This is a genomic window from Aliidongia sp., from assembly GCF_035943795.1.
Lineage (GTDB): Bacteria > Pseudomonadota > Alphaproteobacteria > ATCC43930 > CGMCC-115725 > Aliidongia.
In genome coordinates, this window is sequence record NZ_DASZBY010000034.1 from 55509 (window position 1) to 112188 (window position 56680).

The following is a 56680-nucleotide window of genomic DNA, read 5'->3' on the forward strand; positions in this document are numbered from 1 at the left end:
CAAAGGCCATTGCCATGGCGGCGATTGCGCCGGCGCCAAGACCAAGACCATGACCCAGGCACTGATCCAGATCGTCGTCGCCGATATCTCCATGTCGCTCGACAACGTACTGGCTGTGGCGGGTACGGCGCGCGACCATCTCTGGGTCCTGGTCGCCGGCCTGACGCTCTCGGTCGGCCTGATGGGCGCCGCCTCGCAGCTCGTCGCCCGCATGATCGGCCGCTATCCCTGGATCGTCTGGATCGGCCTCGGCATCATCACCTACGTCGCCGTCAGCATGATCTGGCAGGGCTGGCACGAGGTGCGGCCCTACATGCCGCCGATGGAGTAGCGACCGCCCTCAGGCGATGATATCCGGCAGCAGCAGGCTTTCTAGCCGTGCGATCATGTCCTTTAGCGCCAGCTTGCGCTTTTTCAGGCGCTGGATCTGCAGTTGATCTGTGGCGGAATCGGCCACGTGGGCGACCAGCGCGTCGAGATCGCGATGTTCGCTCACCAGGGCTGCGAGCTTCTGCTTGATGGCTTCGTTGTCGAGGTCCATAGGCACTGTGTCGGCAATCTCTGACTTGGGTCACTCGGCATCGCGGGGCCGGGACTATAGCAGGGTGCGCTGCGGCGGGGGAGGGGCCGATGACCGGTGATTTCGAGGGGCAGGCGAGCGACTTCTGGGGGTTCGCGACGGCTCTCTACGCCCGGCCCGGCGTGGCCGCCCTGTGCCTCGATCTGCAGGACCGGGCCGGCCACGACGTCAATCTCCTGCTGCTCAGCCTCTGGGCCGGCGAGGCACTGGGCCTTGCGCTCGACGATTGGGATCTGGCCGATCTGGCCGCCGCCGTTGCGCCCTGGAACCTGCGGGCGGTCCATCCCCTGCGGATCCTGCGGCGCTCGCTCAAGGGCGAGCCCTGGGCCGACACCCTGCGCGCGCGGATCGGAACGGCGGAGCTCGAGGCCGAGCGGCTGGCCCAGCGCCATCTGCTGGCGACCTTGCCGCTGCGGTCGCGCGGCGTTCCGTCGCCGGAACTGGGGTTCGCCAATCTCGAACGCTATGCGGGATCGGCTGCGGCGCTCAGTCTTTCCGCCCTGTTCGAGGCGGGCGCGGCGCCTCGCCCCAGCGCGTGACGCCGCCCGCGTCGATGTCGAACAGGTCGAGCACGCGGCCCAGCGTATGGTCGACCATCGCCTCCAGGCTGGCCGGCTGCGCATAGAAGGCCGGGACCGGCGGGGCGATGATCGCCCCCATCTCGGACAATTGGGTCATGGTCCGCAGGTGCCCGGTATGGAGCGGCGTCTCGCGCACCATCAGCACCAGCCGCCGGCGCTCCTTCAGCACCACGTCGGCGGCGCGCGTCACCAGGCTGGTGGTCACGCCAGTCGCGATCTCGGACATGGACCGGACCGAGCAGGGCGCGACGATCATGCCCAGGGTGCGGAACGAGCCCGACGAGATCGCGGCCGCCATGTCGGTCGCCGCATGGCAATGGTCGGCCAACGCCTGGACGTCGGCGATCTTGTGCGGGGTCTCGAGCGCCAGGGTGACCTCCGCCGTGCGCGACAGCACCAGATGGGTCTCGATCGCGAGCGGTTTCAGCAGTTCCAGCAACCGCACGCCATAGCGGACGCCGGACGCGCCGGTCAGGGCAATAATGAGTCGCTGAGGCGTTTTGTCCATAACCGCTTGAACTAGCTCGGATGCGTGCTGAAATCCAGAGATGCCGCATGGCTATGACCCCGAGGCACCCGAATCGAGCGCTTGGAGCGCGAGGCGGATGGGGTTACGGTTTTGTGGCGCATTCGTGCGACAACGCTTCCAGGAGAGGCATCTATGGCTGTTGAAGATCATATCCGGGCGCTCCGGACCAAACACGCCACCCTAGACAAGGCAATCCTGAAGGAGACGTCCCGTTCCCTCCCTGACGATGGTAAAGTAGCGGAATGGAAGCGCGAGAAATTACGACTTAAGGACGCGATCGCGGACTTGTCTCGACAGCATGTCATGTGACGATTAGCGGTCGAACGCGATGAGAAGGCCGGGCTGGTGAATCAGTCCGGCCTTTTTATTTGGGAATCTCTAAACGCGAGGGTGTGAAGGCCCAGATCTCCTCGCGCAGCCGATCGGTCAGAAAATCGACGAAAACGCGCAGCTTGGGCGAAAGCTGGCGATGGGTCGGCCACAGCAGCCACAGCGCGCCGCGCTCCACCATATCATCGCTCAGGACGGCCTGGAGCAGGCCGGTGCGTAGAGGCTCGCGGGCGACATAGACCGGCAGCAGGCCGATCCCCAATCCCTCGAGCGCCGCCCACAGCACGGCGTCGGAATTGTTGAAGACCAGGCTTTTCGGCAGCCGCGCCACGTCGAGCGGCGTCGAGAACGGCCAGGGCTGCAATCGCCCGCTCGTCGGGAATTTGAAATGGATGCAGCGATGCCGGGCCAGGTCCTGCGGCATCCCGGGCCGGCCGTGCCGGTCGAAATACCCGGGGGTGCCGCAAGCGACGAAATGCTGGCCGCCGAGCCGTCGCGCCATCAATCGCGAGTCCGCCAGGTTGCCGGTGCGGATGACCAGGTCGAGGCCTTCCTCGATCACGTCGACCGAGCGATCGTCGAAATCGAGTTCCATCTCGATCTCAGGATAGCGGGCGAGATACGCCGCCAGATGCGGAAGCACCAGGAAGTGGCCGACCGCATGGGGCACGCTGACGCGCAGGCGGCCGCGCGGCGCGGTGCGCGCCGACGTCACCGTTGCCTCGGCGTCGCGGATATCGTCGAGGATGCGCTTGCAGCGCTCGTAGAACAGCGCGCCTTCCTCGGTCAGTCCGATCCGACGGGTCGTGCGATGCAGCAGCCGGACACCGAGCCGCGCCTCGAGCCGGGCGACGCTCTTGGCGACCGCCGAGGACGAGAGACCCAGCAGGCGGCCGGCCGCGGCGTAGCTGAGTTGTTCGGCGGCCTGCACGAAGGCGGCGATACCGCTGAGACTTTCCATGAGGATTTCCGGATTGAGGATATTTTGTCCAGACTATAGTGCCAACAGGCCGGATCGACCATGGTATGCGGACGAACTATCCACATCGTCGCCAACGATTGGGATATTGCCGCAATGTTCTGCACCATCGACGACCGTCCGCTGCATTATGAGACCGTCGGCCAGGGGCGTCCGATCGTGTTTCTGCACGGCTGGAAGATGGACCATCGCGACGGCTTGAACGATTTCGAGCCCGCGTTCGCCGATCGGCCCGGCTGGCAGCGGCTCTACCTCGATCTCCCGGGCATGGGCCGGTCGCCGGCACCGCCGGGAATGACGGATCTGGACGGTATGCTGGTGATCCTGCTGCGGTTCCTGGATCAGGTGATCCCGGGTCGCCGGTTCACGCTCGCAGGCACGTCGGCCGGCGCTTACCTGGCCCGCGGCATCGTCCATCATCGCACGGATCTGATCGACGGATTGCTGATGCGGGTGCCGAAGATCCTGCCGGGCTTCGGCACGCACCAGGTTCCGCCGTTTCGCCCGCTGCTCGAAGATCCCGGCTTGATGGCTGCGTTGGCGCCAAGCGAGCGGGACGAATTGTCCGAGATGCTCGTTCAGCGGCCGGGCTACCTGGCCGCCTATCGCGACAAGCTCAGCCATCGGGTTCGAACGGCGGCCGCGCTGGCCGACCATGTCGCGTTGGACCGCATCCAGTTCGGTGACGGCACCTACGGCTTCTCGTTCGATCTCGAACCGCCGGGATTCCGCTTCGAGCGGCCTGCGCTGCTCGTGACGGGGCGGCAGGATACCAACGTCGGTTATCGCGACGCGTGGACGATCCTCGAAAGCTACCCGCGCGCCAGCTTCGCCGTGCTCGATCGCGGCGAACATGGGCTGCCGATCGATCGGGACGAGCTGTTCCGGGCGCTCGTCTCCGACTGGCTCGACCGGGTCGAGGAATTCTCGGACGACCGAGCCTAGGCGCCGTCCGGCCGGTCGCACCGGGCGAGGATGCGGGTCATGACCCGATCGATCCGGTCGCGGTCGGCGATCCGGAAATGCCGGCCGGCGGTGCCGTAGTCGGCCATGGTCCGCAGGCCGGCGAGGGCCACGTAGAGCCAGAAGGTCCGATCGGCCGTGGCTCCGGCGAGCGCCAGCCAGGCTTCGGCGAAACCCGGGGGCTTGTCCGCCTCCAGGAGGTCGAACAGCGTGCGGGCGATGGCGATACGCGGGTCGCCCCAGCCCAGCTGGTCGACGTCGACCAGGCCGGAGAAGCGCCCAGCCTCGGTCACGATGGCGTCGCGGGTCGCCGGCTCGGCCATGAAAGCGAGCGCCGGGATGCGGTCGAGCGCCGCGGTCTGGCGGGCGAGGCGCCGCTCGACCATGTCGGCGATCGTCGCGTCCACCAGGCCTGCCGCCTGGATGGCGCCCCGCGCCTCGGACAGATCCTGCGCCAGCGCATCCGACCAGCGGGTATGGGGGGCGGACTCCGGCGTGCTGGCCCAGCCATAGCGCTCGGCGCTCTTCAGGCCCGCCACCTTGTGCTGCATGTCTGCCAGCGTGCCGGCGATCAGGCCCAGATGCGGCGCCTTCAGGCGATCGACGGTCTGGAGCAGCGGCCCGCCGTCGAGCCGCTCCAGGATCAGCGACGGGAACTCGGACGTGAGGTCACGCGCCAGGATCTTCGGCAATTTGACGCCCAGGTGCCGCAGGCGGTCGGACCAGAGGGCGGCATCGCGGATCGTCGTGCGATGCTCCGGGTTGCCCAGGCGGACGACCGCGCGGCGCCCGTCGGTCAGCTGCACGTCGAACACGAAATGTCGGGCGCTGCCCTCGAACCGGCGCACCCCGGCCGCGGCACCGTTCAGCGCCGCCTCGACGATGGCGGCGGCCAGGAACTCGTCCGGCCCGACGCCCGTCGGCGGCAGCAGAGGCCGGGCGTCAGCCATCGATGTCTTCACGCGCCCGATCGCGCAGCACGAATTTCTGGATCTTGCCGGTCGAGGTCTTGGGCAGCGGCCCGAACACCACGCGCTTCGGCACCTTGAACCGGGCCAGATGCTCGCGGCAGAATGCGATGATCTCGGCCTCGGTGGCGCTGTGGCCCGGCTTGGGCGTGACGAAGGCGCACGGCGTCTCGCCCCATTTCTCGTCGGGCTTGGCGACGACCGCCGCTTCGAGCACCGCCGGATGGCGATAGAGCACGCTCTCGACCTCGATGGTCGAGATGTTCTCGCCGCCGGAGATGATGATGTCCTTGGACCGGTCCTTGAGCTCGACATAGCCGTCCGGATGCAGCACGCCCAGGTCGCCGGTATGGAACCAGCCGCCCTTGAAGGCGGCTTCGGTCGCCTTCGGGTTCTTCAGGTACCCCTTCATGACGATGTTGCCGCGCATGAACACCTCGCCCATGGTCAGGGCGTCGGCCGGCACCGGCTGCAGCGTCTCGGCGTCGGCGACCATCAGCCCATCCAGCACCGGATAGCGTACGCCCTGGCGCGCTTTCATCCGGGCCTTCTCGGCCGCGGGCAACGCGTCCCAGTCCTCGTGCCAGTCGCAGACCACGGCCGGGCCATAGACTTCGGTCAGGCCGTAGACATGGGTGATGTGGAAGCCCATGCGCTCCATGCCCTCGATCACGGCCGCCGGCGGCGGGGCGGCGGCGGTCATCATCTCGATGGTTCGACCGCCGAGCTTCGGCGGTTCGGGCGCATGCAGCAGCATGGTCATGATGATCGGCGCACCGCACAGGTGGGTGACGCCATGGCGCTCGATCGCACCGAGGATGCCCGGCGCATCGACCCGGCGCAGGCAGACGTGGGTCCCGGCCAGCGCCGTGATGGTCCAGGGAAAGCACCAGCCGTTGCAATGGAACATCGGCAGGGTCCAGAGGTATGTCGGATGCCCCGCCAACCCCCAGACCATGATGTTGCCGACCGCATTCAGATAGGCGCCGCGATGGTGATAGACGACGCCCTTGGGATCGCCGGTCGTGCCGCTGGTATAATTGAGCGAGATCGCATCCCATTCGTCGGCGACCGGGATGCCGGCGTAGGCGGGATCGCCCTCGGCCAGCAGCGCCTCGTAACCGAGCGTGCCGATCAGGTCGCCACTCTCGGCCAGCGGATCGTCGATGTCGACGACGATCGGTTTCGTCCCCTCCATCAGCGCCAGCGCCGCCGCGACGATCGGGGAAAACTCCCGATCGGTCAGCAGCAGCTTGGCCTCGCCATGGCCCAGCATGAAGGCGATGGTCGGCGCGTCCAGGCGGATGTTGAGCGCGTTCAGCACGGCGCCGGCCATGGGTACGCCGTGATGGGCCTCGATGATTTCCGGAATGTTCGGCGCCATGATCGCGACCGTGTCGCCCGGGCCGATGCCGCGCCGGTTCAGGGCCGAGGCGAGCCGGCGACAGCGCTCCGCGGTTTCGCGCCAGGTATAGCGGCGCGCGCCATGGACGATCGACGGCCGGTCCGGATGGACCGCGGCAGCGCGTTCCAGGAAACCGAGCGGGGTCAGCGGCACGTGGTTGGCCGGGGTGCGGTCGAGATCGCGGGCGTAGGGCGAGGAAAGCGGGATCATGCCGGGTCCAATGAACGGGGTAGCGCCATGATCCGCCCAAGCGCCCGGAAACCGCAAGCGGCGTGACGCGTCCGGCGCCAGCGGCTAGGCTTGCCGCAAGAACGATGCCCAAAGGGAGAGACGATCCATGACCGAGGACGCGGCCGCCCGTTTCGATGCGATCCATGCCCGCTCGCTCCGGGATCCCGAGGCTTTCTGGGGTGAGGCCGCCGCCGACCTCGCCTGGGTCAGGCCTTATGACCGCGTGCTCGACGCCAGCCGCCCGCCGTTCTATCGCTGGTTCCCCGGCGGTCGCCTCAACATCTGTTACAACGCGCTCGACCGCCATGTCGCGGCCGGGCGCGGCGACCAAGTGGCCTTGATCCACGACAGCCCCGTCACCGGCCGGGTCGACCGCTACACCTATCGGCAACTGACCGAGCGGGTGGCGAAGCTGGCCGGCGCCATCGCGGCCCTGGGCGTGGGCAAGGGCGACCGGGTGGTGATCTATCTGCCGATGGTGGCGGAGGCGGCGATCGCGATGCTCGCCTGCGCGCGCCTGGGGGCGGTCCATTCGGTCGTGTTCGGCGGTTTCGCCGCGCGCGAACTCGCGACCCGGATCGACGACGCCAAGCCGAAGCTGATCCTGTCCGCCTCCTGCGGCATCGAGACTACAAAGCGCGTGCCCTACAAGCCGTTGCTCGACGCCGCGATCGAACAGGCTGCGGCCAAGCCGGCCCATTGCCTGATCCTGCAGCGGCCGGAGCTGCCCTGCGACCTGGTGCCGGGTCGGGATCTCGACTGGGCCGAGGCTGCTGCGGCGGCCGAACCGGCGCCCTGCGCCGATACGGCGGCAACCGACCCGCTCTATATTCTCTACACCTCCGGCACGACCGGCGTGCCCAAGGGCGTGGTGCGCGACCATGGCGGCTACGCGGTCGCGCTCCATTGGAGCATGGGCAACGTCTTCGGCCTGGCGCCGGGCGAGACCATGTTCACCGCGTCCGACGTCGGCTGGGTCGTCGGCCATAGCTACATCGTCTATGCGCCGTTGCTGAAGGGCTGCACTTCGGTGCTCTACGAGGGCAAGCCGATCGGCACGCCCGACGCCGGGGCGTTCTGGCGGATCGTGCGCGACCATGGCGTCCATGTGCTGTTCACCGCACCGACCGCGTTTCGCGCGATCCGGCGCGAGGATCCCGACGGCCGTTTCATCAAAGCCGCGCCGCTGGGTCCATTCCGCGCCCTGTTCCTGGCGGGCGAACGCTGCGACCCACCCACGCTTGCCTGGGCCGAGACGCAGCTCGGATTGCCGGTGATCGACCATTGGTGGCAGACCGAGACCGGCTGGCCGATCGTGGCCAACTGCCTCGGCATCGGGCGATTGCCCATCAAGCCCGGGTCGCCGACCAAGCCGGTGCCGGGCTGGGAAGTGCTGGCCCTGGACGAGGCCGGCCAGCCGGTGGCGCCGGGCGAGATCGGCAACCTCGCCATCAAACTGCCCTTGCCGCCCGGTTCCTTGACGACGCTCTGGCGGGCGGACGAACGCTACGTCTCGTCATACCTCGCGGCCTTTCCGGGATATTACCAGTCGGGCGACGCCGGCTATATCGACGAGGAGGGCTATGTCTTCGTGATGACCCGGACCGACGACATCATCAACGTCGCGGCCCACCGCCTGTCGACCGGGTCGATGGAGGAGGTCGTGGCCGCCCATCCCGATGTCGCCGAATGCGCGGTCATCGGCGTGCTGGACGAGGTGAAGGGCCAGATGCCGCTGGGCTTCGTCGTGCTGAAATCCGGGGTCGTCCGACCGGACGAGCAGATCGAGCGCGAGATCGCGCAGCTGATCCGCGACCGTATCGGCCCTATCGCCGGCTTCAAACGCACGCTTGTGGTCGACCGGCTGCCGAAGACCCGATCCGGCAAGATCCTGCGTCAGGCCATGCGCGGCCTGGCCGATCGCAAACCAGTCGCGACGCCGCCCACCATCGACGATCCGGCGGCGCTGGACGAGATCGATGCAGCATTGAAGAAGGCGGGGTTCTGACAATCACCCGCGACGGCTGCTCCCCGTCACTTCCGAACTGATCGAACCGAGCAATCCGCGATGGTACGATCTTTCGCAGGACCTTCGAGCGGTCCCGGATTTCCGCGTTCGCGGGAATGACGGCGGGGTTGGATACGCCCAGTCATTCCCGCGGAATTCGGGGTCAGATCTCGTCGATCTCGGTCAGCAGCGGCTCCGCGCGGACGGCGTTCGGGTTCTGCTTGCGGGCGACCACGAGCAGGGCTTCGAAGTCCGCCTGGCTGCACAGGCCGATCGCCACCGGGTTGCGCGGCTTGATGTTGGGCGAATTCCAGTGCGAGCGGTCGCGGATGGCCGCGATAGTGGGCTTGGTCGTGCCGATCAGGCGCGAGATCTGGGCGTCCGACAATTCCGGGTGGTTCTTGATGATCCAGGCGATGGCGTCGGGCTTGTCCTGGCGCTTGGAGATCGGCGTGTATTTCGGGCCGCGCAGCTTGGACGGCGCCACCGGATGGGCGCCGGACGCGAGCTTCAGGCGCAGCGCCGGATCGGTCTCGCAGCGTTCGATCTCGGCCTTGGTGATCTGGCCGTTCGCGATCGGGTCCAGCCCCTGCATCATGGTCGCGACCTCGCCGTCGGCGATCGCCTGGACCTCGAGGGCATGCAAGCCGCAGAACGCCGCGATCTGGTCGAACGACAGCGAGGTATGCTCGACGAGCCACACGGCGGTGGCCTTGGGCATCAGGGGCAGCGGCATGCTTTTACTTCTCCTGGCGACGCGGGAAGGGCCGGCGGTCGCTGGCTAGCGGGTTCCCGGGACGATATGCATAAAAATGACGATATGCTGCTTATATAGTCGAGCGGGCCGCGCGATGGAAGCGCCGGGTCGATCAGCGGCCCGCAAGGCCGCCCGGCGTCCCGGGATCCGCTCAGGCGACCAGCACGATCTTGCCGATATGGGCGGAGCTTTCCATCAGGCGATGCGCCTCGTCGGCATGGGCGAGCGGGAAGGTCTTGAACAGCACCGGCTTCACCGTGCCGGCGTCGAGCAGCGGCCAGACATGGGCACGCAGCGCATCGGCGATGATGCCCTTTTCCGCCGGCGGGCGCGGGCGCAGGGTCGAGCCGGTCAGGGTCAGGCGCTTGCGCATCACCAGGTTGAGGTCGATCTCGACCTTGGCGCCCTTCAGGAATGCGATGTTGACGATGATGCCATCGACCGCGGCTGCCTGGATGTTGCGCTGGACATAGTCGCCGCCGACCATGTCGAGCACGATGTCGACGCCGTGGCCATGGGTCAGTTCCTTGACCACCTGGACGAAATCCTCGGTCCGGTAGTCGATGCCGCGCTCGGCGCCCAGGCGCTCGCAGGCCTGGACCTTGTCGGCACTGCCGGCCGTCGCGAAGGCGCGGCCGCCCATGGCCTTGACCAACTGGATCGCCGTGGTGCCGATGCCGCTGGTGCCGCCGTGGATGAGGACGGTCTTGCCCGCGGCGAAATGCGCCCGGTCGACCAGGTTGCTCCAAACCGTGAAGAAGGTCTCGGGCAGGCCGGCCGCCTCCTCGAACGACAGGCCGGTCGGCACCGGCAGGCATTGCACGGCCGGCACCGTGCAATACTCGGCATAGCCGCCGCCCGCGACGAGCGCGCAAACCTTGTCGCCGACCGCCAGCCGATGGGCGCCGAAGCCCAGTGACACCACCGTGCCCGCGACCTCGAGGCCCGGGATGTCGGAGGCGCCTGGCGGTACCGGATAATGCCCCTGGCGCTGCAGCAGGTCCGGCCGGTTGACGCCCGACGCCGCAACCTTGATCAGCACCTCGCCCTCGGCCGGCTGCGGCACCGGGCGGAGCGAGGGACGAAGCACGTCGGGTTCGCCCGGCATGGAGATCTCGATCGCGGTCATCATCTCGGGCAAGGCGGTCATGGCGGACGCTTTCGGTATGGGGACGGCGCGGATGCGCGCTGTGCTGTCCTAGCCGGAATGGGGCGGTCGAGGCAACCATCGGGCCCGCAGGACGAAGACCAGATGCTCGCACCCTGCCGTCATGGAATGGTCACGGGTCCGACGCATGCAGGCACATCATGACGCTGGTGCTGGTCAGGGTCCCGCGATCGTCTCGACGCTTGTCTTCCGCCGGTTTCGGCGTTAGAAACCGCGCCTTCCGTGACGGGTCTCCGGGCCGCGCACGGCCGTCTGTTGCTTGACGTGCCGTGGGGCGACCGGTATAACCCGCCACCCCGTTGACAGTTTCGTTTCATCGAGAGCGCGTTTTCCATGGCCAATCACAAGTCCGCTGAGAAGCGTTACCGGCAGACCCTTCGTCGGACCGAGGTCAATCGTGCCCGTGTCGGCCGCATCCGGACCTTCGTCAAGAAGGTCGAGCTGGCGATCGCTGCCGGCAACAAGGACGATGCCAAGGCCGCCTTCATCGCCGCCCAGCCGGAGATGGTGCGGGGCGCCCAGAAGGGCGTGCTGCATAAGAATACGGTCTCACGCAAGCTTTCGCGCCTGAACGCGCGGATCGCCGCGCTCTAGTTCGATTTCTCGCCGAGTCGGCCCCGGACTGCCGGGGCCGAATGTCTGACGGATTTGCTACTCGATTGCCTCGCGATCGAAGTAAAGACGGCTGTCTGTCTTTGCTTTGTTTCGCCCAGCGAAAATATTCGCGCGTTCCGCATTCGATCCCGTTGCCAGCAGCGTCACCCATCGGTAATCTTCCTGAGCCTTGTCCTCATAGGAGATGCGCGCGGAATTTTGGTCTCCGGGCGCGTTAACTAGCGAGTGTCGGGGTTTTGCGATGGCGCGTCAGTGCGCGATTGTGGATCTGCCGAGAAATACTTGTAAAATTTCAATAATCACAAACGGTCGGCCTTTCGGGGCAGACGGTCTGGGGTGTTGGGGGGCACATCTTCTGGAGATGCGGTGGCGACGGACGCCTGTCGTTCGGTCGCGCCAAATCGCCATCATGACGGATCTTCCGGGTCGATCGGCCGAGCGCCAGTTTCTCAGCGTTTGGGGCGATGGCTCGTGGCGCGAGAGTGGGACGGATCACATCCGGCCTGCCGGTCGCGCTGGCTAAATGTCGATCCGACGGTCGCGCCCCGATATGCGGGAGGCGAGCGTCGGCGACGCGATGGTGACGAGCGACTTCTCGCCGCCGGCCCGCGTGGCCCGTCGGAGCCTTGGACCCCGATGGCCGTGCCCGCCCGCGCGGAAAGCTGGACGCCGCCGGCGTGTTACCGGGTTTCAATCTGCGAGATGGGCTGGGCAGTGCGGGTAGTGGCTCGAAGCGCAATGATCATTCTTTTTGGACGCCACGCGGCCCGCGGCCTCGTGCCCGGCGGGATGCGCGCACGGTGACCGTGAACGTTTCCGAGATCGACGGGCCGCTCGAGGCTCAGTGGCAGCGGGTGCGCGGCCGGCTGCGTGACGAGTTCGGCGAAGCCGCCTATCGCAGTTGGCTGTCGTCGCTCAGCCTCGCCGACCTGGTCGAAGGCGCCATCCGCATCGAAGTGCCGACCCGTTTCCTGCGCGATTGGGTCGTGGCCCATTACGCCGATCGGATCCGGGCGCTCTGGTCCGGCGAGAACAGGGACGTGAACGCGGTCGAAATCGTCGTGGGCGAACGCCGTGTCGAGCCCACGCCGGTCGAGGCCGAGCGCGCGATGGCGGCACTCGTCGCGGACGAAGAGCGGTCGGCCGAGCGCGCCGAGGTTTCCGTCCGCCCTGTCAACGCCGCAACGGTCGCGCCGATGGTCGAGCCGCCAGACGACCGCGAGATTTCGGCCCCGCTCGACCAGCGCTTCACCTTCGAGAATTTCGTCGTCGGCAAGCCGAACGAGTTGGCCCATGCCGCCGCACGCCGGGTCGCCGAGTCGGCGGCGACGGGCAATCGCGCCGCGCCGTTCAATCCGCTGTTCCTCTATGGCGGCGTCGGGCTGGGCAAAACCCACCTGATGCATGCGATCGCCTGGCACATCCGCCGGCAGGATCCGAGCCGCAAGGTGATCTACCTGTCGGCCGAAAAATTTATGTACCAGTTCATCAAGGCGCTGCGCTTCAAGGACACCATGGCGTTCAAGGAGCAGTTCCGCTCGGTGGACGTGCTGATGATCGACGACGTGCAATTCATCAGCGGCAAGGATTCGACCCAGGAAGAGTTCTTCCACACCTTCAACGCGCTGGTCGACCAGAACCGCCAGGTGATCATTTCGGCCGACAAGTCGCCGTCTGATCTCGAAGGCATGGAAGAACGGATGAAATCCCGGCTGGGCTGGGGCCTGGTCGCCGACATCCATCCGACGACCTACGAGCTGCGGTTGGGGATCCTGCAGGCCAAGGCAGAGCTGAAGCAGACCCAGATCCCTGCCAAGGTGTTGGAATTCCTGGCGCACAAGATCACGTCGAACGTGCGCGAGCTCGAAGGTGCGCTGACCCGCATCACGGCGCATGCGCAACTGGTCGGCCGCTCGATCACGCTGGAAAGCGCCCAGGACGTGCTGCACGACCTGTTGCGCGCGAACGACCGCCGGGTCACGATCGAAGAGATCCAGAAGCGGGTGGCCGAGCATTTCAACATCCGGCTGGCCGACATGCATTCGGCCCGCCGCGCCCGGGCCGTCGCCCGCCCGCGCCAGGTCGCGATGTACCTGTGCAAGCAGCTGACGCCCCGCTCGCTGCCCGAGATCGGCCGCAAGTTCGGCGGCCGCGATCACACGACGGTCATGCATGCCGTGCGCAAGATCGAGGAACTGGTCGCCGCCGACCGCGCGCTGGGTGAAGACATCGACCTGCTGAAGCGGATGCTGGAGACTTAAGGGCTCGCTGCGCCGCCGCCGATTTCCGAATTCGACCGCAAGCTCCGGAGGGTCTCCGGATCGGGCCCTGCCCATATTGATGGAACACGCCGAACGGCGTGATTCTATCGAGGGAGCAGTGCCATGGAGTTCGCAGATACGATGCCGGCGGAGAGTGCCCCGTCCTCCTTCCGCCCGGACACGGGTGCTGGCGAGACGATCCGTTTTGCCGTCGGCGCCGGATCGCTGGGCGCGGTCCTCGTGGCGGAAAGCGCACGAGGCCTGTGCGCGATCCTGCTCGGCGACCGGCCGGAGGGGGCGATCCGCGAGCTGGAGAGCCGCTTTCCCGATGCCCGGCTGCTGCGCGACGATCCGGGCCTCGATCCGTCGTTGCGCCAGATCGTGGCCTTCGTCGAGGATCCGGCCCGGGGCCTGGACCTGCCGCTCGACCTGCGCGGCACCCCGTTCCAGCACCAGGTCTGGCAGGCGCTCCGAGACATTCCGGCCGGCGCCACCGCCAGCTATTCGGCGATCGCCGCGCAGATCGGCGCACCCAAGGAAGCCTATGCGGTGGGCGAGGCCTGCGCCGCGAACGTGCTCGCCGTTGCGGTGCCGTGCCATCGGGTAGTCCGCAAGGACGGCACGCTCGCGGGTTTCCGCTGGGGCTTCAAGCGCAAGCGGGCGCTGCTGACGCGGGAAGGCGGGCTGCTCGCCTAGCCTCGGGGCCGGAATGCTGCGGCCTCGAGACCTTCGGCGGCGAGGGTCCGGGCGACGGCGGGCCGCCGCAGCATCCGTTCCGTATGGGCCGACCAATGGGGATAGGCCGACATGTCCACGCCGATCAGCCCGCCCCAGCGGTAGAATACCAGGGGATAGGTATCGGCGACGGTGAAGCGCTCGCCGACGAACCAGACGCCGGTCGCCGCCAGGGCTTCGATCTCGTCGTAATAATCCAGGATGGCGCGCCGGCCCGCCTCCTTGATGGCGGGATGGAGGCCTTCGTCGCCGGCAAAGCGCTCCATGCGCCAGTATTGTCCGAAGGCGACATGCACGGAAGCTGCGTAGAACGACAACAGCTCGTTGCAGCGGGCGAACAGCATCAGGTCGTCGATCGGCAGCACGCCCGAGTCCGGGAAGCGGCGACCCAGATAGTTCAGGATCGCCACGTTCTCGGTCACGATCGTACCGTCGACCGCGAGCGCCGGCACCCGGCCCTTCCTGTTGATCGCCAGATAGTCGGGACGGAGATGGGCGCCTTCGCGGATCGGCACCGGGCACCCCTCGTAGGATGCCCCGGCCTCATGCAGGACGATGTGCGGCGCCAGCGAGCAGGCGCCGGGGGAATAATAGAGCTTCAGCGTCATGGGCCTCTCCCCGGGAATCGAGATCTCGTGGAAATTGGCGACGCAGACGGCAGAAGGCGAACGATGGTTCTTTGCCAAGCTTGTGAGGGAAAGTAACATCCCGGCATGGTCCACTTTCCGTCGATCCAGACCCTGCGCGCCTTCGAGGCGGCAGGGCGTCTCCAGAGCTATTCGGCCGCCGCGCGTGAGTTGGGCCTGACCCATTCCGCGATCAGCCATCGCATCCGGGCGCTCGAAACCGGCGGTGGCCAGACGCTGTTCCAGCGCGCCGGCAACCGCATGATCCCGACCGGGGAAGGACATCGGCTGCTGGTCCAGGTGCGCGCGGCGCTGGGTTTGCTGGAACAGGCATTTCCGGGAAACGCCCCGAATCCGCGCCGGCTCGTGCTCGACGCGCTGCCGGCCTTCGCGGCGCGTTGGCTGGCCCCGCGCCTCGGTGCCTTCCGGTCCGCGCATCCGGACGTCGAGCTGGAGCTGCGCGCGCTGCCGAAACTGACCGATCTAGCGGCCGAGGGCATCGACGCGGCGATCCGGTATGGCCCGGGCGACTGGCCGAACCTGCAGGCGACGCCGCTGGCCCGCGAGCGGATCTTTCCGGTCTGTGCGCCGGCCTATCGCGAGCGCCACGGCATCGAGCTGCCCGAAGACCTCGCGCGCCTCACCCTGCTGCGCAATCCCTGGCAGCCCTGGACGCCATGGTTCCAGGCGGCCGGCCTGGCGTTCAAGGAACCGGCGACCGGTTCGTCCTATGCGGATGCCGGATTGCTGCTGCAGGCGGCTGCGGCCGGCGAGGGGGTGGCGCTCGCCCGCGGGTTGCTCGCGCGGGACGATCTGGCCACTGGGCGGCTGGTGCGGCCGTTCGAGGTGGCGATCTGGGATCGCTACGGCTATTTCCTGGTGCGGCCCCTGACGGCGATACCGAACCCCGCGCTGGCCGCGTTCGAGCGATGGCTGTCGCAGGCCATCGCCGTCGACGCGGCGGAGCGCGGGTAGGGCGTCAGAGCCCGAGCATCAGGCCCATGTTCTGGACGGCCGCACCGGACGCGCCCTTGCCGAGATTGTCCAGGCGGGCGACCAGGGTCGCCTGGCCGTGGGCCGGGTGGGCGAACACGAACAGCTGCAGCAGGTCGGTGCCGTTCAGGGTCTCCGGATCGAGATGGGCGAGGCCGGTCTTGCCGGACAGTTCGAGCGGCATGACGCGCACCAGCTTCTGGCCCTCGTAATAGTCGGCCAGGATGCCATGGATGTCCGCGCCCGAAATCGGCCGCGCCAGGGCACGCAGGTGCAGCGGTACCGCGACCAGCATGCCCTGGCGCCAGTTGCCGACGGACGGCAGGAAGATCGGCCGATGGGCCAGGCGGCCATGAACCTGCAGTTCCGGCACATGCTTGTGCTCGAGGTTGAGGCCGTAATAACGCACCGGGCTGGCGTCGGCGCCGGGCGGGTCGCTCTCGTAGCTCTCGATCAGCTTCTTGCCACCGCCAGAATAGCCCGAGGTGGCATGGATCGACAGCGGATAGTCGGCACCCAGCACGCCGGCATCGACCAGCGGGCGGATGAGCGCGATGCCGCCGGTTGGATAGCAGCCGGGATTGCTGACGCGCCGGGCGGCGGCGATCCTGTCGGCTTGGCCCGGCGCCATTTCGGCGAAGCCATAGACCCAGTCGGGATCGACGCGATAGGCGGTCGAGGCGTCGAGCAGGCGGGTGCGCCCGCCGGCGGCCATGGCGGCCGCTTCACGCGAGGCGTCGTCGGGCAGGCACAGGATGGCGAGGTCGACCTCGTTCAGCGCGCGGCGCCGCGCGGCCGGATCCTTGCGCGAGTCGGCTGGCAGGCTGACGATCTCGATGTCGGTGCGATCGGCCAGACGGCGATGGATCTCGAGCCCCGTGGTGCCGGCTTCGCCATCGATGAATACGGTCGGTCGTGTGGACATGGGCTTAATTCCTAGAGGATCCGGGCGGCCGATCGACGCCGGAAACGCGGCTTGAACACTACCAGCGCCAAGCCGGCGAAGACCAGTCCGCCTGCCGCAACCTTGGTCTGATCCAGGCGCTCGTCCAGGCAGATCGCGGCGATCACCAGGCCGAACACCGGGACCAGCAGCGAGAAGGGGGCGACCCGGCTGGCCGGGTGGCGCTTCAGCAACGTGCCCCACAGCGCGGAGCCCGCGGCCGCCGACAGCGGGCCGGCATAGAGGATGACGGCGACGGTGCTCCAGGACCGATGCGCCCAGGCCGCCGCCGGATCCTCGAACAGGATCGACAAGATCGCCAGCGCCACGGCGGCGACCGGGCTCATCCAGACCGACAGCGCCAGCATGTCGACGCCGCCCAGGCGCTTGATCAAAATGTTGCTGGCAGCCCAGCACGCGGCGGCGGCGAGCGTGATAGCCAAGCCGGCGAACGTCGATCCGGCACCGCCGCCGAGGCCGATCAGCGCCAGCCCGGCGAAGGCGACGAGCGTGCCGAGCAGCACGATGGCCGGCGGTCGCTCGCCCAGCACCAGGGCGGCGAGCGCGATGGTCATGAAGGCCTGGCTCTGCAACACCAGCGAACCCAGGCCGGGCGCCATGCCGGCCGCGATCGACACGGTCGACAGCCCATAGAGCCCGACGCCCAGCACGATGCCCAATGTGGCCACCATGCGCCACGGGACCGCGGGGCGCGGCACGACCAGCATCAGGCCGGAGGCGACGGCGAAGCGCAGCGCGGCAAACAGCAACGGCGGCATGCCGCCGTCGAGGCCCAGTCGAACGACGGTGAAATTGCCGCCCCAGAGCAGGGCGACCAGGCTCGCCAGCAGCATGTCGGTGATCGGCATCTATCCAGCCCCAAATCGATTGATGAACGGAGTGGATTTGATCAAGCTGGCACGACGCCGACAAACGGGAGTTTTCCGGGTTCAGGCCGCAAAAATTCGGGGCTACAAATGGTCGATCTGCTGCCACCTCTGAACGCGCTGCGCTTCTTCGAAGCCGCGGCCCGGCATCTCAGCTTCACGGTCGCCGCCGAAGAGTTGCACCTGACGCAGTCGGCGGTCAGCTACCAGGTGAAGCAGCTCGAGGCAGCGCTCGGCATCCTGCTGTTCGAGCGGTTGCCCCACGGGCTCGTGTTGACCGCGGCCGGCGAACTCTACCTGATGGAGGTCCGGACGGTGCTGCAGCGCCTGCGCTTCGCCGGCGATCGGCTCGGTCGCCAGGCGCGGGGCCGCGACGTGCTGGCGGTCAGCATGCTGCCGTCCTTCGCCGCCAAATGCCTGGTGCCGCGCCTGGGCCGGTTCACGGCGGCCTTTCCGGGCATCGACCTCAGCCTCAGCGTCGCGACCGATCTGGTCGATCCGGATGCGGCCGGGCTGGATTGCTGCCTGCGCTATGGGCCGGGCGGTTGGGCCGGCGTCGCGGCCGAACGCCTGGGCGGTGAGGACCTGATCGCCGTGGCCAGGCCGGCGCTGCTGGCCGAAGGACCGCCGATCGCGGTGCCGGCCGATCTGCTGCGCCATCGGCTGATCCACGACAAGGGGGCGGTGACCTGGATCGAGTGGCTGGCCCATGTGGGTGCGCCGGAGCCGGACGGCACGGGGCCGTTCTTCACGGAGTCGACGCTGGCCTATCAGGCGGCGATCGACGGCGGCGGCGTGGCACTCGGCCGGTCCCTGCTGGTCGCGGACGATCTGGCGGCGGGACGGCTGGCAGCCCCGCTGTCCCATTCGATGCCGGCGCCCTTCGCCTATTTCCTGATCCGCCCGACCCGGCGGCGCAGCCCGCTGGCCGAGGCCTTCCGCGACTGGCTGCTGGCCGAGATCTTCGCGCCCACGGCGGCGTGACGATCCCTTCGCGCCTGCAACACGCAAACCGTTCGTCGGCCCGGAAATCTGTGCTATACGATCCGTCCGTGGGGAAGGGCCGCAAGAGCCTCGCACCGGCGGGTCGGTCCGGTCGCTGGTCCGTCTGTTGTAACCTTGCCAACGAGCGCCCCTTGGTACGATTCCAGACACCATGAAGATCACCATTGAACGCGCGGCGCTGCTGCGCGCCCTCGGCCACGTCCAGAGCGTCGTCGAGCGCCGAAACACCATTCCCATCCTGTCGAACGTGCTGCTGCGCGCGGAAAGCGGGCGGCTCAGCCTGTCAGCCACCGACATGGACCTGGAGGTCGTCGAGGTCGTGCCGGCTCAGGTCGTGCGCGAGGGCAAGACCACCGCACCGGCCCATACGCTCTACGACATCGTGCGCAAGCTGAAGGACGGCGCCCAGGTCGAACTCGACGCGAGCGGCGACCGGGGTGCCCTGACCCTGCGGTCCGGCCGGTCGACCTTCACGCTCGCCTGCCTGCCGGCCGAGGACTACCCGGTCATGTCGGGCGGCCCGCTGGCCCACGAATTCCTGCTCGCGGCCAACGACCTGAAGGGCCTGATCGACCGGACGCGCTTCGCGATCTCGACCGAAGAGACGCGGTACTATCTGAACGGCATCTATCTGCATGCCGCCCAGAGCGCCGAGGTCGACGTGCTGCGCGCGGTCGCGACCGATGGCCATCGCCTGGCGCGGGTCGACGTCCCGCTGCCGGACGGCGCCAAGGGCATGCCGGGCGTGATCGTCCCGCGCAAGACCGTCATGGAACTGCGCAAGCTGCTGGACGAGACCGATCAGGCCGTGCGCATCGAATTGAGCGAGACCAAGATCCGCTTCGATTTCGGCGACGGCGTGCTGACGTCCAAGCTGATCGACGGTACGTTCCCGGACTATGACCGGGTCATCCCGGCCGGCAACGACAAGATCCTGGAAGTCGCGACCCGGCTGTTCGCCGAGGCGGTCGATCGCGTCTCGACCATCTCGACCGAGAAGAGCCGGGCGGTGAAGCTGGCGCTCGACCATGGCAGCCTGGTGCTGTCGGCGACCAGCCCCGAGAACGGCACAGCGTCGGAAGAGATCGAGGTCGGCTACCAGCACGGGCCGATCGAGATCGGCTTCAACTCGCGCTACCTGCTGGACATCACCCAGCAGATCGAAGGCGAGGATGCCCAGTTCGTCATGGCCGATGCGGCGTCGCCGACGATCCTGCGCGACGCGCGCGATCATTCGGCCCTCTATGTGCTGATGCCGATGCGCGTCTGATCGGTTCGAGGCAGACCAGTTCGACCCAAGTCGAGAGGCTGTCCGGACAGGGCAGCCTCTCGATTCATTTTGGGCGGTCCGGGCGGTTCAACGGTCGAGTACGGCGCGGATCTTGATCGCGATGTCCTTCAGCGTGAACGGCTTGCCGATCATGTCGACGTCCGGATCCAGCTTGCCGTCGCGGACCACGGCGCGGCTGGCATAACCGGTGGTGAACAGTACCTTGAGGCCCGGTCGCGCCGCCACGACCGCGTCGGCCAGTTCGCGGCCATTGGTACCGCCGGGCAGGCCGACGTCGGTGAACAGCAGGTCGATCCGATCGAGGTCGGGGAGCTTCGCCATCGCATCCTCGGCGGTGCGGGCATCGACGACGGCATAGCCCAGGGTTTCCAGTGCGGTCACGCTATAGGCGCGGACATCGTCGTCGTCCTCGACCACCAGGATGGTTTCGCCGGTCCGGCCGTTCGGCAGGTGATCCGCGGCCGGAGGCTCGGCCGGGGCGGTATCGCCGATGAGGCGCGGCAGGAACAGCTCGACCGTCGTGCCATGGCCGATGGCGCTGCGGATCGCGGCGTGGCCGCCCGACTGGCGCGCGAAGCCATAGACCATGCTGAGGCCGAGGCCGCTGCCATAGCCCACGTCCTTGGTGGTGAAGAACGGCTCGAACGCCTTGGCCAGAGTCTCCGCACTCATGCCGGTGCCATTGTCGGTGACCGAGAGCATGACGTAGTCGCCCAGCGCGGCCTCGGGATATCGGCTCGCCGAAGCCTCGTCGAGCACGGTGTTGGCGGTCGTGATCGCGAGCTTACCGCCCGACGGCATGGCGTCGCGGGCATTCAGGGCGAGGTTGAGCAGCGCGTTCTCGACCTGGTTGGCGTCGGCGCTGGTCTGCCACAGGTCGCCCGCGAGCGAGCTTTCGATCGTGACCGTCTCGCCGAGCGACCGGCGCAGCAATTCCGACATGCCGGTGACCAGCTTGTTGAGATCGACCGCCTTCGGTGCCAGCGGCTGCTTGCGGGAGAAAGCGAGCAGGCGGTGGGTCAGGGTCGCTGCCCGTTCCGCGCCGCGCCGGGCGGCGCCGACCAGGCGGATCATACGCTCGTCCGTCAGGCCCAATTCCATGACGTCCAGGTTGCCGATCACTACGGTCAGCAGATTGTTGAAGTCATGGGCGACGCCGCCGGTCAATTGTCCGACTGCCTCCATCTTCTGGGCCTGGCGCAGCTGCTCCTCGAGCCGCCGGCTCTCGGTCACGTCACGGGCGCTGACCGCCACGCGCCGGCGCTCGTCGGCATGTTCGGGGACCGGCGAGGCGATCGCCTCGATCAACGACTCGCCCTGGGTGCGCCGGTATTGCACCGGCTTGCCGATGGCGAGCGCCTCGTTCAACGCATGGGCGATTTCGGTCGCCCGTTCCGGCGGGTGCACTTCGGCCAAGGTGCGGCCGACGACGGCGTCGCGCGTCATACCGTAGAGCCGCAAGGATGCCGGGTTGATCTCTTCATAGACGAACTCGCCGGTCGGGCCGACCATGATCAGTGCGTGGCATTCCGAGGAATGTTCGTAGAACAGCTGGATCTGGCTCTGGCTGGCCTGCAGCTGCGACGTCCGCTCCTCGATCTCGGTCTCGAGCGTCGCGTTGAGCCGCCGGATCTCGGCGTCGGCCCGATGGCGCTGCATGGCCATGCCCAGCAGGTTGGCGACCGATTCCAGGAAGGACAGATCCCGTTCGGTAAAATCGCCGGCGCTCTGGCTATCGGCTTCCAGCACGCCGAACGCCGGTTCCTGCCCGTCCAGGATGACGTTGATGGCACGTTGGATGTCGTGCTCGACCAGCAGTTCGGGTGTGCGGAAGCGTTCCTCCTCCGCCAGATGGTTCGAGATGACCGGGCGATGGGTCTGGAACGCATAGCCGGCCGGCGAGGCGAGATCGGCGCCGACGGTGGCATGTCCAACCACGCCCTCGTGCCAGCCGACCCCGGCGCGCACCAGGAAGCGGCCTTCGTCTGCCTGATATTCCAGTGCCTTGCAGAACTGGATGCCCAGGCCGAGCGCAGTCAGCCGACAGGCCTCGTGCAGCAGGGCGTCGAGCGGGACGTCGGTCAGCGCAATATGGCCGAGTTCGGCCAGCAGCGCCTGTTGATGCAGCCGCTGCTCCAGTTCGCTGCGGGCCGTGAAGGGCTCGGCGGGCGGCTCTAACGTCACGATGGGCTTCCGATCCAACTCGAAACGACGGTGGAAATCATGGCGGCGTCGGGGCGGCCAGTGGCCGGTCCACCCCTGGTCAACGCCGGCTCTCGCGATAAAGTCCGGCAGGCCGCCCGAAATTCGTCCGGGCCACGCGCGGGGCGAATGGCGATTGGGCTTCTGATCCTGGTGGCGCCGGTGTAAACTCCGGGGCTTCGAACTGCTCCGATGACCGGAGAAAAGCGACGGATTTCCGCAGGGGCGCCTAAGCATTGGTCCGAGTCAGCCTTGATCCGAGAATGCCTGCCGTCCGCGCCGTCACACCAACCCCGTGATCCCATAAGTCGATTGGAAAGTTCCTTCACGCCCGACGGTGCTGCCGGCCCGTCCTCGATCCCGTTCGAGGCCATGGGAAATCTGCGCGCGCCGGCCGGCACGTCGGCGCCGGTCGCGGTGCTGCGCCTCGACCTGACCGACTTCCGCTCCTACGAAACCGCCCGGATCGAAGTCGATGCCCGTCCGGTCGTGCTGACCGGGCCGAACGGCGCCGGCAAGACGAACCTGCTGGAAGCGGTCTCCTTCCTGGCGCCCGGCCGCGGCCTGCGCCGCGCGCGCCTGGCCGAGATCGACCGGCGCCCGGCATTGATGGGGGTTGCGGCGGTACCGGACATCGCCCGGCCCTGGGCGGTCGCGGCGAAACTGGCGACGCCGGGCGGCCTGGTCGCGATCGGCACCGGCCGCGACGGCACGAGCGAGAGCGGCGATCGACGGCTGGTCAGGGTCGACGGTCAGAGCGTCAAGGGCCAGGCGGCCCTGGCAGGCCACCTCAACCTCGTCTGGCTGACGCCGCAGATGGACCGGCTGTTCCAGGAGGGCGCCTCGCCGCGCCGCCGTTTCCTCGATCGGCTGGTGTTCGGTTATGACCCGGCCCATGCGACGCGCCTCGCCGCCTATGAACAGGCGCTGCGCGAACGGGCGAAACTGCTGCGTGCCGGTGGCGCCGATCCGCAATGGCTCTCGGTGCTGGAAGAAACCCTGGCGCGCGAGGGCGTCGCCGTGGCGGCGGCCCGGCGCGAGATCGTCGAGCGGCTCGACCAGGCAGCGTCCCGGCCCGCCGGGACCTTTCCCGCCCCACGGCTGCGGCTCGACGGCGGCGTCGAAGGCTGGCTCGACGACATGCCGGCACTGGCCGTCGAGGAACGGCTGCGCTCCGAATATGCCGCCGGCCGCCGGCTCGATGCCGAGATCGGCGGGGCCTCGGTCGGTCCGCACCGCAGCGATCTCAAGGTCAGCCATGCCGCCAAGGGCGCTAGCGCGGTCGATTGCTCGACCGGCGAGCAGAAGGCGCTGCTGATCGCCATCGTCCTGGCCCACGCGCGCCTGCAGACCGGCGTCAAGGGCGCGGCGCCGGTGCTGCTGCTCGACGAGGTCGCGGCCCATCTGGACCGCGCGCGCCGGCGCGCGCTGTTCGACGAGATCGAGGCGCTGGGCAGCCAGGCCTGGCTGACCGGCACCGACCCGGAACTGTTCGCCGAACTGGGCGGCCGTGCCGATTTCCTGACCGTGGCCGATGGGGCCGCCCTGCACGACCCGCCCCATGCCCGATAGCTGATATCCGCCGGCGGGGCCGCCATCGTGTGTTTGCCCCGAGCTTGCCTGAATTTCGTTCTAGACTATCCCGTTCGACCCCATCCGCCCTGGAGACGGTCGAGAGAGCCTGAAGAGAATAGTGATCCATCATGAGTGAGCCCGTTCCCCACCATCAGGACCCGTCGGCCGAAAATTACGGCGCCGACCAGATCAAGGTGCTGCGCGGCCTCGACGCGGTGCGCAAGCGGCCGGGCATGTATATCGGCGACACCGACGACGGCTCGGGCCTGCACCACATGGTCTACGAAGTCGTGGATAACGCGATCGATGAGGCGCTGGCGGGCTGGTGCGACACCGTCGAAGTGACCATGAACCCCGACGGGTCGGTCACGGTGCGCGACAACGGCCGCGGCATCCCGACCGACGTGCACAAGGAGGAAGGCGTGTCCGCCGCCGAGGTCATCATGACCCAGCTGCATGCCGGCGGTAAGTTCGACCAGAATTCCTACAAGGTCTCGGGCGGGCTGCACGGCGTCGGCGTCTCGGTCGTGAACGCGCTGTCGAGCCGGCTGGATCTGGTGATCTGGCGCGCGGGCCAGGAACACACCATGAGCTTCGCTCATGGCGACGCCGTGTCGAAGCTGGAGATTACCGGCACGGCGCCGATGATGCCGGCCGACAGCAAGCGCCCGGGCACCCAGCGCACCGGCACCCAGGTGACGTTCCTGCCCTCGACCGAGACCTTCACCAAGGTTGATTTCGATTTCGCGACCCTGGAGCATCGCCTGCGTGAGTTGGCCTTCCTCAATTCCGGCGTGACCCTGGTGCTGAACGACCAGCGCACGGCGGAGTGGAAGTCCGTCACCATGTTCTACGAAGGCGGGCTCGAGGCGTTCGTGGCCTATCTCGACAAGGCGAAGCAGCCGCTGCACGCGCCGGCGATCGTGGTGTCGGGCGAGCGCGAAGGCATCACCGTCGAGGTCGCCATGCAATGGACCGACTCGTACCACGAGTCGATGCTGTGCTTTACCAACAACATCCCGCAGCGCGACGGCGGCACTCATCTGGCCGGATTCCGCGGCGCGCTCACGCGCACCATCAACAATTACGCGACCGAGAGCGGCATCGCGAAGCGCGAGAAGGTGGCGCTGACCGGCGACGACGCGCGCGAGGGCCTGACCTGCGTGCTGTCGGTCAAGGTGCCGGATCCGAAATTCTCGTCCCAGACCAAGGACAAGCTGGTGTCGTCCGAGGTCCGCCCGGTGGTCGAGGCGATCATCGGCGACAAGCTGCAGCAATGGTTCGAGGAACATCCGACCGACGCGCGCAAGGTCATCGCCAAGGCAGTCGAGGCCGCTGCCGCGCGCGAGGCCGCGCGCAAGGCGCGCGAGCTGACGCGGCGCAAGGGCGCGCTCGATTTCGCGAACCTGCCGGGCAAGCTGGCCGACTGCCAGGAACGCGATCCGACCCAGTCCGAAATCTTCCTGGTCGAGGGCGACAGCGCCGGCGGCTCGGCCAAGCAGGGGCGCAATCGCAAGTTCCAGGCGATCTTGCCGTTGCGCGGCAAGATCCTGAACGTGGAGCGCGCACGGTTCGACAAGATGCTGTCGAGCCAGGAAATCGGCACGCTCATCACGGCGCTCGGCACCGGTATCGGACCCGACGATTTCAACGTCGAAAAGACGCGCTACCACAAGATCATCATCATGACCGACGCCGATGTGGACGGCAGTCACATCCGCACCCTGCTGCTGACGTTCTTCTTCCGGCAGATGCGCGCGCTGGTCGATGCGGGCTATCTCTACATCGCCCAGCCGCCGCTCTATCGCGCCAAGCGGGGCTCGTCCCAGGCGGTCTATCTGAAGGACGATGCAGCGCTCGACGAATATTCGATCAGCTCCGGCCTGAACAATGCCGTGCTGGTGCAATCGGACGGGCAGCAGCGCGGCGGCAACGATCTGCGCGATCTGGTCGACAAGGCGCGCTCCTGCCGCAGCTGGGTCGAACCGCTCGGCCGCAAGATCGGCAGCAAGGATCTGATCGAGCAGGCAGTGATGGCCGGCCTGTTTTCGCCGGGCGTGTTCGCCGACCCGGAGTTGGCGGCGGCGGCGGCAAAGGAGACGGCGCGCCGCATGGACCGCCTGTCGAACCCGGACGAGGAGGCGTGGAATTCCGCCGTGGTCGAGGGCGAAGGCGTGGGTTTCATGCGCATGGTGCGCGGCCTGCAACAACGTTACGTCATCGATCCGATCTCGGCCCGCAGCCAGGAAGCCCGCCGCCTCGACGACCAGAAATCCTATCTCCTGGGCACGTTCGAAGCGCCGGCCACGCTCCAGGCCCGCGATGCCGAAACGAAGATCCCCGGTCCGACCAAGCTGCTGGACACGGTCGTGGAGTTCGGCCGCAAGGGCGTCGAAGTACAGCGCTACAAGGGCCTGGGCGAGATGAACCCGGACCAGCTGTGGGAGACCACCCTCGACCCCAATGCGCGCGCCCTGCTGCAGGTCAAGGTCAGTCACGAGGATTCGGCCGAGGAGACCTTCTCGACCCTGATGGGCGACATCGTCGAACCGCGCCGGGAGTTCATCCAGACCAACGCGCTGAACGTGTCTAATCTGGACGTGTAGCCAGCCGCTCGATCTCGGCGACCGCCCGGCCCAACCCATCCTCGGTCCTCATGGCGGCGCCCAACGCTGCGGCGCGGGAGCGCAGGGCGGCATCGTCGGCCAGGGCGATCCCGCGTCCCAGCGCCGAGGCCGTCAGGTCTTTCGCGGCGAACCAGGGCGGCGCCACCCCGGCATGGCGCAGGCAGTCCGCCCAGAAGAACTGATCACCCGCGAAGGGAACGACGACGGATGGCACGCTGGCGCGGGCGACGGAGTGGCTGGTGCCGGCACCGCCATGGTGGACGACCATCGAGACCCGGGGAAACAGCCAGTCGTGCGGCGTGTCGCCGATGGCGAGGACATGGGCGGGCAGGTCGGTCGACCCGACACCGCTCCAGCCGGGATAGAACAAGGCCCGTCGCCCGCCGAGGGCAGGGATCAGCGCCGCCAGCAAGCCCAGCCGGTCGAGCCCCGCCATGCTGCCGAAGCCCACATAGAGCGGCGGGTCGCCCGCCGCCAGGAAGGCGTCAAGGGCGGGCGGTGGGGTCCAGGCCGTTGCCGGTATCGCCCACTGGCCGCAGACCAGGGCGCTGTCCGGCCAATCGCGCGGGCGGGGCAGCAGGCTGGGCGAAATTCCGTACAGCATGGGGTGGTTTGTCCACAGCCGACGGCGGGGTGCCAGACCCATCGTGCCCGTCCGTGCGGCATTGAGCCTTGCTCGAAACGCGCGCCAGATCAGGCCATTCACCAGGCGGTGGCTCGTCCGGTTGAGCCAGCCCGGGATCAGGCCGGGGCGCAGGAACGGCGATGGGAATTCCGCAGTCGGCGTGATCGGGATCAGGCCGGTGCCGATCGCCGGAATGCCGAGATGTTCGGCCACCGACAGGCCGACGAAGGCCGCGAGACCGCCGAGGATCACGGCATCGCAGCCCTGGGCCGCTTCCAGGGTTTCGCGCATCCAGGCCTCGGCATTGGCATTGGCGATATGGGCCAAGGTCTTCGCCGTATCGGCGAACCCGCCGCCCCGGTCGACGGCGCCGGAAAGGGCCTCGCCCAGCGCCGCCTTGATATCCCCTGAGATCGCGGTCGCGGGAACGTCGAGCGCGGCGGCGGAGCCGAGAGTGGCTGCGTCTGCCAGCAGGCGCGCGTCATGGCCGGCATCGATCAGGGCCCGACTCAGCGCCGCCAGCGGGCGGGTGTCGCCCTCGGTTCCATAGGTTACGGTGACGAACTTCATGCGTCCTCGCCTTGCGAGAGGCAGCATGCGCATGTCACGATGATCCGTCAATGTGCATTATTATACAGTGTGCAAATATCTCATGGCCACTCCTCGACCCGAAGTGCCCGACCGCCGTCAGCGCAAGCGCGACCGGACGCTGGACCACATAGCCCGAACCGCGTTGCGGCTGTTCGAGGCGTTGGGCTACGACGCGGTGACCATGGAGCAGGTCGCCGCCGAGGCCGATATCGCCCGGCGAACGCTGTACAATCATTTCCCGGTCAAGGAAGCCATCCTCGCTTACTCGATCCATGCCCAGCTCGCCGCGGATCTGGTGCTGCTCGGGCCGGCGATCGCGCGGCATCGGACGCTGGCGTCGCGACTGTCGCACCTGCTGGACGCCTCGGCCGACTGGTGCGAGGCGCATCGCGCCTACCTGCCACCTTATCTCCGCTTCCGACTGACGGGCAGCGACGGGCGCGCGGGCGGGGAGGCGGGCGACATGGTCGGCGCCTTCGCTCTGCTGATCGACGAAGCGCAGCGCACGGGAGAATTGCGCGGCGATCTCGTCGCCTCGCATCTCGCCGTGCTGCTGCACCATCTCTATTTCGGCGCGTTGATGCGCTGGCTGGCGGACCCCAGCTTGGTGCTGCGGGGCGAATTCGCCGTGGCGCTCGATCTTTTCCTTCACGGGGCAGCACGCTCGCCGGCCCCCGTATCCGGATAGAGCGGACATGGCGCATCGAATTTCGGTCGGCCTCATCTCCGATACCCACGGCTTACTGCGGCCGGAGGCGATCGAGGCGCTGCGCGGGAGCGACGTCATCATCCACGCGGGCGACATCGGCGATCCGGCGATCCTGACCGAACTCGCTCGTCTCGCGCCGGTGACGGCGATCCGCGGCAACATCGACAAGGCCGCGTGGGCGGCCTCGATCCCCGAGACCGAAGCGATCGGGGTCGGAGGATTGCTGATCTATGTCATCCACAATCTCGCCGACCTCGATCTCGATCCCGCGGTTGCCGGGTTTCGGGTGGTCGTCCATGGCCATTCCCACCAACCCGGCCTGAAGGACGCGGGCGGCGTGATGTTCGTCAATCCGGGAAGTGCGGGCCCGCGCCGGTTCCAACTGCCGATCTCGGTCGGTCGCCTCTCGATCGAGGATGGCCGGGTCGAGGTCGAGTTGGCGGAGATCGAATTGCCGAAGCGATAGGGCGGGTTCGCAAGGGCATTGAACGCAATTCAGCTTCAGGCGGTGACGGGGCCTTTCGGGTGGTTCAGCACGACCACCTCGAAGCGAAAGGTTGAACCGGCCTTGTAGGCGCCGCCCTGCCGGAAGAAGCGGTTCATCAGGTCGCGCTGGGCATTCTGCTGGGCGACCGATGCGTGACCGACCCAGACGCTGCCCTCGTTCTCCAGAGTGGATGCGAAAGGATACTCGTCGCGGCTCTGGATGCCCGGCACCAGTTCCAGAGTCAGGCGGCGCAATTGCCGTTTCTCGGCCTTCGGGCGATAGACGTAGGTCAGGATCCGGGGCCAGCCGGCCATCTGCGCGTGCCAGATGTTGTCGGCGATCTCGCGGATCGAGTCGTCGAGATAGTCATATTCCATCTGCGGCAGCGAGGTTCCGTCGCCTATGCCCATCCGCCTTTCCTCACATCTGCCGTGGGTCCGTGACCGGAACGCTGGTGTGCCAACGTTCCGGCGAGGAGCCTACAGGCTGTTGAGGAACGCGACGAGGTCCGATTTTTCCTGTGAGGTGAAACCGACGTTGAAACGCTGGTCGTAGAAATTCACCGCATCGATCAACTGCGCGGCCGAACCATTGTGGAAATACGGCGCGCGGCTGGCCAACCCGCGCAGGATCGGGCCTTTGGTCTTGCCGATGTCGTTGCATTTGCCGCTGAGCATCGCGCGGCCGAGGTCCGTCACATAGATCGGCGTATTCGCCGGATGGAACGGGGTCGCGACCGAGCATTGCACCGTGAAGACCGGCAGGCCGGCGGTATCGAGCGCCGGCGGCGCATCCGGTCCGGCCCCGGCGATGCCGATGTTCAGCGGCGCCTTGACCGAATGGTCGCCGCCGTTCGGCGTGTCGTGGCAGGTGCCGCAGGAGCCGGCGAAGCTGGCGGCGCCCACGACGTCGTTGATCCCGGCAACGCCGGTGATGTTGATGGTCTTGGTATTGAAGACCGCCTGGCCACGTGCGATCGCCGCCCGGGCGCGCGCTACTTCGCCGCCCCGCAGGTTCGTCCAGAAGTCATACAGGTTGAAGATGACGCTGGTGAAGCTGGCCCCGGTCGGATTCAGACCCAGCGGGTCGTTGATGCCGACATAGAACGGGATCTGCGACAGCGCCACCGCGCCGCCGGTCGCGCCGCCGCCGTTGAGCGCCAGGGCATGGTTGTCGAAGACCTGCGCGGTCGTGAGCCCCATTTCGAAATTGACGATCTGCGCCACCTGCGCCGGGGTCGGTGGGGTGCCTTGGGCATGGCCGGTGACCGCGTCGGTCGCCTGCTGCGCCAGATCCTGTTCCAAGGTCGCCTGCGTCGCCGGTGCCGAGGGCGGCGGCAGCAAACCGCCTTCGCGGCCATCCCACATGACGGTGCTGAGCAGGCGCAGATTGGTGCTGGGCAATGGCCGCCGATAGGCCGAGACCATGCCCGTCGTCGGGCTGGTCAGCCCGGTGCCCGGATCGGTGTTGCAGCCGTGGGGATCGTCCACGTGGGTGATCGAGAACTCGCCGCCGGGCAGAACCGGCAGGCCGATGCGGATGAGGCCCTTGCTCAGCAGCAGACTGTAGGCACGGATCCGGGCGCGGAATGTCGAAGTGTCGGCCGTCGGACAGACGGCACCGTCGACCGGCCTGAAGATCGGATCCTGTCCGCCGCTCAGCAGGAACCGCGTCTGGATTCCCTGGGTGCTGACGCTCCAGCCCTGGTCGGGCTGATGGCAGCTGAAACAGGTGCGGCCGTTGGTGCCGAGGCTCTGGAAGAACGCGTTGTCCTTGGTCGAGGTCGGGCCGGTCGGCTGATAACTCTCGATCAGGCCGCTACCATCGATATCGATCTCGTCCTTGGGAATGATCCGGGGCGTCGACTGGGCGGACAGCCGCTCGATATCGCGATCGTGCCGGGCGTTGAACAGGTGGAAAATCTCGGATTCCACCGAACGGCGATCGTTGTTCGGCTCGCTCGCCAAGGCAGGAGCAGCGAAAACTATACTGCTCGACAGCAAAGCCACAGAAGACATCAAAAGAAATTTGACGTGCCTATGGCGTGACGGATCAATCATTTTCCCTCCCCCTTCGCAGTATTTATTTGTCTACAACGTAAGGTCGTAAAAATTCTTGCCGCACATTACCATCTGAGTACCATGATACCGTCAAATCTGCTTGATGGCTATGGTCTTTTCAATCGAAGTGGGCTTTTTAGGAGACTTTGAGCGGATGCCGACTGCGAATTGCAGCCTGCATCATTTCCGCGGATTTCGTTGTGAAGCCGGCCATACCGTCGCCCCTTGGAGCGCTCTCTGGGCGGAAGCGCCGTCGGCCTCCGTCGATGCCGTGGCGGCGGCTTCCCGGATGGCATACCGACGATATTCACAGCCAGTCGAAGAATCGACGTATCCTGGATGCCTCTGGCTGCGTATGGGGCGCATGGATACTCAACCCGACATCGACACGAGGGGCCTGTTCGAGGCCCGGTACGCTGCGTTCCTGGCGAGGATCGCCGCGCTTCGACCGCGATTGCACCGCTATTGTGCCCGCATGACCGGCTCGGTCCTCGATGGCGAAGACGTGATGCAGGACGTGGTGTTCGAGGCCTACCGCAAGCTGGATGGCTTCGACGACAGCCGCGCGCTCGATCCGTGGCTGTTCCGGATCGCCCATAACCGATGCATCGATTTCCTGCGCCGGCGCGCGGTTCGAGTGGGGGCGGAAGCGGCGGTGGCCGAACCGGACGTCGTCGCGCCGAGCGATCCGGCCGGTCTCGACGTCGGTCACGCCATCGAACGTCTGGTGGTCGTCCTGCCACCCAAGGAGCGGGCCTGCGTCCTCTTGAAGGACGTGTTCGACTATTCGCTCGAGGAGATCGCCGATCTGGTCGGCTCGACTGTCGGCGGTGTCAAGGCCGCGCTCAGCCGCGGCCGCGGCAAGTTGGCGATGGTGCGGGACGCGCCCAGGGCCAGCAGGCTCCCGGACCCGGCCGCCCTGGAACTGCTCCGCCTCTATGTCGAGCGGTTCAATCGCGGCGACTGGGAGGGGCTGCGCGCGCTCGCCAGCGCCGACGCGCGGTTGCGCGTCGCGGATTGCTTCTCCGGACGCCTCGCGGACTCGCCCTATTTCGCCGAATACGAGCGCGCGGCGGCACTCTGGCGCCTGGCGCTGGGCGAGGTGGATGGCGAAACCGTGCTGATCCTTCTGAGCGACGCCGGAAACGGCTGGGCCCCGCACGCCGCGATCCGGCTCAGCGTGATCGATGGGCGTATCGAGCGCATCGAGGATTATTTCCAGTGCCCCTGGATCCTGCCGGCGGCGGCATCCGTCGTCCTGAAAGCGGATCCGCCCCGTATCCTTTAGCCCGCGGGCGCCGTAACGGGAGCGCAACCTTCACCGAAGCGCCTTCGGTGACAACGGAGATCGCACCCATGCCTGCAACGATCGATTTCTATTTCGATTTCATCAGCCCCTATTCCTATCTCGCCAGCGTCGTACTGCCGCGTGTCGCGGCGGAACGATCGGCCGTGATCCGCTATCGGCCGGTAGGCCTGCTCGACCTGATGCAAATCGTCGGCAACCGGCCGACGACGATCGAGTGCCGGAGCAAGGGCAGCTATGCCATGGTCGATCTGCAGCGCTGGGCGAAGCGCTACCAGGTCGATTTCGCCCCGAGCCCGTTCTGGCAGGGCATCGATTTCGCCGAATTGGGCCGTGGCCTGCTGGTGGCCGAGGACGAGGGCCGGGCGGCCCGCTACGTCGATGCCGTCTACCCGGCGGTCTATGGTCGGCCGATCGACCTCAGCCAGCGCGCCGAACTGGTCGCGGTGCTGGACCGCGCGGGCTTCGATGGTGCCGAACTGCTCCGACGCGCGGGTGCCGCGGACTATGTCGCCCGGCTGGCGCAGGGCACGGCCGAGGCGGCGGAGCGCGGCGTGTTCGGTTCGCCGACGATGATCGTCGATGGCGAGATGTTCTTCGGCAACGATCGTTTGGATTTCCTGTCCGAGGCCCTTCGGTCGGCCGCATGACGAGATCGGGTCCGCGGGAAGCAAAGGCTTTCCCGCGGACCCGGGACTATTTCCGCTTCACCTTCTTGCGCTCGGTATGACGATCGCACCAGCCGATGAATTCGCGGTACCACAGCACGGAGTTCTGCGGTTTCAGGATCCAGTGGTTTTCATCGGGGAAGAACACCAGACGCGACGCCACCTGCCTGGCCCTGAGCGTGTTGTAGTAGGCCAGGCCCTGGTAGTAGGGCACCCGGTAGTCGAGCTCGCCGTGGAGCACGAGGGTCGGCGTCGCGAAATGGGCGGCGTAGTGGTGGGGCGATTGCCGCAGCACCGCCGCCTCGTCCTCCCATGGAAAGGCGCCCAGTTCGTGGCCGAACCAGAAATAGCCGTCCGAGCCCATCATCGAGACCCAGTCGAAGCAGCCGGCATGGCAGACGTAGGCCCTGTACCGGTCGCCGCGCACGTGGCCGTTCATGTAGGCGACCATATAGCCACCATAGCTGCCGCCGGTCGCGACCACCCGTTTGGGGTCGATATAGCCGGTGGCCAGCATATGGTCGGTGCCTGCCTCGACATCGGCCAGCTCGCGCCGGCCCCAGTCGGCGTTGATCGACGAGACGAAATTCTGCCCCCAGCCGGTCGAGCCATGATAGTTCACGGCGGCCACGACATAGCCGCCGGCGGCGAACAGCTGCATGTTCCAGCGCCAATGCCAGACATCGCTCCAGCAGGTGTGCGGCCCGCCGTGGATGACCTGCATCAGCGGCCATTTCGCCTTGCCCGGCTTGTCCGCATCGAAATCCGGCGGCGTCACGATCCACATCTGCACCGGGTCGCCGTCGCAGCCCTCGATCTCGACCGATTGGGCCTGGGCGAGGGTCAACTGACCCAACAGCTTGGCATTGAATTGCTCGATGGCGCGCTCGCCGGTCCCGTCGATCGCGGCCGCCAGCAAGGTCGGCGGCTGGGATTGCGATGACCGGGCATAGACCAACGTCCGGCCGTCGGAAGACAGGCGCAGGTCGCCCGCCGTGCCGCCATGGCCGGGACCCCGGATGAGTTCCGTCGGCGCGCCGCCGGCGATGTCCAGCCGCCAGACCGGCTGGGCGATTTCCGTCTCGGCCGTGAAATGGAGTGTCCGGCTGTCGGCCGCCCAGACCAGCGGGGCGTTGACGCCGCGATCCCAGCCGGTCGTCAGCGGAGTGACGGCGCCGCCGTCGCGCGCGATCAGCCAGGCGCGCTCCTGCTCGTTGTAGATCTTGCCCAGATCGCTCGACAGAAACGCGATCCATTTGCCGTCGGGTGAATAGCTGGGTGCGCCGTTGGCCCGCTCGCCATCCAGGACGCCGCCGCCGGTGCGGTTGACCCATTTGCCGCTCTTCACCGTCATCGTCACGATGTCGGTCAGCGAGAAGGCACGGGGATCCGGCGTGAAATCGTGGACGAAGGCGATTTCCGTGCCGTCCGGGCTGATGTCGAACTGGCCGGCGCCCGGTTCCTGCGACGGCAGATGGAATGGCGTGCCGGCGAACAGGTCGCGCACCTTGCCGGACTCGATGTCGGCCACATGCAGGTGCGGCTTGCGCCCGCGCGGAAACCAATGGTCCCAATAGCGATAGTGATTTTCTTCGACGACGATCGCCTTGACCTTGTCGTCCTTGTCCTGGCGCAGGCGCCTCGCCTGGGCCTTCGTGCCCGCCAACTCGGGCCAGACCCACGAGACGAGGGCGATGCGCCGGCTGTCGGGGAACCAGCGCAGGCCACCGACGCCGGTCGCCAGGTTGGTTACGCGCCGTGCCTCGCCGCCGTCGGCCGGGATCAGATAGATCTGGTCAGCCTCGTCGGCCTCCTTGCCGTCGCCGCGCTTGGAGGCGAAGGCGATCCATCTGCCGTCGGGCGACCATTGCGGATCGGAATCGCGCTTGCCCGAGGTCAGCTGCTTCTGCGTCCGGCCGTCGGTCGCCAGCAGCCAGAGCTGGCTCGTACCCTCGTTCTCGTCCATGTCGTAGCGCGTGACCGCGGCGCAGGCCCAACGCCCGTCGGGCGATACGGTGGCCGGGCCGATGCGCTTCAGGGCCCAGAGATCCTCGGTGGTGATCGCGCGCTTCGACGAGGCCATGGAATTCGCTCGATGGTTCAAGGGGCGGAGAGTTTAGGCACGGAACGCCCCGCAAATCACCGGCCCTTCCGGTCCGGCCGCCGGAACCGTGACGCCGGCTCGGCGCTTGTAGAAGGGTCGAGGCAGGCAGGAGAACGATCGTGGCGTCCGAGCAGCAGATCCAGGAAAGCGAAAAGCCGGTCGTCGCCGGGCGGGCACCCGACGGTGTGGCTCCCCAGTCGCGTGCCGCGTACGAAGCCGGCATGCGGGATCGCGCCAAGATCGCCGACGTGACGGTGGATCCGGATCTGACGGCGGCGGTCGGCCCGTCCGAGGGGGCAGGGGGCGGCGGCAACGTCGAGCCCGTGGCGGCCGCGCGGACCGAAAAGCTGGCGGAGTGAGCGGCCTCGGCCCTCGCCGCGTCCCTTTCCGATGAGGCGGGTGCGCAAGACGCAATCGTCGCTGGGCTTGCGCCTCGCAATGCGGACGGCGTCCGCACTGGTCTCGCTCGCCTGGGCACCGAGCCGGGTCGCCGTCGCCCTGGTCGGCGCGCCGGGCCGCGTGACCGAGGTGCCGAAATTCGGCTCAAATCCCGGCGCCCTCAAGATGTTCGTCTATCGGCCGCCCGGCCGCCTGGCGGCCGGCGCGCCGCTAATCGTCGTGCTGCACGGCTGCGGCCAGGACGCGGCCGCCTTCGCCGAGAATGCCGGCTGGCTCGCTTTGGCCCAGGCGCTGGGCGCCGCCCTGGTACTGCCGCAGCAGAGCACCGAGAACAATCGCGGCCGCTGCTTCAACTGGTTTCGCCCGTCGGATACCAGGCGCGGCGGCGGAGAGACCCTGTCGATCCGCCAGATGGTCCGCACGGCGACGACGCTGTTCGAGTCCGACCGGCGCCGGGTCTATGTCGTGGGACTGTCGGCCGGCGCCGCCCTGGCGGTGGCGTTGCTCGCGGCCTATCCGACCGTATTCGCCGGCGGGGCCGCCGCTGCGGGTGTGGCGCTCGGCACGGCCGGCGGTCCGTTCGAGGCCCTGTCGCGCCTGCGTCGGGCGAACGGACACCGCAGCCGCGACATGCTGGCGAGCGTGGTCCGTGCGGCGGGGCCCGCGAGCCGATCCCGAACCTGGCCGCGCCTGTCGATCTGGCAGGGCGAGGGCGACCGCACGGTCGATCCGGCCCACGGCGAGATCCTGGCGGCGCAATGGAGCGCCGTGAACGGCCTCGACCCGCTCCCGCGCGCCGATACGCAGCCGATGCCCGGCGTCCACCATCGCGTCTGGGGCACCGCGCGGCGAAATTCGGTCGAGCTCTGGACGATCGCCGACATGGGGCACGGCTTCCCGGTCGACGCGAAGACTCCGGGCTGCGGCCGCCCCGGCCCCTGGGTGCTCGATGCCGGCATCCCGGCCGCGCGCCACATCGCCCGGTTCTGGGGACTGGAGCCGGCGATCGCTTGACTATGCCGTCCGCTCGACCGTCCTGATTTCGATCTTCGACGTCAGGGTCCGGTGGACCGGGCATTTGTCGGCGATCTCCATCAGCCGTGCGCGGGTCGGTGCGTCCAGGTCGCCGGTCAGCGTGATCTCGCGGTCGATGACTTCGAGCTTCATGTCCTTGCCGTCGCAGCCGACGCAATCCTCGATATGGATCCGGCGATGGCGCAGCGCGACGCGCACGCGCTCCAGGGACAGTTTCTTGCGCTCGGCATAGAGCCGCAGCGTCATCGACGTGCAGGCGCCGAGCGCCGACAACAGGAAATCATAGGGACCCGGACCGGTGTCGCCGCCGCCGACCGCGACCGGCTCGTCGGCCCGCAATCGATGGCTTCCCGCTGTCACCCGCTGCTGGAGCGGGCCTTGCCCCGTCTCCTCGACCACGACGAGGCCAGGCTCACCCGGGTCGACGGTCGGGGCGGCGCCCGCGTCGGGCAGATAGCGTGCCGCCCATTGCGCGATCAACGCCGCGGCATATTCCGCATCGGCCGGCCGGGTCAGCAGGTGGTCGGCGTCGTCGAGCGAAACATAGCTCTTGGGGTGGCGCGCGGCGGTGAAGATCTCGCGCGCATTGTCGACGCCGACCACCTGGTCGACCGGGGAATGCAGCACCAGCAATGGGCGGCCCAGATCGTGGATCCGCTGCTTCTGGTCCTGGGCGCGCACGTCGTCGAGGAAGCCGCGGCGGATGGTGAAGGGCCGGCCTGCCAGGTTGACGGCGGCTTCGCCGGCGCGCTCGATCTCGCTTACCTCGTCGCGGAAATGGTCGACGATATGCGCCGTGTCATAGGGGGCCGCTATGACGGCGACCGCGCGCACCTCGGGCGCGCTACCAGCGACCGCCAGCACGGCGGCACCGCCGAAGCTGTGGCCGATCAACAGGCTGGCCGGCCGCCCGGTCTCGCGCATGTGGGCCAGGGCCGCCTTGAGATCGTCCGTGTTCGAACTGAAATCGGTATTCGCGAAATCCCCGCCGCTGCCGCCCAGGCCGGTGAAATCGAAGCGCACCGTGGCGATGCCGCGCTGGGCCAGGGCGGCCGCGATGCGGGCCGCCACGTGGATGTCCTTGCCGCAGGTGAAGCAATGGGCGAACAGCGCGTAGGCACGGACCGGTTCCGTCGGCAGATCCAGTCGGGCGGCCAGGCGATGGCCCTCGGTGCTGGGGAAATCGAACCGCTCGACCGGCATGGCCTTCTCCTCGCTGGGCTGCTTCGAACGGATGCTACTGCACCGGGCCGGCGTCGCCAAATTCCAGGGCATCGCCCGTTTGATTTGTCGGCTGTCGCCGGGCGAGAATGGACGGGCGGATATTTTCGGAAGGAAGCAGATTTGGAACAGGAAGAGGCGACTCGCGCCGGAGGGCGGCCATGACCGACGCTCCGGACCCTGCCACGATCGCCGCGGCGCGCAGCGTCATCGCCGCCCGGCCGTCGGCGTTCAACCAGGCGGTGGGGCTGCGCCTGTCCGAGTGGATCGAGGGTCGGGCCACCGTCGAACTGGACGTCACCGGCGATCATCTGAACCGCAGCGGCGTCGTCCATGGCGGCGTGCTGATGACCATGATCGACGTCGCCTGCGGCTATGCCGGGACCTGGACCCCGGCGGCCGACGGTGCCCGGCTGTGCGTGACGCTCGATCTCACCACCAGCTTCGTGGCACCGGCACTCGCCGGCCGGTTGACCACGATCGCGACCGTCGCCGGCGGCGGCCGGAAGATCTTCTTCGCCCGCGCCGAAGTCCGCGACGAGGCCGGCGCCTTGCTCGCCATGGGCCAGGGCTCGTTCCGCTATCGGTGATCCGCTTCAGGCGGATTCGCTCGCGCCGACCGGCGGGGCGACCGCGCGATGTCGAGAATGCCGTGTATTCTCCGCTCGTCCCCAGCGGGCGAATATGCGATATTCGTGCCTTGCCATCCGGGCGGCACCAAGTGTCGCGCCCGTAGCCCTTAAAGGTGCCAGATGTCCATTTCCCCCGTTTCGTCCCTGCTGTCCTCCTCGCCGCTCACGGCCTCGGCGGCCGTCGGCACGCAGAACGCGCTGCTCCACACCACGATCGGCCAGCGTACGATCAAGGATCAGATCGATCTCAGCAAAGAAGCGATCGCCCTGCTGGATGGCGGCACGCCGCCTGCCGCCAAGTAACCTGCCCGCCGGCCAGAGCGCCGGCGCCCAGCCTTAGCCCATGCCGAATTTCGTTGCCGTCGACGATCCGGAAGACCCGCGGATCGCCGCCTATCGCCAGATCCGCGAACGTGATCTGGTCGGGCGCGAGGGCCATTTCATCGCCGAGGGCGAGGTCGTGCTCGAGGTGCTGGTCGCGAGCGCGCGGCACCGTCCGGCCTCCCTGCTGATCGTCGAAAAGCGGATCGAACGGCTGATGCCGCTGCTGGCCGGCCTGCCCGACGACATACCGATCTATCGCGCGACCCAGGCGGTATTCGACGCGATCGCCGGCTTTCCCATGCACCGCGGCATCCTGGCGATCGGTCGGCGCGCGCCGCTGCCCCCGGCTGAAGATCTCCTGGCCGCCCTGTCGCCGCGCGCTCTGGTGGTGGTGCTGTTCGGCATCGCGAACCATGACAACATCGGCGGCATCTTCCGCAACGCCGCCGCCTTCGGCGCGGACGCGGTCATCCTCGACGGCGCCTGCTGCGATCCGCATTACCGCAAGGCGATCCGCGTCTCGGTCGGGGCCAGCCTGATCGTACCCTTTGCGCGATTGGCATCGGGCGAGGATGCGGTCGACCTGTTGGGCCGGCACGGCTTTGAAACGCTGTCGCTCACCCCTGCCGGGACCACGCCGCTCGCCGGGCTGAAACGGGCGCCCCGCGTCGCCGCCCTGTTCGGCACAGAGGGGCCGGGGTTGCCGCCGGACCTGTTGCGCCGGACCCGTACCGTCGCCATCCCGATGGCCGGCGGCTTCGACAGCCTCAACGTGGCGACGACCAGCGGCATCGTGCTGCATCATCTGGCTTGCGGCGATACCGAAGCCGGATGATGCATCGGCGCGGAGCCTAGTTCCCGTTGCCGCCGTGGGTCAGGGTTTCCTCGACGATCATGTGGTTGGACCCGGCATCGTAATAGTCGGTGGTCTTGCGGACGTCGCCGACGATCCAGGCATAGGTGTTCGGCAATGCATCGCCCAGCCGATTGTGGAACGCGTTATAGGCAATCTCGAAGGTTTGGTACGTGTCCTTGATGTTGACCTTTCCGCGGCAGACGGTGCTGGGAACCGGCTTGCCCGAAATATAGTAGGTCGTGAATTCGAGCGAGGCCTCGATGCGCGTCCGCTCCGAACCGTAGAGGTCGACACCCTGGATCGCGGCGGTCTCGGCTCCATTGATCGCGGCGGCGATGCCGAACTGGGTATGCCCGAAATCCCGGCAGGTCTCCTGGAGGATGCCGGTGGTGCTCGCGTTGAAGATCTTCTGGCCATGCCAGTCGAGCTTGCCGCGCGGCGGCGGAACCGGTTTGTCGCCATCGAGCGCGAAATTGTACATGTAGGACGGTATCCGCTGCTGCCAGAACGTGACGGCATGCTGGAACAGGCTCGAATTCTCCGTGAACACGGCGATGCCCATCATCGCCTCGATCATGCTCAGTTCCCAATTGCCGTTGTCGGGGCTGCCGGCATAGATCCCGGGCACGATGGCGTTGGTCAGCATGGCGCTGAACGCCGCGATGTCGGGTGGGGCCCAGCCGACGTTGGCGGCGCGAATGATCTCGGCCGCCCGCGGCCATTTCGATCCGTCCCAGGCCGCCTGGAGCGGGGCATTGGACAGCGAATAGCTCTTCACCTTCGCATAGGCGTTCAGGATCGCAATGGCATTGGCCGCATAGGCCTTGTTGCCGGTGATCCAATAGAGCAGTGCCTGGGTATAGGCGGCGGTCCCGTCATTGTCGGCCGCCGTGCAGCCGAGATTCGGGTGGGAATAGGATCCGCATTCGATGGCGCCGTTTGCGGGCGGCCCCTGCAGCTTGTACGTCGGCTTGCCATAGGGGCTCGCGATCGCCTTCAGATAGGCTGAATAGAACGGATCCGCCTTGGCAACGACCTGGGCTTTCATGAAGTTCAGCTGATTGAGACTCAACAGCACGCCGGGATGTCGGAAAATCTGCGTCGCAGGCGCGACTTCCGATTCGGCCGCCCCGGCGGGGCCGCCGGCGATCGCCAGCAGCAGGGCCATCCCGGACAACCCGAAACGCGCTGCGCTGTGGACGATATAGATCACGGGATTCTTCCCGCCCGGCTTTCTGTTTGTCATGACGTTTCCTCCTGAGGCCGTGGGGATTCCGGTTGCCGGCCGCACGGCGTCCGGTTCGCCGCAGCCCGGTGTGGGATCGTCGCGCCGAATCTTCTTGGGCGGTCGATGTGCTTTCCGAAGAGATCAGGTCAATTTTCAGGTGCGGGATCCGAGAGATTCCACAGTAAAATTTCCAAGATAAAATCGAGAATTGATGGTAAAAATGGAATATTTCAGAATATTGTCAATGATAAAAATATTTATGATAGTATAAACTAAAGTATATTTAGAATAATTAGTATTTCAGATAATTTCTAATCTAAGTTTAGACTGATTTTTACGGCCCGATCGAGATCCAGCGGGATGGATGAAAGGCGAACTCGTTGTCTTGCCATCCATGGACGCGGGAGCGGACCAGCATGCGCTCGACCGGGGTGTCGAGCGGAATGAGCGGCACGGCGGTCAGCAGGCGCTGCTCGGCCTCGCCCAGCAACGCGCTGCGCCGGGCCGGATCCGGCTCGTCTTCGGCACTGTGCATCAGGGCTTCGAACGCTTCGTCCACATAGCCCATCACGTTGATCTCGCCATGGGCACGCATGCCGTTCAGGAATTCCAGCGGATCGCCGGACGCGCCCACGATCTTGGCGATCGCCAGGTCGTAGTCACCGTTCATCAGGGCGTCCAGATAGGTCCGCCATTCGCGGTTGACCAGCTCGAGTTCGATGCCGAGCGGCTTCCACATCTCGACGATGGCCGCGAGGCGCTTACGATCGAGCCGGTTGGTCCGATGGATCAGCGCGATCTTGAGGGGAGTCTTCGGGTCGAGCCCCGCCGATGCGACCAGGGCCTTCGCCTCCATCCGCCGCTGGGCGATCGGCTGCCCGCAGCCTTCCATCGTCGGCCCCTGGTAGCCGGGCGAGTGGGCCGGCACGTAGCTGCAGCTGCGCGTGCCGCCCGTCGGATCGACATTGTCGGTCAGCACCGTCCGGTCGATGGCGAGCGCCAGCGCGCGCCGCAGCGCGAGGTTGGTGCCGAGCGGCTGGCGGCGCAGGTTGATGATGACAAATTCCGTGCCGAAGATCGGCACGATGTGCAGGTCGCCGGGCAGGGTGCGGCGCGCCGGCTCCAGGTCCTCGTCGCTGACCGAGGCGATGTCGACCTCGCCGGTGCGGTAGAGCTTGAGCGCGGTGGCGTCGTTTTCCAGCACCCGCCATCGCACTTCGTCGAGCGCCACCTTGTCCGCGTCATGGAATTGCGGGTTGCGGTGCAGGACCAGCGCCAATTGCGGCACCCGCTCGGCCAGCACGAACGGTCCGTTCGACACCAGGACCGCAGCTTTGCTCCAATTCGCTGGGTCAGCCTCGACATCCGGCCGGTAGACCGGCATGGCGAACGGATAGGACAGCATTTCCGGCAGGAACGGCGACGGACGGACCAGGCCCAGGTGCAGGGTATGGGCATCGGTTGCGACCACGTCGAGCGGCACGTCGGAGTTTCCGGCGATCCAGGCCTCGGCGCCAGTGAGGTTGGCCAGCTGGGAGGCCATGGGCGCATGGGTCCGGGCGTCGAGTTCGCGCCGGAAAGCGAAGACGAAATCATCCGCCGTCAGCGGCGTGCCGTTCGACCAGCGTGCGTCGGGCCGCAGATGGAAGGTCCAGGCCTTGCCGTCGGCCGTGACCTCCCAATGGTCGGCGACACCCGGCAGCACGCGGCCATCCGGTCCGCGCGCGGTCAGCCCCTCGTAGAGATCGGATTCGATCGCGGTTTCGAGACCACCAGCGGTGCGATGGGGATCGAGCGTCTGCGGTTCGGCGCCGGCGATCCGGCTCAGCGTGCCGCCCGCGCGGGCCGGCCCGATCATGGCCGATCCGCCCGCGAGAAGCAGGATGGCCGACAGCGCGATGAGGCGTCTCATGGTCTCTTCCGGGTTGCGGGAGTTGTCCCCGATCGAAAGAGACCATGAAACCGGTTGACGGGCGGCTAAAAAACGCCCGGATCGCGCCTCATTGGGTGTGCTCGTCGGAATCCAGCGCGAAGACCAGGACGGAGCGGCCGGTGACGCCATAGGATTGGCCGGTATCGAAGATCTCCTCGCCGGAGCGGTCTGGCGCATTGGTGTCGATGCGCAGGGTCCAGGTCGCATGGCCAGCCGATTCCGGCAGGGTGAAGTTCACCAGGTCGTAGTGGCTGTTGAACACGACCAGCAGGGTGCGATCGTCGCCGCGCTTGCGCACGCCGGTCGGCTGGGCCCGGCCATCCATCAGCATGCCGAAGCAACGCATATTCTCGTCGGCCCAATCCTCGTCCGGCATCTCGCTGCCCGAGGCGTTGATCCAGGTCACGTCCTTGACACCCAGCTCCTCGTTCGTAGTGCCGGTCAGGAAGCGCTGGCGACGCAGGATCGGATAGGTGCGGCGCAGTGCCGTCAGTTTTTCCACGAACCGGACCAGGTCTTGGCCGCGCGCGCCGAAATCCCAGTCGACCCAGCTGATCTCGTTGTCCTGGCAATAGGCGTTGTTGTTGCCCTGCTGGGTGCGGCCGAACTCGTCGCCAGCCAGGAGCATGGGCGTACCATGGGCCAGCAGCAGGGTTGCCAGCATGTTGCGCACCTGCCGTTCGCGCAGTGCCACGATCTCCGGATCGTCGCTCGGGCCTTCGACGCCGCAGTTCCACGAGCGATTGTCGGAGCTGCCGTCGCGATTGTCCTCGCCATTGGCGTCATTGTGCTTGTCGTTGTAGGTCACGACGTCGTTCAGCGTGAAGCCATCATGGGCAGTGATGAAATTGACGCTGGCCCAGGGCTTGCGGCCGCGCCGGTTGAACATGTCGCCCGATGCGCAGAGGCGCGGCGTAAGGGCCGCCGCCGGCGCCTCGCCCTTCCAGAAATCGCGGGCCGTGTCGCGGAACTTGTCGTTCCATTCGGCCCAGCCCGGCGGAAAGCCGCCGACCTGGTAGCCGCCCGGGCCGCAATCCCACGGCTCTGCCACCAGCTTGACCTTGTCCAGGATCGGATCCTGACAACAGGCCTTGAGGAAGCCGCTCTGATTGTCGAAGCCGTTGACCTCGCGTGCCAGGATCGTGCCCAGGTCGAAACGGAAGCCGTCGACCTGCATCTCCGTCACCCAATAGCGCAGGCTGTCGGTCACCATCTGGATGACGCGCGGGTGGCTGATGTTGAGCGTGTTCCCGGTGCCGGTGTCGTTGATGTAGAAGCGCTTCTGGTCGGGCAGCAGGCGATAGTAGGACGCGTTGTCGATGCCTTTGAACGACAGGGTGGCGCCGCGCTCGTTACCTTCGGCGGTGTGGTTGTAGACCACGTCCAGGATGACCTCGAGCCCGGCATCGTGCAGGCGGGCGACCATGTCCTTGAATTCGGCCAGGCTCTTGCTGGGATCGGCGGCATAGCGCGGATCGGGCGCGAAGAAGCCCAGGGAATTATAGCCCCAATAGTTCGTCAGCCCCTTGTCGAGCAACTGGCTGTCGTTGACGAACATGTGGATCGGCAGCAGCTCGACCGACGTCACCCCCAGCGACTTGATGTGCTGGACGACCTCCCTGGTCGCGAGGCCGGCGAAGGTGCCGCGCAGGTGCTCCGGCACGGCCGGGTGGCGCTTGGTGTAGCCCCTGACATGGGTCTCGTAGAAGATCGTCCGGTCCCAGGGGATCCGCGGGCTGTGGCTCTGCTGCCAGTCGAATCCCGGATCGACGACCACGCATTTCGGCATGTAGATGGCGCTGTCGCGCTCGTCGAACGACAGGTCCTCGTCCGCATGGCCGATAGTGTAGCCGAAGCAGGCGTCGTTCCACTTCAGCTGGCCGACATGGGCGCGGGCATAGGGGTCGAGCAGCAGCTTGTTCGGATTGAAGCGATGGCCTTCCTCGGGCGCGTAGGGGCCGTGCACGCGATAACCGTAGAGCTGTCCCGGGCCGACCTCGGGCAGGTAGCCGTGCCAGATCTCGTCGGTGTATTCCGGCAGCTCGATGCGCTGGCCCTCGCGTCGCCCGTCCTCGTCGAACAGGCAGACCTCGACCTTGGTCGCGTTGGCGGAAAACAAGGCAAAATTGGTGCCCTTGCCGTCCCAGGTGGCACCCAGGGGATGCGGCAGGCCTTCGCGGATCGTCCGTTTGAGGAACTCGGTCAAGGGGCGCTCCTGGAGCATGGAAATTCGGATGGGGGACGCCGGCCGCACGCGGCCGGCTTCTTCAAACACGCGAGCGGCGGCAACGCTCCCTCGCCGGCAGGTGAATTTCCGGCGTCCAGGGCGCTATTCGTCGGTGGGCCGTTCCTCCGGCACGAACAGCGTCCGGGCGGCCCGGGCCTCGCGGGCGATGAAATCGCCGGTCGCGCGGATGCGCGGCAGGTCGTGCAGGTCGGCGTGGGTGATCAGCCAGAAGGTGCGCAGGATCGAAACCGTGTCCAGGACCGGCACCAGCCCGGGATGGCCCAAGGCCATGAAGCAGGGCAGCACGCACAGGCCGGCGCCGGCGAGCGTCGCCTGCAGCTGGGCGACCAGGGTCGAACTGCGGAACTGCGGAACGGCGCCGGGTGCGATCAGCGGCAGATAGTCGAGCTCGGGCGTGAAGATGAAATCCTCGGCATAGCCGATCAGCACCTGGCGCTTCAGGTCGTCGGGCGTCTCGATCGGCGGATGGCCGGCCAGGTAGGAAGGCGTCGCATAGAGGCCCAGGCGATAGTCGGCGAGCTTGCGGGCATAGAGCCGGCCCTCGGTCGGGCGCGACAGGCCGATCGCGATGTCGGCCTCGCGCTTGGACAGGCTGAACACGCGGGGCAGGGCCACCAGCTCCGGTCGCAGGTCGGGAAACTCGCGGATCAGGCCCCCGACGCGCGGGGCCAGGAAATAGCTGCCGAACCCATCGGGCGCGCCGATCCGCACCGTGCCCGAGACCAGCGGACCGTCGCCCTGGATGTCCTTGTGGGCGGCGAGCGCCGTACGCTCCATCGCCTCCGCCGTCACCAGCAGGCGCCGGCCGGCCGAAGTCAAACCGTAGCCCTGGGGGCTGCGCTCGAACAAAGGCGTGGCGAGCGCACGCTCCAGCGCCGCGATCCGCCGGCTGACGGTCGTGTGATCCTGGCGCAGGCGCGCTGCCGCGGCGGTCAGCCGCCCGGTCCGTGCCACGGCCAGGAAATAGCGCAGATGGTCCCAGTCGAACCCGTCTTCGATGGCCATGCGAAACTCGGCACAGTGGTTCTGCAGAAATCCACATACCAGAAGCGGCTGGAAGATGACATGCGTGAGGTCGAGACAAGACGGCCTACCTTGCTACCCCGCCATTCCCGCGCAGACGGGAATCCAGGCGGTACGCGCGGAGCGCGGAAAGCAGTCTTTTCGCCGCAGACGCGGCTCTTTGCTGGATTCCCGCCTGCGCGGGAATGACAGTTGAGGGGTGGCGGCGTTAAGATCTGGGGAAAAGGCCAATACCACGATCGCGGACGCGCGATCGCAAGGAGCAGGACGGGATGGAATTCGAGCTTTCGGAAGACCAGCAGGCTTTTCAGGAAACCGCCCGCGGTTTCGCCCGCGACGTGCTGTTGCCCGGGGCGGCGCGCTGGGACGAGGAGAAGCATTTTCCTGAAGACGAGCTGCGCCAGGCGGCGGCCTTGGGTTTTGCCGGGATCTATGTGCGCGAGGACATCGGCGGCTCCGGCCTGGCCCGGCTCGACGCGGCGCTGATCTTCGAGGAACTGGCGGCGGCCGACCCGTCGACCGCAGCTTATCTCTCGATCCACAACATGGTCGCCTGGATGATCGACCGGTTCGGCGACGACGGCGTGCGCGAGCGTTTCCTGCCGAAGCTCGTCACCATGGAGCATTTCGCCAGCTACTGCCTGACCGAACCGGGCTCGGGCTCGGACGCGGCCTCGCTCTCGACCAAGGCCGAGCGTGCCGGCGACCATTACGTGCTGAACGGCGCCAAGGCGTTCATTTCGGGCGGCGGGCGCAGCGAGGTCTACGCGGTCATGGTCCGCACCGGCGGGCCTGGGCCGAAGGGCATCTCGTGCCTGCTGGTCGAGAAGGGCACGCCCGGCCTGTCGTTCGGCAAGCAGGAAAAGAAGCTCGGCTGGAACTCGCAGCCGACCTGCCAGGTGATCTTCGAGGACGCCCGCGTGCCGGTCGCGAACCGGATCGGGGCGGAGGGCGAGGGTTTCCGCATCGCCATGGCCGGCCTCGACGGCGGCCGGGTCAATATCGGCGCCTGCTCCCTGGGGGGTGCGCGCGCCTGCCTCGAAGCGGCGCGCACCTATATGGGCGAGCGCAAGCAGTTCGGCAAAACCCTGTCGGCGTTTCAGGCGCTGCAGTTCAAGCTCGCCGACATGGCGACGGAGCTCGACGCGGCGCGCCTCATGATCCATCGCGCAGCATCCTCGCTCGATGCCAAGCATCCGGAGGCCTCGACCCATTGCGCCATGGCCAAGCGCTTCGCGACCGACGTGGGCTTCCAGGTCGTGAACGACGCGCTGCAGCTGCACGGCGGCTATGGCTACATCAAGGAATATCCGATCGAGCGCTACCTGCGGGACCTGCGCGTCCACCAGATCCTCGAAGGGACCAACGAAATCATGCGCGTCATCATTGCGCGCCGCCTGCTGGAGAACGCCTGAACCATGACGAAGATCGCATTCATCGGCCTCGGCAACATGGGCCGCCCCATGGCCGAGAACCTGGTCAAGGCCGGCCACCAGGTCGTGGGATTCGACATGGCCGCGGCCTCGGTCCAGGCGTTCGCCGGCAACGGCGGCATCGCGGCGGGCTCCTCGGCCGAGGCGGTCGCTGGCGCCGAGGTGATCGTCACCATGCTGCCGGCCGGCCCGCATGTGCGCGGCGCCTATCTGGATGCCAAGGGCATCCTGGCGAACGCGGAGCCGGGCGCCCTGTTGATCGATTGCTCGACCATCGACGTCGATTCCGCGCGCGCCGTGGCGGCAGAGGCGAGCGACCGCGGCTTCGCCATGATCGATGCGCCGGTTTCCGGCGGCACCGGCGGTGCTACGGCCGCCACGCTGACCTTCATGGTCGGCGGCCCGGATGCCGCGGTCGAGCAGGCGAATACCTACCTGTCCCAGATGGGCAAGACCATCGTCCACTGCGGCGGCGCCGGCACCGGCCAGGCCGCCAAGATCTGCAACAACATGATCCTGGGCATTTCGATGGCCGCCGTGTCGGAAGCGTTCGCGCTGGCCGAGAAGCTGGGCCTGGATGCACAGAAGCTGTACGACGTCAGCTCGAAATCGTCGGGGCAATGCTGGTCGCTCACCACCTATTGCCCGACGCCGGGTCCGGTGCCGACTTCGCCGTCCAACCGCGGCTATGCGCCGGGCTTCACCGCCGACATGATGTTGAAGGACCTGAAGCTGTCGCAGCAGGCGGCCCAGGCGTCGGGCGCGGTGACGCCCTTGGGCGCCGAGGCGATGACCATCTACCAGCTGCTCTCGGCCGCCGGTGGCGGTGCCAAGGATTTCTCGGTCATGCTGCCGTATCTCAAGGGCAAGCTCGGCGATTTTCTTTAACGATCGTCATCCCCGCGCAGGCGGGGATCCAGGGTGGCCGCGCACCGTCCGCTTGCCCTGGATTCCCGCTTCCGCGGGACTGACGGTGTGAAAACCTGAACTACAGGAGCCTCTCCATGTCCCTCGAACAGAACCTCGATCCCTTCGCGCTCGCCGATGCGCTGTCGAACAAGCTGCTGATCGACGGCAAGCTCGTCCCGGCGCTGTCGGGCAAGCGCTTCGACGTGATCAATCCGGCGACCGGCGAGACGATCGGCCACGCGGCCGACGGCGTCGCCACCGACGTCGACCTGGCGGTCCAGGCCGCGGCCAAGGCGCAGAAGAGCTGGGCCAAGCTGCACCCGCGCGAGCGCGGCCGGCTGATCTCGGAATGCGGCCGCCTGCTCAACACCCATGTCGAGGAGATCGCCAAGCTGGTGGCGCTCGAGACCGGCAAGGCGCTCCGCACCGAGAGCCGGGTCGAGGCCGGCGTGCTGGCCGACGTGTTCGTGTTCTTCGGCGGGCTGGGCTCCGAGCTGAAGGGCGAGAGCGTGCCGTTCAAGACCGACAGCATCACCATCACCCAGCGCGAGCCGATCGGCGTCGTCGGCGCGATCATCCCGTGGAACGTGCCGCTGCTGCTGATGGCGCTCAAGATCGCGCCCGCCATGGTCGCCGGCAACACGGTCGTGGTGAAGTCGGCCGAGGAAGCGCCGCTGGCCGTGCTGCGCGTGGCGCAGATCATGAACCAGGTGCTGCCGCCGGGCGTGTTCAACATGATCTCCGGCGATGGCCCGGGTGCTGGAGCACCCCTGGTCAGCCATCCGAAGGTTGGCAAGGTCACCTTCACCGGCTCGGTCGAGACCGGCAAGATCGTCTATCGCGCCGCCGCCGAAAAGCTGATCCCGGTGACGTTGGAGTTGGGCGGCAAGAGCCCGATGATCGTCATGGGCGATGCCGACGTCGACCGTGCCGTCGCCGGCGCCATCACCGGCATGCGCTTCACCCGCCAGGGCCAGAGCTGCACGGCGGCGTCGCGCATGTTCGTCCATGCCTCGATCCATGACGAGTTCGTCGCCAAGCTCAAGGCCAAGGTCGACGAGATGGTCATGGGCGACCCGCTCGACGAGAAGACCGACATCGGCACGATCATCTCGCCCGAACAGTTCGCCAAGGTGAAATCCTATATCGAGCTGGGCGAGGCGGCGCCGGGCGCCACGACCTTGCGCTGCTCGGCCATGCCGACCGATCCGAAGCTGGCCAAGGGTCTGTTCGTGCAACCGGTCGTGTTCACCGGCCTCACCAACGACCATCGCGTCTGCAAGGAAGAGATCTTCGGGCCGGTCACCGCCGTGGTGAAGTTCACCGACTATGACGACGTCATCCGTCAGGCGAACGATACGGAGTATGGCCTCGCCGCCTCGATCTGGACCAAGGACCTGAAGACCGCGCTCGATGCGACCCAGCGGCTCGAGGCCGGCCTGGTCCAGGTCAACCAGAACCTGGTGGTGCAGCCGAACATGTCCTACGGCGGCGTGAAGCAGTCGGGCCTGGGCAAGGAAGCCTCGCTCGAAAGCATGCTCGAGCACTTCACGACCAAGAAGACGATCATCCTCAACCTGGGCTAGGCACAGGGCGCGGATAAAAATCAGGCGGAGGGACCCTTGGGTCGCTCCGCCTGAAGTCATTAGACGATGAGGAGGAGCTCCAGGCTGCGCCCGATCGATTAATGACGGGTTAGCGTGGGGTCTCGTCGTCGATTTATTTGGCGGGTTTGACGCTGTTGTTTGTGGCCGTCGGGGTGACGACCAGCTTGGTGAGCGTCGTGCCGGCACTGCTGAGGTTGCGAACCATGATGCCGTGCAATCCGATCGGCAGGATGCCTGCCCAGGTGCCGGCCGCCACCGGCACGCCGTCGATCCGGATCTGGGTCGTGGCCGGATTAGGCGCGTCGGTCGTGATGGTGAAGCCGCTCGCGGTCTGGACGTTGACCGACCAGGCGATGTAGTCGCCGACATGGGCCAGCGTGCCGGTCGCCGTGCCCGACGGTGTGACGCCCATCGAGAACGAGACGGGGATGTTGCCGGCGTCGATCGGCAGCGGCCAGGCGAACGCGCTGGCCGGGCGGGTGTTCTGGATCGCGGCCAGGATGGCCTGCATCTTCGGCGTCGCCTGGTCGGCGATGGTCGGGTTGGCAATGCCGTAGGCGGTAGCGCCGGCCGCATTGAACACGAACGGCATGCCGCCGCCCATCTGGAAGAACTTGTTGATGGCGGTCGTCTCGAAGGCCTGGGCGTTCGGGTCGAGGTTGGCGCTCAACTGCACCGCGGACGGATAGTCGCCGCCGACTTCGAAGCCGCCCTCATAGCCCATCTCGTGCAGGCCGAAGCCCAGCGCCCAGATCGCGTCGCCCTCGGTCGAGGGGCTGGTCTCGCCCGAAGCATAGATCGCCGCGACCGAGCCGGCATTCGCGCTGTTGGCGCTCTGGTACCAGCCGCCCCCGCCGCCCCACAGGTAGTAATTCGCCGGGTGCGGGCTCGCGACATGGGCGACGCCGTCGGCATTGTCGTAGAAATTCTCCAGATAGCCGAGCCCGATCGCGGCCGTGTTGCCGGAATTGCCGTACTGCCATTCGAACACCGGTCGCACCCGGGCCATCATCAGCGCGTCGCCCCAGACCGAACGGAACAGGCTGCTGATGCGGACCGTCCGGTCGACGACGCGGCGCTTGGCCCAGACCGTCGGATCGGTGGCACCGTCATAGGCGAGCGGCGAGCCGCCGGCCGCGACCGCGGCACTGGCCAAGCTCTGGTTCATGCTCGACTGGACATAGCCGGTGTTCCACAGCTCGTTGCTGTATTCGAGATAGACCTTGAGGTTGCTGTTGAGCGGCGGATATGCCGGATGCGCCTGGGCGCTGGTGTAGGGAGTGGTGCCGTCGCTGCCGAACGCGAGCAGCTGGGCCAGCTTGGTCACATAGTCGTCGTCGACGCCGACGGGGATGTTGATCCAGGCGTCCTTGCCGGTTTCGTTGGCGAGCGCTACCAGGTACTCGAGCGAGCCGCCCTTGCCCTGCCAGCCATAGCCGCCGACCGCCTGATACTGCGAGGCCTGGCCCGGCGTCACCCGGTCGGCCCAATGCTGCTGCCGATTGCCGTTGGTCGCCAGGTAATCCATGAAGCGGATGCCGGAGAAATACGACAGGAACGACTTGTACTGGGCGCTGAACAGCTCGCCCGCGCCATGGACGCCGGTCGAGCCGGGTGCCACGGGCCGCAGGATCTGCAGGTTGGTGATGCCGGACCCGACCGGTGCCGCGGGACTGCGCTGGCTCTGGCCGAATCCGAGCGTGGCGGCGGTCGGCGCCGTCGCCGCCGCGACCGTCCAGGTCGCCGTGGTCTTGTTGGCGACCGGGTCGTACCCGGCGCCGACCGGCAGGATGGTGCCGTAGCCGACCCCGTTGACCGAGAAGCTGCCGACACCGCTCCAATCGGTCACCTGCGCCTGGCCGGTGAAGCTCATCTGATAGACGCCGTCCAGCTCGCGTCCGGTCGACCAGAGCGGCAGCGTCGCATCGGCCAGCGGCCAGCCCTGGGCATCCAATGGCGCCGGCATCTGGGCGTTGGAATAGACGGTGAATCCGCCCGCCTGCTTCATGATATCGGCGAACATGTTGCCGGGTTCGCCGGGCAATGCGACCGATCCGTTGATGCCGACCGGCGTCGCGGCTTCGATCACCTGGAACGGCACGCTCGGGCTCGACCAGCCCAGCTGCAGCCGGCCGTTCGGCTGCTGCTCCCAGTAATGGACGCAGATGTCATAGGACGTGCCGGCGGTCAGGGCCACCGCCTTCTGCGCGGTCTTGGCGCTGTTGCCATAGTCGGCATAGAGCGTGGTCCAGGTCGTGGACCCGGTCGGCCGGAAATAGAGTGCGACCCCGCCATTGGCGACCACTTGCAGGGTATAGGTCTCGCTGGTCGTCGCCATGACCTGGCCGGTCCAGCTGGCGGAGAAATTCTGCCAGCCGTTCGTGTTGAACTCGGGCGACAGCGACCCGCCCGGGCCGACCGTGTTCCAGGCAAAATCGATGCGCGCGTCGCGCCGCTGGAACGCGGGATTGGTGACGCCGCCCACCCCCGACTGATATTGGCCGAGGAAGCCCCCCCACAGGACGCCCTGGGCATGAGCGGAGCCGAGACCCGCCGCCATGGAAAGTGCGGAAAAGGTAAGCGCCATCGCGCCAAATTTGCTGTTCATGCCGCTTCAGCCCATCAGGAGAATAGATTGGCGGCGCAAAGTTCCGATCATCCGGGTCGGCCCGAAAGACTCGTGCCGACGCGCGATGAAATACTTCGTGCCCTCAAAGGTTCTGCGGATGGGCAGAGGATGAGGGCGCTGAATTAAGAGAATCTGAAGGTCAGTTGATCGTTATTATTTAAAATAAATCACATTCTAGACAAATTGATTCTGCGAATATTGTATTTCGAGAAAATAGAAACAGAAATTCTCGTATTGTGAGAATATCCGGCGTTACGAAAATCAACCGAGATCGGCATCGCTTGGTGCGGAGATCGTCGGCACCACGATCGGCGGCGTCGTGCCGTCGAGCAGGAACAAGGCGCGCCAGTCCCGGCTCCGGCCGAACTCGACGAAGCGGTAGGACAATGCCGCGACCGTCAGCAGCAGGAACAGGTAGATCGGCAGGGTGCGGGCGAGATCGTCGAGCGGTGCCGCCTCGGCCTGGAACAGGTTGCGCAGCAGCGGCTCGTGCCAGACATACAGGCTGAAGCACATCATGCCCAGCACCTGGACCGGCCGGCTGGCGAAAGCGGCGCGCAGCCAGCCGCGTTCGAGCGACAGCAGCCCGGCGATGATCGCGGCGAAGCCCACGACCAGGAAATCGTCGAACGGCACCTCGATCCAGCGGCCGAGCCGGTCGCCGGCGACCACGGCGAGGGCCAGGGCGAGAGCGCCGCCCAGGGTGACGAGACGGGGCCAGCGGACGCGGACGCCCGCGACATAGGCCTGCGCCAAGGCCATGCCGACGGCGAAGATCTCCAGATTGGCGGTCAGGCCCATGGTCAGCGGCTGGATCGGCCGACCGGCAACGAGCGTCAGACCCAGTGTGCGCGAGGCCAGGCTGAGCACGGTCGCGGCCACGATGGTCCGCACGATGCCCCAGCGCTGGAATGCCAGAACCATGAACGGGAACAGGATGCTGAACCAGATCTCGACGCCCAGCGACCAGAGCGGCGGGTTGAGGTGCGGCTCGAACCCGTGGGGCGCAAAGGTGAACAGCGCGCCGGCGATGGAGATCAGTTCGAGCGGCAGACGCAGGTCGTGCACCGGCGGAACCTGGTTCAGCACCAGGCACAGCAGGGCCACCAGATAATAGAGCGGCAGCAGCCGGGCGGCCCGGCGCCGGTAGAAGCCGCGCCAATCGGCCGAGGTCTCCATCTTCGCCCGACCGCGCGCGAACGGCAGGTAGAGCACGAAGCCAGATAGAACGAAGAACAGCTGCACCCCGATCCAGCCATAGGACAGGAAGAACAGCGAGCTGGTGACCGCGGGCGCCAGCGCCAGCACGCTGCCCGCCTTGAAATACAGGCCGAAGAGGTGATGCCAGACGACCGCGACGATCGCCACACCGCGCAGGCCGTTGATGATGTCGAGCTTGCCGCCGGCGGAATTCTGCGCCGGCGTCTCGATCGGGACGGCGTCAGCCGCGCTTGGTGGCAGCCGCATGGGGCACCTCGCCGAGCAGGGTCAACAACTGGCCGGTCAGGTGGGCCTGGTCGAAATGCTGCCGGACCCATTGGCTGCCGGCGGTACCCATCGGCGCCCAGCGCTCCGGACTGCGCGCGAGCTCGACCATCGTCCGGGCGAGTGCCGCCGGATCGCGTTCGGCGACCAGCAGGCCGGTCTCGCCGTCGACCAGCCCCTCCGGAAAACCGTTGTGGTTGCTGGCGATGACCGGCATGCCCAGGGCCTGGGCCTCCTGCAGCACCAGCCCCTGGCCCTCGACGTCGCCCGAGGGCGCGGACGTACTGGCCAGCACGAAGATGTCGGCCGCATCGGCCAGGCGGGCGACCTCTTCCTGGGTCCGGCGGCCCAACAGGTGCACGTGCCCGGCGAGGCCCAGCCGGGCGATCGCCGCTTCGAGCGCGCCGCGGGTCGGCCCTTCGCCGATGATGGCGAGGCTGGCGTCGACGCCGGCCGCGCGTACCAGCGCCAGTGCCTCGATCGCGTAGACATGGCCCTTCTTCTCGACCAGCCTGCCGATCGACAGGAACCTGACCGGCGCGCCGGCGATGCCGCTGCGGGCGCGGAACGGGAAGCGATCGGGATAGAGCCCGACCGGCAGCCGCACCGTCAGCGCTTCGGGCGCACCGATCTCCAGGATGCGGCCGCGCGTATAGTTGGTATTGGCGACGAACAGGTCGCCGCGCTGAAACAGCCGGCGATAGAGGTCCGGCCCCTCGGCCTGGACCCGCTCCGAAAAATCATAGCCGTGGAAGAAGGTCACGAGGCGACCGCTGATCAGGCCCAGGTCACGGAGCCAGGTGCCGAACTGGCCGTTCGGCGCGAAATGGCACAGCACATGATCGAACTGGCGGGGTTGGCCGCTGAGGTCGACCGCGGCCATGACCAGGCGGATGAAATCATACGGGCTCGGCAGCGCGCCGCCGAGTGTCCCGGCCAGGATGCGCAGGCTGGCGATCGGGTGCGCCAGCAGATACAGCAGGTCGCGCGCCCGTTCCGCCTTTGGTCCCGGGACCGTGACCCGGACCAGCCGGACCGACGCCAGGATGCGCCGCGTCGCTTCGTGCAGGCCGCTCGTGTCCGGCGTGCCCCTGCCGAACGACAGGATGGTGACGTCGAGCCCACGCTCGATCAACGACAGGATCTGGTTGTCGATGAAGGTCTCGGAAATCGCCGGATAATTGTCGAGCAACAGGGCGATGCGCGGGCCGTTCGCGTCGCGCGGCATCAGCGGCTCGTTACCGAGGCTGCCGCCCGGATCTCGGCCGGCGCCGCTGGGGCAGGGGCGCGGATCGCCGTCGGCCGCAGCCGCTCCTCGAGCCGCGTGATGAACTCGGCCACAGCGAAATAGCGCGCCTTGCCGACACCGGCCCGGGCCGTCAGGTACAACGCGAGGCGCTTGGCCGACCGGGGCTTCGCCCGCCAATTGCGCCGCAGCAGGCGGGCGCCGTAATCGGGCCGGCCCATCTGCACGAAGATCTCGCCCAACATGCCGGTGAACAGACCGGGATCGACCGTGCCGTCGCGGAAATGCGGGCGCAGGTGGGTCCGGTACATATAGAGATGGCCGGTCAGCCGGTTGCGGCCGCTCGACGTGATGCGGCCGTCGGGTGCGATATAGAGCGTGGTCAGCAACTCCGGCACGCAGGCGAAGCGGGTGAGGGCGGACAGGCGTACCCACAGCTCCCAATCCTGGCACGAGCGCAGGTTCGGCTCGAAACCGCCGACGGCACGCAGCAGGTCGCGCCGCACCAGGGCGCACGAGGTCGATCCCACGACATTGTGGTTCATCAGCGCCAGGCGGATGTCGCCGGCCTCGGTCGCGCGGCTGATGCCGCACGGCTGGCCCGCCTCGGTCAGGCTGGCGATGCCGGTATAGGCGGCGCCGAAAGCGGGTCCGCCCGCCGCGATCGCGGCCAATTGCCGGGTGATCTTGTCCGGATGCCAGGTATCGTCGCTGTCGAGGAAGGCGACGTAGGTTCCTTCAGCCAACTCGATGCCGCGATTGCGCGCCGCCGCGGCCCCCATGTTGCGTTCGAGCGGATGGAAACGGAATGGCACGGGACAGGCGAAGCCGGCCGCCCATTCCGCTGTGCCGTCGGTCGAGCCGTCGTCGACGATGATGATTTCGAGCGCCCGATGGCTTTGCGCCACGACGCTGGCGATCGCGCGCGGCAGGCAATGCAGGCGGTTGTAGCTGGGGATCACGACCGAGACGAGCGGGGGCGGGGACATCGGCGCTCCTTCTCAGGCGCGGGAGGTGAGGATGCCGGCGATCAGGCCGACATCGTTGCGACGGAACAACAGCGTCAGGCCGCCATAGACCACGGCGCCGACCGCCAGTTCCAGCGCCAGCAGCGGGATGCCGGCCAGCAGGCCCTGATGGTCGAGCAGGCGGACCAGCAACCCCATGCCCAGCGCCAGCCCGACGGCTGGGGCGAACGAGGCGACATATTCGCCGAACACCGGGCCGATGATCGGCCGGATCAACCAGCGATAGACCGCGAGCACGACCAGGACGTTGATCGCGCACAGCACCCAGGTCGCCGGGACCAGCCCGAACCAGGCGAGGCTCGCGGCATAGATCGGCACCTGGATGGCGAATTGCACCAGGGTCCAGTAGAACGACCGGTCGGCGCGGCCGACGGCGAGCACGAGCGAGCCCACGGGATTGTTGATGGTGCGCGCCATCGCGATGATCGAGCACAGCTCGACCAGCGGGATCGCCGGGGCCCATTTGTCGCCGAGCAGCAGCGGCACGGCATGGGGTGCGATTGCGGCGAAGCCGAACAGCAGGGGGGCGTTGGTCGTCGACAGCAGCTTGGTCACGAGCAGGAAGCCGCGCTTCAGCGCCGATGGATCGTTCTGCTTCTTGGCGAAGACCGGGAAGGCCACGTTGGTGATGATCG

50 protein-coding genes (2 of these 50 only partly in view) are annotated in these 56680 nt (G+C 67.2%); 25 read left to right on the top strand and 25 right to left on the bottom strand.

Translation table 11 applies throughout. From position 1 onward, the window contains the following. Positions 1-331, top strand: the 3' portion of a protein-coding gene (locus VGV37_RS04885) for a TerC family protein (RefSeq protein WP_326878503.1). The gene continues 290 nt to the left of window position 1, outside the view; only the last 331 of its 621 coding nucleotides appear in the window; its start codon lies beyond the left edge, outside the window; it ends in the stop codon at positions 329-331. Between the two features lie 9 nt (positions 332-340). Here the strand turns inward: VGV37_RS04885 and VGV37_RS04890 are convergent, their stop codons facing one another. After that, positions 341-541 (bottom strand): YdcH family protein, encoded by a 201-nt coding sequence (locus tag VGV37_RS04890; protein WP_326878504.1) that lies wholly within the window; start codon positions 539-541, stop codon positions 341-343. An 89-nt stretch (positions 542-630) separates the two neighbouring features. Here VGV37_RS04890 and VGV37_RS04895 point away from each other — a divergent pair, with 89 nt between their 5' ends. Beyond that, positions 631-1119 (top strand): TIGR02444 family protein, encoded by a 489-nt coding sequence (locus tag VGV37_RS04895; RefSeq protein WP_326878505.1) that lies wholly within the window; start codon positions 631-633, stop codon positions 1117-1119. Here the strand turns inward: VGV37_RS04895 and VGV37_RS04900 are convergent. Further along, positions 1067-1669 carry a UbiX family flavin prenyltransferase gene (locus tag VGV37_RS04900; protein ID WP_326878506.1) on the bottom strand — a complete coding sequence of 201 codons (603 nt, stop codon included), beginning with the start codon at positions 1667-1669 and terminating at the stop codon, positions 1067-1069. The genes VGV37_RS04895 and VGV37_RS04900 overlap by 53 nt on opposite strands. A gap of 153 nt (positions 1670-1822) precedes the next feature. Between VGV37_RS04900 and VGV37_RS04905 the strand changes: the two genes are divergently transcribed. Beyond that, positions 1823-1999, top strand: a complete 177-nt coding sequence (locus VGV37_RS04905) for a YdcH family protein (RefSeq protein ID WP_326878507.1) — start codon at positions 1823-1825, stop codon at positions 1997-1999. 55 nt (positions 2000-2054) lie between these two features. Here VGV37_RS04905 and VGV37_RS04910 read toward each other — a convergent pair whose 3' ends face one another. Then, positions 2055-2981 carry a LysR family transcriptional regulator gene (locus VGV37_RS04910; RefSeq protein WP_326878508.1) on the bottom strand — a complete coding sequence of 309 codons (927 nt, stop codon included), beginning with the start codon at positions 2979-2981 and terminating at the stop codon, positions 2055-2057. Positions 2982-3095: 114 nt separating this feature from the next. Between VGV37_RS04910 and VGV37_RS04915 the strand changes: the two genes are divergently transcribed. After that, a complete protein-coding gene (locus VGV37_RS04915; protein ID WP_326878509.1) occupies positions 3096-3944 on the top strand; it encodes an alpha/beta hydrolase in 849 nt (282 codons plus the stop codon). On the opposite strand, the gene VGV37_RS04920 is transcribed toward VGV37_RS04915, so the two are convergent. After that, positions 3941-4912: a phosphotransferase gene (locus tag VGV37_RS04920; RefSeq protein ID WP_326878510.1), complete on the bottom strand. Its 972-nt coding sequence runs from the start codon at positions 4910-4912 to the stop codon at positions 3941-3943. The genes VGV37_RS04915 and VGV37_RS04920 overlap by 4 nt on opposite strands. Then, positions 4905-6545, bottom strand: a complete 1641-nt coding sequence (locus VGV37_RS04925; protein WP_326878511.1) for an acyl-CoA synthetase — start codon at positions 6543-6545, stop codon at positions 4905-4907. Before VGV37_RS04925 ends, VGV37_RS04920 begins: the two co-directional genes overlap by 8 nt. 127 nt (positions 6546-6672) lie before the next feature. Between VGV37_RS04925 and VGV37_RS04930 the strand changes: the two genes are divergently transcribed. Continuing rightward, positions 6673-8574: a propionyl-CoA synthetase gene (locus VGV37_RS04930; RefSeq protein ID WP_326878512.1), complete on the top strand. Its 1902-nt coding sequence runs from the start codon at positions 6673-6675 to the stop codon at positions 8572-8574. Positions 8575-8737: 163 nt separating this feature from the next. Here VGV37_RS04930 and VGV37_RS04935 read toward each other — a convergent pair whose 3' ends face one another. Together VGV37_RS04935 and VGV37_RS04940 are read right to left on the bottom strand one after the other, a co-directional pair. Then, a complete protein-coding gene (locus tag VGV37_RS04935; RefSeq protein ID WP_326878513.1) occupies positions 8738-9310 on the bottom strand; it encodes a DUF1013 domain-containing protein in 573 nt (190 codons plus the stop codon). 172 nt (positions 9311-9482) lie between these two features. Further along, positions 9483-10481 (bottom strand): NAD(P)H-quinone oxidoreductase, encoded by a 999-nt coding sequence (locus VGV37_RS04940; RefSeq protein ID WP_326878514.1) that lies wholly within the window; start codon positions 10479-10481, stop codon positions 9483-9485. Between the two features lie 351 nt (positions 10482-10832). Here VGV37_RS04940 and rpsT point away from each other — a divergent pair, with 351 nt between their 5' ends. The 3 genes from rpsT to VGV37_RS04955 all read left to right on the top strand — a co-directional run bounded on the left by rpsT (position 10833) and on the right by VGV37_RS04955 (position 14071). Next, a complete protein-coding gene (gene rpsT, locus VGV37_RS04945; protein ID WP_326878515.1) occupies positions 10833-11093 on the top strand; it encodes a 30S ribosomal protein S20 in 261 nt (86 codons plus the stop codon). 827 nt (positions 11094-11920) lie between these two features. Then, positions 11921-13375: a chromosomal replication initiator protein DnaA gene (gene dnaA, locus VGV37_RS04950; protein WP_326878677.1), complete on the top strand. Its 1455-nt coding sequence runs from the start codon at positions 11921-11923 to the stop codon at positions 13373-13375. A gap of 123 nt (positions 13376-13498) precedes the next feature. Then, positions 13499-14071: a methylated-DNA--[protein]-cysteine S-methyltransferase gene (locus VGV37_RS04955; RefSeq protein WP_326878516.1), complete on the top strand. Its 573-nt coding sequence runs from the start codon at positions 13499-13501 to the stop codon at positions 14069-14071. On the opposite strand, the gene VGV37_RS04960 is transcribed toward VGV37_RS04955, so the two are convergent. Next, positions 14068-14718, bottom strand: a complete 651-nt coding sequence (locus VGV37_RS04960) for a glutathione S-transferase family protein (RefSeq protein ID WP_326878517.1) — start codon at positions 14716-14718, stop codon at positions 14068-14070. The two genes, VGV37_RS04955 and VGV37_RS04960, sit on opposite strands and share 4 nt — an antisense overlap. A 105-nt stretch (positions 14719-14823) precedes the next feature. Between VGV37_RS04960 and VGV37_RS04965 the strand changes: the two genes are divergently transcribed. Next, entirely contained in the window at positions 14824-15711 is an 888-nt protein-coding gene (locus tag VGV37_RS04965; protein WP_326878518.1) for a LysR substrate-binding domain-containing protein, read from the top strand. 4 nt (positions 15712-15715) lie between these two features. On the opposite strand, the gene argC is transcribed toward VGV37_RS04965, so the two are convergent. Further along, the gene (gene argC, locus VGV37_RS04970) at positions 15716-16654 is read right to left on the bottom strand and encodes an N-acetyl-gamma-glutamyl-phosphate reductase (protein WP_326878519.1); all 939 of its coding nucleotides are present in this window, start codon (positions 16652-16654) and stop codon (positions 15716-15718) included. An 11-nt stretch (positions 16655-16665) separates the two neighbouring features. Then, complete coding sequence (locus VGV37_RS04975; RefSeq protein WP_326878520.1) at positions 16666-17541, bottom strand: EamA family transporter; 876 nt, start codon at positions 17539-17541, stop codon at positions 16666-16668. A 108-nt stretch (positions 17542-17649) separates the two neighbouring features. On the opposite strand from VGV37_RS04975, the gene gcvA reads away from it, so the two are divergent. After that, positions 17650-18543, top strand: coding sequence for a transcriptional regulator GcvA (gene gcvA / locus VGV37_RS04980; RefSeq protein ID WP_326878521.1), 894 nt, complete (start codon positions 17650-17652; stop codon positions 18541-18543). A 172-nt stretch (positions 18544-18715) separates the two neighbouring features. Further along, the gene (gene dnaN / locus VGV37_RS04985; RefSeq protein ID WP_326878522.1) at positions 18716-19834 is read left to right on the top strand and encodes a DNA polymerase III subunit beta; all 1119 of its coding nucleotides are present in this window, start codon (positions 18716-18718) and stop codon (positions 19832-19834) included. A gap of 87 nt (positions 19835-19921) precedes the next feature. Here dnaN and VGV37_RS04990 read toward each other — a convergent pair whose 3' ends face one another. After that, the gene (locus VGV37_RS04990) at positions 19922-22039 is read right to left on the bottom strand and encodes an ATP-binding protein (protein WP_326878523.1); all 2118 of its coding nucleotides are present in this window, start codon (positions 22037-22039) and stop codon (positions 19922-19924) included. Positions 22040-22369: 330 nt separating this feature from the next. Here VGV37_RS04990 and recF point away from each other — a divergent pair, with 330 nt between their 5' ends. Both recF and gyrB read left to right on the top strand, forming a co-directional pair. After that, entirely contained in the window at positions 22370-23629 is a 1260-nt protein-coding gene (gene recF / locus VGV37_RS04995; RefSeq protein ID WP_326878524.1) for a DNA replication/repair protein RecF, read from the top strand. 131 nt (positions 23630-23760) lie between these two features. Continuing rightward, positions 23761-26238: a DNA topoisomerase (ATP-hydrolyzing) subunit B gene (gene gyrB, locus VGV37_RS05000; protein ID WP_326878525.1), complete on the top strand. Its 2478-nt coding sequence runs from the start codon at positions 23761-23763 to the stop codon at positions 26236-26238. Here gyrB and VGV37_RS05005 read toward each other — a convergent pair. Then, on the bottom strand, positions 26222-27454 hold the full coding sequence (locus tag VGV37_RS05005) for a glycosyltransferase (protein ID WP_326878526.1): 1233 nt from the start codon (positions 27452-27454) through the stop codon (positions 26222-26224). The two genes, gyrB and VGV37_RS05005, sit on opposite strands and share 17 nt — an antisense overlap. Before the next feature lie 82 nt (positions 27455-27536). Between VGV37_RS05005 and VGV37_RS05010 the strand changes: the two genes are divergently transcribed. Together VGV37_RS05010 and VGV37_RS05015 are read left to right on the top strand one after the other, a co-directional pair. Next, complete coding sequence (locus VGV37_RS05010; protein ID WP_326878527.1) at positions 27537-28163, top strand: helix-turn-helix domain-containing protein; 627 nt, start codon at positions 27537-27539, stop codon at positions 28161-28163. 7 nt (positions 28164-28170) lie between these two features. Further along, on the top strand, positions 28171-28650 hold the full coding sequence (locus tag VGV37_RS05015) for a metallophosphoesterase family protein (protein ID WP_326878528.1): 480 nt from the start codon (positions 28171-28173) through the stop codon (positions 28648-28650). Positions 28651-28685: 35 nt separating this feature from the next. On the opposite strand, the gene VGV37_RS05020 is transcribed toward VGV37_RS05015, so the two are convergent. Together VGV37_RS05020 and VGV37_RS05025 are read right to left on the bottom strand one after the other, a co-directional pair. Then, positions 28686-29081, bottom strand: a complete 396-nt coding sequence (locus VGV37_RS05020; protein ID WP_326878529.1) for a hypothetical protein — start codon at positions 29079-29081, stop codon at positions 28686-28688. 69 nt (positions 29082-29150) lie between these two features. Continuing rightward, on the bottom strand, positions 29151-30605 hold the full coding sequence (locus tag VGV37_RS05025; RefSeq protein ID WP_326878530.1) for a hypothetical protein: 1455 nt from the start codon (positions 30603-30605) through the stop codon (positions 29151-29153). Positions 30606-31095: 490 nt separating this feature from the next. Here VGV37_RS05025 and VGV37_RS05030 point away from each other — a divergent pair, with 490 nt between their 5' ends. Both VGV37_RS05030 and VGV37_RS05035 read left to right on the top strand, forming a co-directional pair. Continuing rightward, a complete protein-coding gene (locus VGV37_RS05030; RefSeq protein ID WP_326878531.1) occupies positions 31096-32019 on the top strand; it encodes a sigma-70 family RNA polymerase sigma factor in 924 nt (307 codons plus the stop codon). A gap of 68 nt (positions 32020-32087) precedes the next feature. Continuing rightward, positions 32088-32687 carry a 2-hydroxychromene-2-carboxylate isomerase gene (locus VGV37_RS05035; RefSeq protein ID WP_326878532.1) on the top strand — a complete coding sequence of 200 codons (600 nt, stop codon included), beginning with the start codon at positions 32088-32090 and terminating at the stop codon, positions 32685-32687. 46 nt (positions 32688-32733) lie between these two features. On the opposite strand, the gene VGV37_RS05040 is transcribed toward VGV37_RS05035, so the two are convergent. Continuing rightward, positions 32734-34788, bottom strand: a complete 2055-nt coding sequence (locus VGV37_RS05040) for a S9 family peptidase (protein WP_326878533.1) — start codon at positions 34786-34788, stop codon at positions 32734-32736. 140 nt (positions 34789-34928) lie between these two features. Between VGV37_RS05040 and VGV37_RS05045 the strand changes: the two genes are divergently transcribed. Next, positions 34929-35168, top strand: coding sequence for a hypothetical protein (locus tag VGV37_RS05045; RefSeq protein ID WP_326878534.1), 240 nt, complete (start codon positions 34929-34931; stop codon positions 35166-35168). Between the two features lie 40 nt (positions 35169-35208). Further along, positions 35209-36222 carry a PHB depolymerase family esterase gene (locus VGV37_RS05050; RefSeq protein ID WP_326878535.1) on the top strand — a complete coding sequence of 338 codons (1014 nt, stop codon included), beginning with the start codon at positions 35209-35211 and terminating at the stop codon, positions 36220-36222. On the opposite strand, the gene VGV37_RS05055 is transcribed toward VGV37_RS05050, so the two are convergent. Continuing rightward, positions 36223-37446 carry a bifunctional alpha/beta hydrolase/OsmC family protein gene (locus tag VGV37_RS05055; RefSeq protein WP_326878536.1) on the bottom strand — a complete coding sequence of 408 codons (1224 nt, stop codon included), beginning with the start codon at positions 37444-37446 and terminating at the stop codon, positions 36223-36225. A gap of 179 nt (positions 37447-37625) precedes the next feature. Here VGV37_RS05055 and VGV37_RS05060 point away from each other — a divergent pair, with 179 nt between their 5' ends. The 3 genes from VGV37_RS05060 to VGV37_RS05070 all read left to right on the top strand — a co-directional run bounded on the left by VGV37_RS05060 (position 37626) and on the right by VGV37_RS05070 (position 39255). Continuing rightward, entirely contained in the window at positions 37626-38054 is a 429-nt protein-coding gene (locus tag VGV37_RS05060; protein WP_326878537.1) for a PaaI family thioesterase, read from the top strand. Between the two features lie 162 nt (positions 38055-38216). Then, entirely contained in the window at positions 38217-38399 is a 183-nt protein-coding gene (locus tag VGV37_RS05065; protein ID WP_326878538.1) for a hypothetical protein, read from the top strand. 40 nt (positions 38400-38439) lie between these two features. After that, positions 38440-39255, top strand: a complete 816-nt coding sequence (locus tag VGV37_RS05070) for an RNA methyltransferase (protein ID WP_326878539.1) — start codon at positions 38440-38442, stop codon at positions 39253-39255. Positions 39256-39271: 16 nt separating this feature from the next. On the opposite strand, the gene VGV37_RS05075 is transcribed toward VGV37_RS05070, so the two are convergent. The 4 genes from VGV37_RS05075 to VGV37_RS05090 all read right to left on the bottom strand — a co-directional run bounded on the left by VGV37_RS05075 (position 39272) and on the right by VGV37_RS05090 (position 45690). After that, positions 39272-40522 (bottom strand): alginate lyase family protein, encoded by a 1251-nt coding sequence (locus tag VGV37_RS05075; RefSeq protein WP_326878540.1) that lies wholly within the window; start codon positions 40520-40522, stop codon positions 39272-39274. Between the two features lie 316 nt (positions 40523-40838). Next, the gene (locus VGV37_RS05080) at positions 40839-42416 is read right to left on the bottom strand and encodes a peptide ABC transporter substrate-binding protein (protein WP_326878541.1); all 1578 of its coding nucleotides are present in this window, start codon (positions 42414-42416) and stop codon (positions 40839-40841) included. Between the two features lie 88 nt (positions 42417-42504). Further along, entirely contained in the window at positions 42505-44661 is a 2157-nt protein-coding gene (gene glgX / locus VGV37_RS05085; protein ID WP_414637924.1) for a glycogen debranching protein GlgX, read from the bottom strand. Between the two features lie 105 nt (positions 44662-44766). Beyond that, positions 44767-45690 carry a LysR family transcriptional regulator gene (locus tag VGV37_RS05090; protein ID WP_326878543.1) on the bottom strand — a complete coding sequence of 308 codons (924 nt, stop codon included), beginning with the start codon at positions 45688-45690 and terminating at the stop codon, positions 44767-44769. A gap of 290 nt (positions 45691-45980) precedes the next feature. On the opposite strand from VGV37_RS05090, the gene VGV37_RS05095 reads away from it, so the two are divergent. From VGV37_RS05095 to VGV37_RS05105, 3 genes are all read left to right on the top strand, one after another. After that, positions 45981-47123, top strand: coding sequence for an isobutyryl-CoA dehydrogenase (locus tag VGV37_RS05095; RefSeq protein WP_326878544.1), 1143 nt, complete (start codon positions 45981-45983; stop codon positions 47121-47123). Between the two features lie 3 nt (positions 47124-47126). Beyond that, complete coding sequence (gene mmsB / locus VGV37_RS05100) at positions 47127-48029, top strand: 3-hydroxyisobutyrate dehydrogenase (RefSeq protein WP_326878545.1); 903 nt, start codon at positions 47127-47129, stop codon at positions 48027-48029. A 116-nt stretch (positions 48030-48145) separates the two neighbouring features. Further along, the gene (locus tag VGV37_RS05105; protein WP_326878546.1) at positions 48146-49636 is read left to right on the top strand and encodes an aldehyde dehydrogenase family protein; all 1491 of its coding nucleotides are present in this window, start codon (positions 48146-48148) and stop codon (positions 49634-49636) included. Positions 49637-49769: 133 nt separating this feature from the next. On the opposite strand, the gene VGV37_RS05110 is transcribed toward VGV37_RS05105, so the two are convergent. The 5 genes from VGV37_RS05110 to VGV37_RS05130 all read right to left on the bottom strand — a co-directional run. After that, positions 49770-52265: a PA14 domain-containing protein gene (locus tag VGV37_RS05110; RefSeq protein WP_326878547.1), complete on the bottom strand. Its 2496-nt coding sequence runs from the start codon at positions 52263-52265 to the stop codon at positions 49770-49772. 282 nt (positions 52266-52547) lie between these two features. After that, entirely contained in the window at positions 52548-53753 is a 1206-nt protein-coding gene (locus tag VGV37_RS05115; protein WP_326878548.1) for an acyltransferase, read from the bottom strand. Then, a complete protein-coding gene (locus tag VGV37_RS05120) occupies positions 53728-54999 on the bottom strand; it encodes a glycosyltransferase (RefSeq protein WP_326878549.1) in 1272 nt (423 codons plus the stop codon). The genes VGV37_RS05115 and VGV37_RS05120 overlap by 26 nt, the downstream gene beginning before the upstream one ends. Beyond that, entirely contained in the window at positions 54999-56006 is a 1008-nt protein-coding gene (locus VGV37_RS05125) for a glycosyltransferase family A protein (protein WP_326878550.1), read from the bottom strand. Before VGV37_RS05125 ends, VGV37_RS05120 begins: the two co-directional genes overlap by 1 nt. Positions 56007-56018: 12 nt before the next feature. Continuing rightward, positions 56019-56680, bottom strand: the 3' end of a protein-coding gene (locus tag VGV37_RS05130) for an MOP flippase family protein (RefSeq protein WP_326878551.1). Its footprint extends 784 nt past the window's final position; the window shows 662 of its 1446 coding nt (coding positions 785-1446); the start codon falls outside the window, past its right edge; the stop codon is at positions 56019-56021.

Bases quoted from the DNA above. Each gene is read 5' to 3' on its own strand.
- VGV37_RS04890 (WP_326878504.1), bottom strand. From the start codon at position 541: ATGGACCTCGACAACGAAGCCATCAAGCAGAAGCTCGCAGCCCTGGTG.
- VGV37_RS04895 (WP_326878505.1), top strand. From the start codon at position 631: ATGACCGGTGATTTCGAGGGGCAGGCGAGCGACTTCTGGGGGTTCGCG.
- VGV37_RS04900 (WP_326878506.1), bottom strand. From the start codon at position 1,669: ATGGACAAAACGCCTCAGCGACTCATTATTGCCCTGACCGGCGCGTCC.
- VGV37_RS04905 (WP_326878507.1), top strand. From the start codon at position 1,823: ATGGCTGTTGAAGATCATATCCGGGCGCTCCGGACCAAACACGCCACC.
- VGV37_RS04910 (WP_326878508.1), bottom strand. From the start codon at position 2,981: ATGGAAAGTCTCAGCGGTATCGCCGCCTTCGTGCAGGCCGCCGAACAA.
- VGV37_RS04915 (WP_326878509.1), top strand. From the start codon at position 3,096: ATGTTCTGCACCATCGACGACCGTCCGCTGCATTATGAGACCGTCGGC.
- VGV37_RS04920 (WP_326878510.1), bottom strand. From the start codon at position 4,912: ATGGCTGACGCCCGGCCTCTGCTGCCGCCGACGGGCGTCGGGCCGGAC.
- VGV37_RS04925 (WP_326878511.1), bottom strand. From the start codon at position 6,545: ATGATCCCGCTTTCCTCGCCCTACGCCCGCGATCTCGACCGCACCCCG.
- VGV37_RS04930 (WP_326878512.1), top strand. From the start codon at position 6,673: ATGACCGAGGACGCGGCCGCCCGTTTCGATGCGATCCATGCCCGCTCG.
- VGV37_RS04935 (WP_326878513.1), bottom strand. From the start codon at position 9,310: ATGCCGCTGCCCCTGATGCCCAAGGCCACCGCCGTGTGGCTCGTCGAG.
- VGV37_RS04940 (WP_326878514.1), bottom strand. From the start codon at position 10,481: ATGACCGCCTTGCCCGAGATGATGACCGCGATCGAGATCTCCATGCCG.
- rpsT (WP_326878515.1), top strand. From the start codon at position 10,833: ATGGCCAATCACAAGTCCGCTGAGAAGCGTTACCGGCAGACCCTTCGT.
- VGV37_RS04955 (WP_326878516.1), top strand. From the start codon at position 13,499: ATGGAGTTCGCAGATACGATGCCGGCGGAGAGTGCCCCGTCCTCCTTC.
- VGV37_RS04960 (WP_326878517.1), bottom strand. From the start codon at position 14,718: ATGACGCTGAAGCTCTATTATTCCCCCGGCGCCTGCTCGCTGGCGCCG.
- VGV37_RS04965 (WP_326878518.1), top strand. From the start codon at position 14,824: ATGGTCCACTTTCCGTCGATCCAGACCCTGCGCGCCTTCGAGGCGGCA.
- argC (WP_326878519.1), bottom strand. From the start codon at position 16,654: ATGTCCACACGACCGACCGTATTCATCGATGGCGAAGCCGGCACCACG.
- VGV37_RS04975 (WP_326878520.1), bottom strand. From the start codon at position 17,541: ATGCCGATCACCGACATGCTGCTGGCGAGCCTGGTCGCCCTGCTCTGG.
- gcvA (WP_326878521.1), top strand. From the start codon at position 17,650: ATGGTCGATCTGCTGCCACCTCTGAACGCGCTGCGCTTCTTCGAAGCC.
- dnaN (WP_326878522.1), top strand. From the start codon at position 18,716: ATGAAGATCACCATTGAACGCGCGGCGCTGCTGCGCGCCCTCGGCCAC.
- gyrB (WP_326878525.1), top strand. From the start codon at position 23,761: ATGAGTGAGCCCGTTCCCCACCATCAGGACCCGTCGGCCGAAAATTAC.
- VGV37_RS05005 (WP_326878526.1), bottom strand. From the start codon at position 27,454: ATGAAGTTCGTCACCGTAACCTATGGAACCGAGGGCGACACCCGCCCG.
- VGV37_RS05010 (WP_326878527.1), top strand. From the start codon at position 27,537: ATGGCCACTCCTCGACCCGAAGTGCCCGACCGCCGTCAGCGCAAGCGC.
- VGV37_RS05015 (WP_326878528.1), top strand. From the start codon at position 28,171: ATGGCGCATCGAATTTCGGTCGGCCTCATCTCCGATACCCACGGCTTA.
- VGV37_RS05020 (WP_326878529.1), bottom strand. From the start codon at position 29,081: ATGGGCATAGGCGACGGAACCTCGCTGCCGCAGATGGAATATGACTAT.
- VGV37_RS05030 (WP_326878531.1), top strand. From the start codon at position 31,096: ATGGATACTCAACCCGACATCGACACGAGGGGCCTGTTCGAGGCCCGG.
- VGV37_RS05035 (WP_326878532.1), top strand. From the start codon at position 32,088: ATGCCTGCAACGATCGATTTCTATTTCGATTTCATCAGCCCCTATTCC.
- VGV37_RS05040 (WP_326878533.1), bottom strand. From the start codon at position 34,788: ATGGCCTCGTCGAAGCGCGCGATCACCACCGAGGATCTCTGGGCCCTG.
- VGV37_RS05055 (WP_326878536.1), bottom strand. From the start codon at position 37,446: ATGCCGGTCGAGCGGTTCGATTTCCCCAGCACCGAGGGCCATCGCCTG.
- VGV37_RS05060 (WP_326878537.1), top strand. From the start codon at position 37,626: ATGACCGACGCTCCGGACCCTGCCACGATCGCCGCGGCGCGCAGCGTC.
- VGV37_RS05065 (WP_326878538.1), top strand. From the start codon at position 38,217: ATGTCCATTTCCCCCGTTTCGTCCCTGCTGTCCTCCTCGCCGCTCACG.
- VGV37_RS05070 (WP_326878539.1), top strand. From the start codon at position 38,440: ATGCCGAATTTCGTTGCCGTCGACGATCCGGAAGACCCGCGGATCGCC.
- VGV37_RS05075 (WP_326878540.1), bottom strand. From the start codon at position 40,522: ATGACAAACAGAAAGCCGGGCGGGAAGAATCCCGTGATCTATATCGTC.
- VGV37_RS05080 (WP_326878541.1), bottom strand. From the start codon at position 42,416: ATGAGACGCCTCATCGCGCTGTCGGCCATCCTGCTTCTCGCGGGCGGA.
- glgX (WP_414637924.1), bottom strand. From the start codon at position 44,661: ATGCTCCAGGAGCGCCCCTTGACCGAGTTCCTCAAACGGACGATCCGC.
- VGV37_RS05090 (WP_326878543.1), bottom strand. From the start codon at position 45,690: ATGGCCATCGAAGACGGGTTCGACTGGGACCATCTGCGCTATTTCCTG.
- VGV37_RS05095 (WP_326878544.1), top strand. From the start codon at position 45,981: ATGGAATTCGAGCTTTCGGAAGACCAGCAGGCTTTTCAGGAAACCGCC.
- mmsB (WP_326878545.1), top strand. From the start codon at position 47,127: ATGACGAAGATCGCATTCATCGGCCTCGGCAACATGGGCCGCCCCATG.
- VGV37_RS05105 (WP_326878546.1), top strand. From the start codon at position 48,146: ATGTCCCTCGAACAGAACCTCGATCCCTTCGCGCTCGCCGATGCGCTG.
- VGV37_RS05110 (WP_326878547.1), bottom strand. From the start codon at position 52,265: ATGAACAGCAAATTTGGCGCGATGGCGCTTACCTTTTCCGCACTTTCC.
- VGV37_RS05115 (WP_326878548.1), bottom strand. From the start codon at position 53,753: ATGCGGCTGCCACCAAGCGCGGCTGACGCCGTCCCGATCGAGACGCCG.
- VGV37_RS05120 (WP_326878549.1), bottom strand. From the start codon at position 54,999: ATGCCGCGCGACGCGAACGGCCCGCGCATCGCCCTGTTGCTCGACAAT.
- VGV37_RS05125 (WP_326878550.1), bottom strand. From the start codon at position 56,006: ATGTCCCCGCCCCCGCTCGTCTCGGTCGTGATCCCCAGCTACAACCGC.